The sequence below is a fragment of the Stenotrophomonas sp. 62841_Sma genome (assembly GCF_056482945.1).
In genome coordinates this window covers 818,049-873,247 of record NZ_CM151224.1, presented here as the reverse complement: position 1 = coordinate 873,247, position 55,199 = coordinate 818,049, and the positions used below count along the sequence as shown (strand labels likewise).

The window sequence follows — 55,199 nt, the reverse complement described above, 5'->3', positions numbered from 1 at the left end:
TGCTCAGGGTGGCAACGCCGTTGTCGACGTTGATGGCAATACCGGCCGGCTTGGCCAGCGACAGGGTGCCCTTCGGGCCCTTGGCGGTGACGCTGTCCGACTGGACGTTCAGTTCAACCTTACCCAGGTCGATCGGCTTCTTGGCTACGCGGGACATAGTTCTACTCCTTTCGCCTTAGGCCACGAAGCACAGGACTTCGCCGCCGACGCCCAGCTGGCGCGCCTGCGCATCAGTCATGATGCCCTTGGAGGTGGAAATGATGGAGATACCCAGGCCGTTCATGACCTTCGGCAGCTCGCTCTTGCCGCGGTACTGGCGCAGGCCCGAACGCGAGAAGCGCTTCAGGGTCGCGATGACCGGCTTGCCTTCGAAATACTTCAGCACGATTTCCAGCTCGGACTTGTTGTTTTCCAGCTGGGTCACGCGCAGGTCGGTGATGTAACCCTCGTCCTTCAGGACCTGGGCAATCGCAACCTTGATCTTGGACGACGGGGCTTTCACCGTCTGCTTGCCAACCGCGGCCGCATTCTTGATGCGGACCAGCAGGTCGGCGATGGGATCAGTCATGCTCATATGAGTACCTTTGAGTGCACCGATATCCGCTTTCGCGAAAATCTGTTGTCTCCTGGAAACGGGCCAGGTCCCTTGATGCAGCGGGCCAAGGGCCCACCCCTACAACCCCGTCTGCACAGGGCAAGACGCGGGAGTATACGCCAAAAGAGCCCGGCTTGCGCCGGGCTCTTCGGTTTTTTTTGCGTCGGGAAAGCTGAATGCCTCCCCTGCCCGGTTCAGGCACCCCCGAAGGGGCGCCTGATCGCAGGGCCGGCTGGTATTACCAGCTGGCCTTGCGCAGACCCGGGACGTCGCCACGCATGGTGGCTTCACGCAGCTTGTTACGGCCCAGGCCGAACTTGCTGTAGACGCCACGCGGACGACCCGACAGCTCGCAACGGTTGCGCTGGCGGCTCGGCGACGAATCGCGCGGCAGCTTGGCCAGCTTGGTTGCGGCGTCGATCTTCTCTTCGTAGGTCGCGTCCACGGAGGACACGATCTTCTTCAGAGCTGCACGCTTTTCAGCGTACTTCTTTGCCAGCTTTTCCCGCTTGATGTCGCGGTTGACCATGGAGGTCTTTGCCATTTCGGTTTCCTCGACAGATCAGTTACGGAACGGGAACTTGAACGCTGCCAGCAGCGCCTTCGCTTCCGCATCGGTCTTCGCAGTGGTGGTGATGGCGATATCCATACCGCGGATCGCGTCGACGGCGTCGAAGTCGATTTCCGGGAAGATGATCTGCTCCTTCACACCCATGTTGAAGTTGCCGCGGCCGTCGAAGGAACGACCGGAAACACCACGGAAGTCGCGCACGCGCGGCAGCGAGATGTTGATCAGGCGATCCAGGAACTCGTACATCTTGTGGCGACGCAGCGTGGTCTTGCAGCCGATCGGCCAACCATCGCGGATCTTGAACGACGCAACCGACACACGCGACTTGGTGACAACCGGCTTCTGGCCGGAAATCTTGGTCATGTCGCCGACGGCGTTTTCCAGGATCTTCTTGTTGGTGGCCGCTTCGCCGACACCCATGTTCAGGGTGACCTTGACCAGCTTCGGCACTTCCATCGGATTGGTGTAGCCGAACTGCTTCATCAGCGCCGGCACCACTTCGTCCTTGTAGAACTTTTCGAGACGGGAACTCATCTTCTCATTCCTCAGGCGTCGAGCGCCTCACCGCTGGAGCGGAACACACGCAGTTTGCGTCCATCCTCCAGCACCTTGAAGCCAACGCGTTCGCCCTTGCCCGAAGCCGGGTTCAGAACATTCACGTTGGAGATATGGATCGAAGCTTCGCGCTCGACCACGCCGCCGGCAACACCTGCCTGCGGGTTCGGCTTGGTGTGGCGCTTGACGATGTTCACGTTGGCGACGACCACACGGTCGCCGTCGACGCGGACGACTTCGCCCTGCTTGCCCTTGTCCTTGCCAGCGTTGACGACAACCTGGTCGCCCTTCTTGATACGGTTAGCCATGATTATCTCCTGTCGCTCACAGCACTTCGGGAGCGAGCGAGACGATCTTCATGAACTTCTCCGAACGAAGTTCACGGGTCACCGGCCCGAAGATACGGGTACCGATCGGCTCCTGCTTGCTGTTCAGCAGAACGGCAGCGTTGCCGTCGAAGCGGATCAGCGAGCCATCGGCGCGACGCACACCCTTGCGGGTACGCACCACGACGGCGTCATACACTTCACCCTTCTTGACCTTGCCGCGCGGAATCGCATCCTTCACGGTGACCTTGATGATGTCGCCGATGCCGGCGTAACGGCGCTTGGAACCACCCAGCACCTTGAAGCACATCACCTGCTTGGCACCCGAATTGTCCGCGACGTCAAGGTAGCTCTGCATCTGGATCATGATTCAGCTCCTTATTCAGCCGCGCGCGTGATGACTTCCACCACGCGCCAGTTCTTGGTCTTGGACATCGGAGCAATCTCGGTCACGCGGACGACATCGCCTTCCTTGCAGGCGTTGTCGGCATCGTGGGCGTGCAGCTTCGTCGAGCGCTTGATGTACTTGCCGTACAGCGCGTGCTTGACCTGACGCTCAACCAGGACGGTAACCGTCTTGTCCATCTTGTTGCTGACGACACGGCCTTCGACCGTGCGCAGCGTCTTCTTTTCAGTATTGTCGCTCATAGCGGCCATCCTTACTTCGTGCTGCCGAGCAGGGTTTTGACGCGAGCAATCTCGCGACGGACCCGGCGAATGTCGTGGGTCTTCGGCAGCTGGCCGGTGACCTGCTGCATACGGACAGAGAACTGTTCCTTACGCAGGTCGATCAGGTGGGCCTTGAGTTCGTCAGCCGACTTTTCACGGAGAGTTTTGATATCCATCAGCGCACCGTACGGGTCACGAAAGTGGTGGTGACCGAGAGCTTGGCGGCGGCCAGGCGGAACGCCTCGCGAGCCACTTCCTCGGAAACACCCTCGATTTCATAGATCATGCGGCCGGGCTGGATCTGGGCCACCCAGTATTCCACGTTGCCCTTACCAGAACCCATTCGGACTTCGATGGGCTTCTTGGTGATGGGCTTGTCGGGGAACACGCGGATCCACATCTTGCCGCCGCGCTTGACGTAGCGGCTGATCGAGCGGCGGGCCGCTTCGATCTGACGCGCGGTCAGCTGACCGTGTGCGGTTGCCTTCAGGCCGTATTCGCCGAAGCTGACAGCGTTGGCGCTCCAGCTCAGGCCATCGTTACGGCCCTTGTGTACCTTGCGGTACTTGGTTCGCTTGGGTTGCAACATTGTCGTTACCTCGCTTCACGGGCCGGGCGCTGACGGTCACCACGGTCGCCGCGATCGTGACGATCGTTGCGCGACGGGGTGTCGTCCTGCTTTTCCTGGCCAACCTGGGAGAAATCGAAGACCTCGCCCTTGTAGATCCAGACCTTGATGCCGATGATGCCGTAGGTCGTCTTGGCTTCAGCGAAGCCATAGTCGATGTCGGCACGCAGGGTGTGCAGCGGCACGCGGCCTTCGCGGTACCACTCCGAACGGGCGATTTCTGCACCGTTGAGGCGGCCACCGACGTTGACCTTGATGCCCAGGGCACCCAGACGCATCGCGTTGCCGACCGAGCGCTTCATTGCACGGCGGAACATGATGCGACGCTCCAGCTGCTGGGCGATCGACTCGGCAACGAGCTGCGCGTCCAGTTCCGGCTTGCGCACTTCGGTGACGTTGATGTGCGCCGGGACGCCCATCATCTCGCTCACTTCCTTGCGCAGCTTCTCGATGTCCTCACCGCGCTTGCCGATCACCACGCCCGGACGGGCGGTGTGGATCGTCACGCGAGCGGTCTTGGCCGGACGCTCGATCAGGATCTTGCTGATGCCGGCCTGAGCCAGCTTCTTGCGCAGCATTTCGCGCACTTTCAGGTCGGCTGCCAGGTAACCAGCGAACTCGGCCTTGTTGGCGTACCACTTGGAGTTCCAGTCCTTGGAAATGCCGAGGCGGATACCAATCGGATGAACTTTATGACCCATGGTCTTTTCCTTATCCGCTTACTTGGCGGCGCCCACAACCACAGTGATGTGGCTGGTGCGCTTGAGGATGCGGGTACCGCGGCCTTTCGCCCGCGCCATGAAACGCTTCAGGGTCGGACCTTCATCAACCATGATGGTCTGAACCTTCAGCTCGTCGACGTCGGCGCCCTGGTTGTTCTCGGCGTTGGCAATTGCCGACTCCACCACCTTCTTGATCAGGTGGGCAGCCTTCTTGTCCGAGAACTTCAGCAGGTTGACCGCACGCTCGGCCGGCAGACCGCGCACCTGGTCAGCGACCAGACGAGCCTTCTGCGGGGAGATGCGCGCAGTGCGCAGGATGGCTTTCGCTTCCATTGTCATCTCTCCTTACTTGCCCGACTTCTTGTCACCACCGTGACCCTTGAAGGTCCGGGTGATGGCAAATTCGCCGAGCTTGTGGCCGACCATGTTCTCGTTGACGAGAACCGGGATGTGGTTCTTGCCGTTATGCACGGCAATGGTGACGCCTACCATGTCAGGCAGGATCATCGAACGGCGCGACCAGGTCTTGATCGGCTTCTTGCTGCCCGCAGCGGCCTCCACCTTCTTGACGAGGTGGTGATCGACGAACGGGCCCTTCTTGAGTGAACGTGCCATGGTCGATTAGCCCCTACGATCGCGGACGATGAACTGCTGAGTGCGCTTGTTATGGCGCGTCTTGTAACCCTTGGTCGGGACACCCCACGGGGTGACCGGATGCGGATTACCCTGGCCGGCCTTCGCCTCACCACCACCGTGCGGGTGGTCAACCGGGTTCATGGCAGCACCACGAACGGTCGGGCGGACGCCGCGCCAACGCTTGGCACCGGCCTTGCCCAGCTTTTCCAGGCTGTGCTCGTCGTTGCCGACTTCGCCGATGGTGGCGCAGCACTCGACCGGAACCTTACGCATTTCACCCGAGCGCAGGCGCAGGGTGGCGTAGATGCCTTCGCGAGCCACCAGCTGCACGGCCGCACCAGCGGCGCGAGCGATCTGAGCGCCCTTGCCCGGCTTCAGTTCGATGCAGTGGATGGTGGTGCCGACCGGGATGTTGCGCAGCGGCAGGGTGTTGCCAGCCTTGATCGGGGCATCCGAACCAGCGATCACCTGATCACCAGCCTTCAGGCCCTTCGGGGCGATGATGTAGCGACGCTCACCGTCGACGTAGCACAGCAGAGCGATGTGCGCGGTGCGGTTCGGATCGTATTCGATGCGTTCCACGCGCGCCGGGATGCCCAGCTTGTTGCGCTTGAAGTCGATGATGCGGTAGTGCTGCTTGGCACCACCACCGACGTGACGCACGGTGATGCGGCCATGGTGGTTACGACCACCCGAGCGGCTCTGCGACTCGACCAGCGCAGCGTGCGGAGCACCCTTGTGCAGGTCGGGAGTGACCACGCGCACGGCCGAACGGCGGCCGGGGGAAGTGGGCTTGAATTTCATCAATGGCATGGGATGTACCTCAGGCCTTGGCCGTTACATCGATCGACTGGCCATCGGCCAGGCGAACGTACGCCTTGCGCCAATCGCCGCGGCGGCCAGCACGGTTACGGAAGGACTTGTTCTTGCCCTTGACGTTGACCACGTTGACGGCTTCGACCTTGACGTCGAACAGCTGCTCAACCGCGGCCTTTACATCGGCCTTGGTGGCTTCGTTCGAAACTTCGAAGACATACTGGTTGGAGAGTTCCTGCAGGCGCGCGGTCTTTTCGGAGACACGCGGGGCACGCAGCACGCTGAAGATTTTTTCGTTGCTGTTCATGCCAGCCACTCCTCGACCTTCTTGACCGCGTCAGCGGTGATGACGACCGTGTCGGCACCCACCAGCGAGACCGGATCCAGACCCTGGACGTCACGCACCTGCACGTACGGCAGATTGCGGGCGGACAGGTACAGGTGCTCGGACGCTTCTTCGGTGACGATCAGCGGGCGCTTGCCCACTTCCAGGCCGGCCAGCTTGGCGATCAGACCCTTCGTGTTGGTCACTTCGACGTCGAAGGACTCCACGATGGTCAGACGGCCCTGACGGTTCAGCTCGGACAGGATCGCGCACATGGCGGCACGGTACTGCTTACGATTGACCTTCTGCTCGAAGCTGCGCGGCTTGGCCGCGAAGGTGACACCGCCGCCGACGAAGATCGGAGCCGTCAGTGCGCCATGACGCGCGCCGCCGCCCTTCTGCTTCTTCGACTTCTTGGTGGTACCAGCCACTTCGGAGCGAGTCTTCTGTGCCTTGGTGCCGGCGCGACCGGCGTTGCGGTAGGCAACGACGACCTGGTGGACCAGATCTTCGCTGAAATCGCGACCGAACACGGCGTCGGAGACCGAGACCTTGTTGTTGCTACCCGTGATAACGAGTTCCATCGTCATCTCTCCTTATGCCTTGCTCGCCGGACGGACGATCACGTCGCCACCCGCCGCGCCCGGAACGGCGCCGCGAACGGCGATCAGACCGCGCTCGACGTCGACCTTGACCACTTCCAGGTTCTGGGTGCTCTGCTGCACCGCGCCCATGTGGCCCGACATCTTCTTGCCCGGGAAAACGCGACCCGGGGTCTGGCGCTGACCCAGCGAACCCGGCGCGCGATGCGACAGCGAGTTACCGTGGGTTGCATCGCCCATACGGAAGTTGTGGCGCTTGATGGTGCCCTGGAAGCCCTTACCCTTGGTGACACCCTGGACGTCGACGATCTGGCCGACTTCGAAGATGTCCGCCTTGACTTCGCCGCCAACGGCGAAATCGCCGAGCTGCGCGTCTTCAACGCGGAATTCCCACAGGCCACGACCCGCTTCCACCTTCGCCTTGGCGAAGTGGCCGGCTTCCGGCTTGTTGACCAGGGCAGCGCGACGCGCGCCGACGGTCACCTGCACGGCGCTGTAGCCGTCGGTTTCGACGGTCTTGATCTGCGCGATGCGGTTCGGGGTTGCTTCGATCAGGGTCACCGGGATGGAGCGGCCATCTTCAGTGAACACGCGGCTCATGCCAGCCTTGCGGCCCACGAAGCCCAACGAATACTTCTTCGTCATGGTCGTAGTCCTCAGGTCAGCTTGATCTGAACGTCGACGCCGGCAGCCAGTTCGAGCTTCATCAGCGCGTCCACGGTCTTGTCATTCGGGTCAACGATATCGAGCACGCGCTTGTGCGTGCGGGTCTCGTACTGGTCACGCGCGTCCTTGTCGACGTGCGGGGAAACGAGAACGGTGTAACGCTCGATCTTGGTCGGCAGCGGGATCGGGCCACGCACTTGCGCGCCGGTCCGCTTTGCCGTTTCAACGATCTCGCTGGCCGAACGGTCGATCAGACGATGATCGAACGCTTTCAGCCGGATCCGGATCTTTTGGTCCGCCATGGCGGTAGGTTCCTTCGTTAAAAGAGCGACAGACAAAGCCTCTGGGTTGCTTTGTCCCATGAAATTCCTGAATACGGACGACCCACAGTCCTGCAGGCCGCCAAGGTCACTCCATAGACCTCAAAAACGTAGGCAGACCAGTTACCCGGCCTGCCCAGACGTAGAAGCATAATGGCACGCAAGGCAGCTGTCAACAGTCGCCTGTTGACGCCGCCTGAATGGCATTGACCCTTCCTGGTCCGGGGAACACAAGGCACATCCTGTGCCTGCTTTCCCATTTGATACGCCCCGATGCCCTACCCAGGCAACATCGGGGCGCAGATACTACCAGATTACTCGATGATCTTCGAGACCACGCCGGCGCCGACGGTACGGCCGCCTTCGCGGATGGCGAAGCGCAGGCCTTCGTCCATTGCCACCGGGTTGATCAGGGTGACGACCATCTTGACGTTGTCACCCGGCATCACCATTTCGACGCCTTCCGGCAGAGCAGCTGCGCCGGTGATGTCGGTGGTGCGGAAGTAGAACTGCGGACGGTAGCCGTTGAAGAACGGGGTGTGACGGCCGCCCTCGTCCTTCGACAGGACGTAGACTTCGCCTTCGAACTTGGTGTGCGGCTTGATCGAACCCGGCTTGGCCAGGACCTGGCCACGCTCGACGTCGTCACGCTTGGTGCCGCGCAGCAGCAGGCCAGCGTTGTCGCCTGCCTGACCCTGGTCCAGCAGCTTGCGGAACATTTCAACGCCGGTCACGGTGGTCTTCTGCACCGGACGGATGCCGACGATTTCGATTTCGTCGCCAACCTTGATCACGCCGCGCTCGATACGACCGGTCACCACGGTGCCGCGGCCCGAGATCGAGAACACGTCTTCCACCGGCATCAGGAACGGCTTGTCGATCGCACGCTCCGGCTCCGGAATCCAGCTGTCCAGGGCATCGACCAGCTTCAGGATGGCCGGCACGCCGATGTCGCTCTGGTCGCCTTCCAGCGCCAGACGGGCCGAACCGGCGATGATCGGGGTGTCGTCGCCCGGGAAGTCGTACTTGCTCAGCAGCTCGCGCACTTCCATTTCGACCAGCTCGAGCAGCTCGGCGTCGTCAACCATGTCGGCCTTGTTCAGGAACACGACGATGTACGGCACGCCGACCTGACGCGACAGCAGGATGTGCTCGCGGGTCTGCGGCATCGGGCCGTCAGCGGCCGAGCACACCAGGATCGCGCCGTCCATCTGGGCGGCACCGGTGATCATGTTCTTGACGTAGTCAGCATGGCCCGGGCAATCGACGTGGGCGTAGTGACGGACCGGGGATTCGTATTCGACGTGCGCGGTCGAGATCGTGATACCACGCGCCTTTTCTTCCGGCGCGGCGTCGATCGAGGAGTAATCCTTGAACTCGCCACCGAAGCGCTCGGCACCGATCTTGGTCAGTGCAGCGGTCAGCGTGGTCTTGCCGTGATCGACGTGACCGATGGTGCCGACGTTGACGTGCGGCTTGGTGCGCTCGAACTTACCCTTTGCCATTGTTCTATACCTTGATTGTTCGTAAGTGGTTTCAAGAGAGGCTGAGCGAGGCTCAGCCCTTCTTCATGACGGCTTCGGCGATGTTGGTCGGAGCCGGCTCGTAGTGATCGAATTCCATGGTGAAGGTGGCGCGGCCCTGGGTCTGCGAACGCAGCGCAGTGGCGTAGCCGAACATTTCACCCAGCGGGATCATCGCGTTGATGATCGAAGCGGAGCCGTCACCGGTGGTGTCGGAACCCTGCAGCACGCCGCGACGACGGCTGACGTCGCCCATCACGTCACCCTGGTAATCCTCCGGGGTCACGATCTCGACCTTCATGATCGGCTCCAGCAGCACCGGCTTGGCCTTGGCGAAGCCCTGCTTGAAGGCCATCGACGAAGCCAGCTTGAACGCCATTTCCGAGGAGTCGACGTCGTGGTACGAACCGAACACCAGCTTCACCTTGACGTCCACGACCGGGAAGCCAGCCAGCGGACCGCTGGTGATGGTTTCGCGCAGGCCCTTTTCAACCGACGGAATGAATTCCTTCGGGATCACGCCGCCGGTGATGTCGTTGATGAACAGGAAGTCGTCCTTGATGGCCGGAGCCAGCTTCGGATCGGCACGGTCGGCAGCGGTGATCGGCGACAGTTCGATCACGACGTGACCGTACTGACCCTTACCACCGGACTGCTTGGCGTGCTTGTAGTCCGACTTGACGTCGGCCAGGGTGATGGTTTCGCGGTAGGCCACCTGCGGCGCGCCGACGTTGGCTTCAACGTTGAACTCGCGCTTCAGGCGGTCGACGATGATGTCCAGGTGCAGCTCGCCCATGCCCGAGATGATGGTCTGGCCGGATTCTTCGTCGGTCTTGACGCGGAACGACGGATCTTCCTGCGCCAGACGGCCCAGGGCCAGACCCATCTTTTCCTGGTCCGACTTGGTCTTCGGCTCGACGGCCATCGAGATCACCGGCTCCGGGAACGTCATGCGCTCCAGGATGATCGGGGCGTCCACGGCGCACAGGGTGTCACCGGTGGTGGTGTCCTTCAGGCCCACGGCAGCGGCGATGTCACCGGCCAGAACTTCCTTGATTTCCTCGCGGTTGTTCGAGTGCATCTGCAGGATGCGGCCGATGCGCTCCTTCTTGCCCTTCACCGAGTTCAGCACGGTGTCGCCACCGTTCAGGGTGCCCGAGTAGACACGGAAGAAGGTCAGCGCGCCGACGAACGGGTCGGTGATGATCTTGAAGGCCAGCGACGAGAACGGAGCCTTGTCGTCCGACTTGCGGGTCATTTCGACGGTGTCGTCGTCAACGTCCACGCCCTTCACGTCCGGCACGTCGACCGGCGACGGCAGCAGCTGGATCACGCCGTCCAGCATGGCCTGCACGCCCTTGTTCTTGAAGGCCGAGCCGCAGTACATCGGCACGATCTCGGTGGCCAGGGTGCGGGTACGCAGCGCGTTGATGATTTCAGCCTCGGCCAGCTCTTCGCCGCCCAGGTACTTTTCCATCAGCTCTTCGCTGGCTTCGGCAGCGGTCTCGACCATGAACTGGCGAGCCTCTTCAGCCGGGCCCTGCAGCTCGGCCGGGATTTCACCGTATTCGAACTTCATGCCCTGCGAAGCCTCATCCCAATGGATGGCCTTCATCTTCAGCAGGTCGACGACGCCCTTGAAGTTGTCTTCAGCGCCGATCGGCAGCTGCATCGGCACGGCAACCGCGCCCAGCTTGGCCTTCAGCTGGCCGACGACCTTCTGGAAGTTGGCACCGGTGCGGTCCATCTTGTTGACGAACGCGATGCGCGGCACGTGGTACTTGTTGGCCTGGCGCCACACGGTTTCCGACTGCGGCTGCACGCCACCGACGGCGCACAGGACGAAGACGGCACCGTCGAGCACGCGCAGCGAGCGCTCCACTTCGATGGTGAAGTCGACGTGCCCGGGGGTGTCGATGATGTTGAAGCGGTGCTCCGGCAGGGACTTGTCCATGCCCTTCCAGAACGCGGTGGTGGCAGCGGACTGGATCGTGATGCCACGCTCCTGCTCCTGCTCCATCCAGTCCATGGTGGCGGCGCCGTCGTGCACTTCACCGATCTTGTGGCTCTTGCCGGTGTAGAACAGGATGCGCTCGGACGTGGTGGTCTTGCCGGCATCGATGTGAGCCATGATGCCGAAGTTACGGTAACGCTCGATGGGAGTGGAACGGGCCACGGGAGCCTCTCAGATTTCTTGGATTTCGGATGGCCGAACGCCGCCTTTCGGCGGCCTTCGGATTGGCGCAGTCCTTCTGGGACCGCGAGGCAGCACGCACCGAAGTGGTGCTGCCCTGCCTGTTTTACAAGGCCGTCAAACTCACCAGCGGTAGTGGGCGAATGCCTTGTTGGCTTCGGCCATGCGGTGGGTTTCTTCGCGCTTCTTGATGGCGCCGCCACGGTTTTCCGAGGCGTCGATCAGTTCAGCAGCCAGCTTCTTCGGCATGGTGTTCTCACCACGCTTGCGCGCGGAGTCGATCAGCCAGCGCATGGCCAAGGCCATCTTGCGCGACGAACGCACTTCGACCGGCACCTGGTAGGTGGCACCACCGACGCGGCGCGACTTGACTTCGACCGCCGGAGCGACGTTGTCCAGAGCCTTCTGCACCAGTTCAATGGCGTTGGCGCTGCTGTTCTTCTCGGTGATCACGTCCATGGCGCCGTACACGATCTTTTCGGCGACGGACTTCTTGCCGCTCTGCATGACCATGTTGATGAAGCGGGCGATGGTTTCGCTTCCGTGCTTCGGATCGGGCAGGACGGAACGCTGCGGAGTATTACCCTTACGCGACATAGTGCTCTCTCCTTATGCCTTCGGACGCTTGGCGCCGTACTTGGAACGGGCCTGGCGACGCTTGGCAACGCCGGCGGCGTCGAGCGAGCCACGAACGGTGTGGTAACGCACACCCGGCAGGTCCTTGACGCGACCGCCGCGGATCAGGACCACGGAGTGCTCCTGCAGGTTGTGGCCTTCACCACCGATGTAGGAAATCACTTCTTCCTGGTTGGTCAGGCGGACCTTGGCAACCTTGCGCAGAGCCGAGTTCGGCTTCTTCGGAGTGGTGGTGTAGACACGGGTGCAGACGCCACGGCGCTGCGGGCACTTGTCGAGCGCCGGCGAGGCACTCTTGTAGGTGGTCGCTTGCCGCGGCTTGCGGACCAGCTGGTTGATCGTCGCCATCAGTAGGTTCTTCTGATTGGTGGCCGGAAATCCGGCCAGAGATGCGGAAATGTTAAAGCAGGCCAAAATTCTGGCCTGCTGAGACAGACGATTGTAGCAACCTGCCAGGAAAGCAGTCAAACGCCTCCTGTCAAGCCCGTTCCTGATCCCGGAACGTTACTGGGGGGCCTCCATGTACCCCGTTCAGGTTGGCCGGGTCGATCGCGGACGATCTCCCCTGCCCTTTCCCAATCCCATCGATGGACCGATGGGGTGGTCCGGCCTAGCGGCCGGACCGGATACCTCATTCTTCGCCCGAGGCCTGTTCAGCTTCGGCTTCAACCACCGGTGCCTCGACCGCAGCCGGGGTGCCGGCCAGGGTCTGCATTTCCGACTCGGTGAGACCGGAAGCACCGCGACGGCGGTTGCTGTGGTACGCCAGGCCGGTACCGGCGGGAATCAGGCGGCCCACGATGACGTTTTCCTTCAGGCCACGCAGGTTGTCCGAGGTGCCGCGGACGGCCGCTTCGGTCAGCACGCGGGTGGTTTCCTGGAACGACGCGGCCGAGATGAACGATTCGGTCGCCAGCGAGGCCTTGGTGATACCCAGCAGGACCGGATCGAAGTGCGCCGGCAGCTCGTTGCGGGTCGACAGGCGCGCATTCTCCTCGATAACGCGCTGACGCTCCACCTGTTCGCCGTTCAGGAACTTGCTGCTGCCCTGGTCGGTGATCTCGACCTTGCGCAGCATCTGGCGGGTGATCACCTCGATGTGCTTGTCGTTGATCTTCACGCCCTGCAGGCGGTACACGTCCTGGATTTCCTTCACCAGGTAGGCCGCCAGCGGTTCGACACCCAGCAGACGCAGGATGTCCTGCGGGCTCGGCTCGCCGTCCACGATGGTTTCACCCTTGGTGACATGCTCGCCTTCGAACACGATGACCTGGCGGTACTTCGGGATCAGCTCTTCGTGCTCCGAACCATCGGTGTCCTTGATGATCAGGCGCTGCTTGCCCTTGGTGTCCTTGCCGAAGCTGATGATGCCCGAACGCTCGGCCAGCACCGCCGGATCCTTCGGCTTGCGCGCTTCGAACAGATCGGCCACGCGCGGCAGACCACCGGTGATGTCGCGGGTCTTCGACGCTTCCTGCGGAATCTTGGCGACCACGTCACCCACGCCGACGGCAGCGCCGTCCTGCAGGTTGACGATCGAGCGCGGCGGCAGCAGGTACTGCGCCGGCAGGTCGGTGCCCGGGATCGACAGGTCGTTGCCCTTGGCGTCGACGATGCGCACGATCGGGCGCAGGTCCTTGGCCTGGGTACCACGACGCTTCGGATCGGTGATTTCGCGCGACGCCAGGCCGGTCAGCTCGTCGGTCTTCTCGATGACGGTGATGCCGTCGACGAAGTCGATGAAGCGGATGAAACCGGCCACTTCCGACACGATCGGGTGGTTATGCGGATCCCAGTTGGCCACGGTCTGCCCAGCCTTGATCGCATCACCGTCCTTGGACGTGATGGTCGCACCGTACGGCAGCTTGTAACGCTCACGCTCACGGCCGTGGGCATCGAGCACCGAGATTTCGCCCGAGCGCGACACTGCCACCAGCGAGCCGTTGGCGTGCTCGACGGACTTGAGGTTGCTGAACTTGACCGAGCCGGTGGTCTTGACGGTGATGTTGTCGACCGCAGCAGCTCGCGATGCCGCACCACCGATGTGGAACGTACGCATGGTCAGCTGGGTACCCGGCTCACCGATGGACTGGGCGGCGATGACGCCGACCGCTTCACCGATGTTGACCAGGTGGCCACGGGCCAGATCGCGGCCGTAGCAGCGACCGCAGACACCGAAGGCCGATTCGCACGAGATCGTCGAACGCACCTTGATGCTCTGCACGCCGGCGTCTTCCAGCTTGGCGACCCAGGCTTCGTCCAGCAGGGTGTTGCGGGTGACGATCGGATCTTCGTCGTTGCCCGGCAGGAACACGTCCTCGGCAACCACGCGACCCAGCACGCGATCCTTCAGCGGCTCGACCACGTCGCCGCCTTCCACGATCGGGGTCATGATCAGGCCTTCGGTGGTACCGCAATCCACCTCGGTGATCACCACGTCCTGCGCGACATCGACCAGACGACGGGTCAGGTAACCCGAGTTCGCGGTCTTCAGCGCGGTATCGGCCAGACCCTTACGGGCACCGTGGGTGGAGTTGAAGTACTCCTGCACGTTCAGGCCTTCACGGAAGTTCGCCTTGATGGGCGTCTCGATGATCGAGCCGTCCGGACGCGCCATCAGGCCACGCATACCGGCCAGCTGACGGATCTGCGCCTGCGAACCACGCGCACCGGAGTCGGCCATGATGTACAGCGAGTTCATCGACTTCTGGTCGATGGTCTCACCCTTGGCATTGACGACCTTCTCGGTACCGATGGTGTCCATCATCGCCTTGGCGATGCGCTCGTTGGTGCGCGACCAGATGTCGACCACCTTGTTGTAGCGCTCACCGGCGGTGACCAGACCCGACTGGTACTGCTCCTGGATTTCCAGCACTTCGGCTTCGGCCTCGGTGAGGATGCCCTTCTTCTCGTCCGGGATCAGCATGTCGTCGATGCCGATGGAGACGCCGGCGCGGGTCGCGTAGGCGAAGCCGGTGTACATCAGCTTGTCGGCGAACACGACCGTGTCCTTCAGACCCAGCTGGCGGTAGCTGGAGTTGATCAGGCGGCTGATGTTCTTCTTGGTCAGCTCGGTGTTGGCCAGCGCGAACGGCAGGCCTTCCGGCAGGATTTCAGCCAGCAGGGCGCGACCGATCGTGGTGTCCACGATCGAGGTCTTGTTCTGCTTGACGCCGTCTTCGTCGGTCACCACCTCGGTGATGCGGACCTTGACGCGCGCGTGCAGTTCCACCACGCGGTTGTCGTAGGCACGCTTCACTTCGGCGATGTTGGCGAAGGCCATGCCCTCGCCCTTCTTGTTTTCCAGCGAGCGGGTCATGTAGTACAGACCCAGCACGACGTCCTGCGACGGCACGATGATCGGCTCGCCGTTGGCCGGCGACAGGATGTTGTTGGTCGACATCATCAGCGCACGCGCTTCCAGCTGGGCTTCCAGCGAGAGCGGCACGTGGACGGCCATCTGGTCACCGTCGAAGTCGGCGTTGAACGCGGTGCAGACCAGCGGGTGCAGCTGGATGGCCTTGCCTTCGATCAGCACCGGCTCGAACGCCTGGATGCCCAGACGGTGCAGGGTCGGCGCACGGTTCAGCATCACCGGATGCTCGCGGATGACCTCTTCCAGGATGTCCCAGACTTCGGCTTCTTCGCGCTCGACCAGCTTCTTGGCGGCCTTGATGGTGGTGGCCAGGCCACGACGCTGCAGCTTGGCGAAGACGAACGGCTTGAACAGCTCAAGCGCCATCTTCTTCGGCAGGCCGCACTGGTGCAGGCGCAGGTACGGACCGACCACGATGACCGAACGGCCCGAGTAGTCGACGCGCTTGCCCAGCAGGTTCTGGCGGAAGCGCCCCTGCTTGCCCTTGATCATGTCGGCCAGCGACTTCAGCGGGCGCTTGTTGGTGCCGGTGATGGCACGGCCACGACGGCCGTTGTCCAGCAGCGCATCGACCGATTCCTGCAGCATGCGCTTTTCATTGCGCACGATGATGTCCGGCGCGCTCAGTTCGAGCAGGCGGCGCAGGCGGTTGTTACGGTTGATGACGCGGCGGTACAGGTCGTTCAGGTCGGAGGTCGCGAAGCGGCCGCCATCCAGCGGGACCAGCGGACGCAGGTCCGGCGGCAGCACCGGCAGCACGGTCATGACCATCCATTCCGGACGGTTGCCCGACTCCAGGAAGGCTTCGATCAGCTTGATGCGCTTGGTGAGGCGCTTGAGCTTGGTTTCCGAACCGGTAGCGGCGATTTCCTCGCGCAGGCGGGTCATTTCCGACTGCAGGTCGATCGTGCGCAGCAGTTCGTACACGGCCTCGGCGCCCATCGCGGCGTCGAAGTCGTCACCGTGCTCCTGGCGGGCCTGCAGGTACTGTTCTTCGGTCAGCAGCTGGCGGCGCTCCAGGGCGGTCAGGCCCGGCTCGGTCACCACGTAGGCTTCGAAGTACAGCACGCGCTCGATGTCGCGCAGGGTCATGTCCAGCATCAGGCCGATGCGCGACGGCAGCGACTTCAGGAACCAGATGTGCGCGACCGGCGAAGCCAGGTCGATATGGCCCATGCGCTCGCGACGCACCTTGGCCAGGGTCACTTCGGTGCCGCACTTTTCGCAGACCACGCCGCGGTGCTTCATGCGCTTGTACTTGCCGCACAGGCACTCGTAGTCCTTCACCGGGCCGAAGATGGCGGCGCAGAACAGGCCGTCACGCTCCGGCTTGAAGGTACGGTAGTTGATGGTTTCCGGCTTCTTCACTTCGCCGAAGGACCACGAACGGATCAGGTCCGGCGAGGCCAGCGCGATCTTGATCGCGTCGAAGTCCAGCGTCTGGCGCTGCTGGTTGAAGAGGTTGAGCAGGTCTTTCATGGTGTTCTCCAGAAGGAGGAATGCTGTGTCGATGGGCTTTCAGTTGACTGCCAGCGGCGCGGCGGCGGAGGCCGCCGCGCCGGCATGGATCAGTTGTCTTCCAGTTCCATGTTGATGGCCAGCGAGCGGATTTCCTTCACGAGCACGTTGAAGGATTCCGGCATGCCCGCGACCATCTCGTGCTCACCGTCGACGATGTTCTTGTACATCTGGTTGCGGCCCTGCACGTCATCGGACTTCACCGTCAGCATTTCCTGCAGGGTGTAGGCCGCGCCGTAGGCTTCCAGCGCCCAGACTTCCATTTCACCGAAGCGCTGGCCGCCGAACTGCGCCTTGCCGCCCAGCGGCTGCTGGGTGACGAGCGAGTACGGACCGGTCGAACGGGCGTGCATCTTGTCGTCGACCAGGTGGTTCAGCTTCAGGTAGTGCATGTAACCCACGGTGGTGTGGCGATCGAACGCTTCACCGGTGCGGCCGTCGTACAGCTGGGTCTGGCCACTGCTCGGCAGGTCGGCCAGTTCCAGCATGCGCTTGATTTCCGCTTCGGTGGCGCCGTCGAACACCGGGGTGGCCATCGGCACGCCGTCGGTGAGGTTACGGGCCAGACGCAGCAGTTCCTCGTCGCTGAACTGCGACAGGTCGACACGGTTGGCCACGTTGGTGTCGTCGTGGTTGTAGATGTCGTCCAGGAACTTGCGCAGGTCGGCAACCGCCGCCTGGGCTTCCATCATCGCCTGGATCTTGCGGCCCAGGCCCTTGGCAGCCCAGCCCAGATGCACTTCCAGGATCTGGCCGATGTTCATACGCGACGGCACGCCCAGCGGGTTCAGCACGATGTCCACGGTTTCGCCCGAGGCCATGTACGGCATGTCCTCGACCGGCACCACGTTGGAGACCACACCCTTGTTGCCGTGGCGGCCTGCCATCTTGTCGCCCGGCTGGATGCGGCGCTTCACGGCCAGGAACACCTTGACCATCTTCAGCACGCCCGGGGCGAGGTCGTCACCGGCGGTGATCTTGCCGCGCTTGTCGGCGAAGCGACGCTCGAATTCCTTCTCGTGCGCCTGGATCTGCTTCTGGGCGCGCTCGATGGCTTCCGAAGCGTCCTCGTCCTTCATGCGCAGGGCGAACCAGTCAGCCTTCTTCAGGCCGTCCAGGAACGCGTCGCTGATGACGTCGCCCTTCTTCAGGCCAGCGCCACCGTTGACCACCTTGCCCACGATCTGCGAACGCAGACGCATGTAGATGGCGGCTTCCAGGATGCGGAACTGGTCGTCGAAGTCCTTCTTGACGCGCTTGATTTCAGACTCTTCGATCTGGCGGGCGCGCTTGTCCTTCTCGATGCCGTCGCGGGTGAAGACCTGCACGTCGATGACGGTGCCGTCCATGCCCGGCGGAACGCGCAGCGAGCTGTCCTTCACGTCCGAAGCCTTCTCGCCGAAGATCGCGCGCAGCAGCTTTTCTTCCGGGGTCAGCTGGCTTTCGCCCTTCGGGGTGACCTTGCCGACCATGATGTCGCCGGCGCGGACTTCCGCACCGATGTACACCACGCCGCTCTCGTCCAGGCGGTTCAGCGCCTGCTCGGAGACGTTCGGGATGTCGGCCGAGATTTCCTCCGGCCCCAGCTTGGTGTCACGCGCGACGCAGGTCAGCTCTTCGATGTGGATCGTGGTGTAACGATCCTCTTCCACCACACGCTCGGAGAGCAGGATGGAGTCTTCGAAGTTGTAGCCGTTCCACGGCATGAACGCGATCAGCATGTTCTGGCCCAGGGCCAGTTCGCCGATGTCGGTGGACGGACCGTCGGCCAGCACGTCGCCGCGGGCGATGACGTCACCCACCTGCACCAGCGGACGCTGGTTGATGCAGGTGTTCTGGTTCGAACGGGTGTACTTGACCAGGTTGTAGATGTCCACGCCTGCGTCGGTGGCGCCAACGATCTCTTCCTCGTTGACCTTGACCACGATACGGGCGGCATCGATCTGCACGATCTCGCCACCACGACGGGCATTCACGGTCACACCGGAGTCACGCGCCACGGCGCGCTCGATGCCGGTACCGACCAGCGGCTTCTGCGCACGCAGGGTCGGCACGGCCTGACGCTGCATGTTGGCGCCCATCAGTGCGCGGTTGGCGTCATCGTGCTCCAGGAACGGAACCAGCGCGGCCGCGATCGACACGGTCTGCATCGGCGAGACGTCCATGAAGTGGACTTCCGCCGGCGGCTTCAGCAGCGACTCGCCCTGGAAGCGGCACGGAACGAACTGCTCGGTCAGCACGCTGTCGGCATTGGTCAGGGCGTTGGCCTGCGCAATGACGTACTCGTTTTCTTCGATGGCCGACAGGAACTCGACTTCGTCATAGACCTTGCCGTCCACGACCTTGCGGTACGGGGTCTCGAGGAAACCGTACTGGTTGGTGCGGGCGTACACGGCCAGCGAGTTGATCAGGCCGATGTTCGGGCCTTCCGGGGTTTCGATGGTGCAGACGCGGCCGTAATGGGTCGGGTGCACGTCGCGCACTTCGAAGCCGGCGCGCTCACGGGTCAGGCCGCCCGGGCCCAGGGCCGAGACGCGACGCTTGTGGGTCACTTCCGACAGCGGGTTGTTCTGGTCCATGAACTGCGACAGCTGCGAGGAGCCAAAGAACTCCTTGATGGCAGCGGCGACCGGCTTGGCGTTGATCAGCTCCTGCGGGGTCAGGCCTTCCGACTCGGCCATCGACAGGCGCTCCTTGACCGCGCGCTCGACGCGGACCAGGCCCACGCGGAACACGTTCTCGGCCATTTCGCCGACCGAACGCACGCGACGGTTGCCCAGGTGATCGATGTCATCGACCACGCCGCGACCGTTGCGGATCTCGGTCAGGACCTTGATCACGTCCAGGATGTCGGAGCTGTCGCCATGGGCGGCAACCAGGCGCTTGGACTCTTCGTCGTTGCGCTCACCGTAGTACTTGCGGTCGTACAGCACGGCTTCGCCGGTGGTTTCCTTGCGGCCCACGCGACGGTTGAACTTCATGCGGCCGACCGCGGACAGGTCGTAGCGCTCGAAGGTGAAGAACAGGTTGTGGAACAGGTTCTGCGCGGCGTCCTTGGTCGGCGGCTCGCCCGGACGCATCATGCGGTAGATCTCGACCAGGGCTTCCAGCTGGGTCTTGGTCGGGTCGATGCGCAGGGTGTTGGACAGGTACGGGCCACGATCCAGATCGTTCACCCACAGGGTGCCCACGGCATCCACACCGGCCTTGCGGAAGGCCTGCAGCTGCTCGTCGGTGATCTCGTCGTTGGCCTGGGCCAGCAGTTCGCCGGTCGAAGCATCGACCACGTCGTGCGACAGGATGCGGCCGACGATGTAGTCGTCCGGCACGGCCAGGGCGGCGATGCCCGAGGCTTCCAGCTGCTTGATGTGACGCGCGGTGATGCGCTTGCCGGCTTCCACGATGACCTTGTCGCCGTCGGCGAGGTCGAAGCCCAGGGTTTCGCCACGCAGGCGCTCCGGCACCAACTCCAGCTGGACGCCTTCATCCGGGTTGATGTGGAAGGTGTTGATCTCGAAGAACTCGGCCAGCATCTCTTCGTTGCTGTAGCCGAGCGCGCGCAGCAGGATCGACACCGGCAGCTTGCGGCGACGGTCGATACGGGTGAACAGCGCATCCTTCGGGTCGAACTCGAAGTCCAGCCAGGAGCCGCGGTAAGGAATGATGCGGGCGCTGTACAGCAGCTTGCCCGAGCTGTGGGTCTTGCCACGGTCGTGGTCGAAGAACACGCCCGGCGAACGGTGCAGCTGCGAGACGATGACGCGCTCGGTGCCGTTGACGATGAAGGTGCCGTTCTCGGTCATCAGCGGGATTTCGCCCAGATAGACCTCCTGCTCCTTCACGTACTTGATGGCCTTGGTCGACGACTCACGGTCGTAGATCACCAGGCGCACGGTCACGCGCAGCGGGGCGCCGTAGCTCATGCCACGCTGGCGGCACTCACGCTCGTCGAAGACCGGTTCGCCCAGCTTGTAGCCGACGTATTCCAGGGCAGCGTTGCCGCTGTAGCTGGCGATCGGGAAGACCGACTTCAGCGCAGCGTGCAGGCCGTGGTCCGTGCGCTTGGCCGGATCGACGTTTTCCTGCAGGAATTCACGATAGGAATCCACCTGGATGGCGAGCAGGAACGGCACTTCGAGAATCGAGCGCTGCTTGCCGAAATCCTTGCGGATACGCTTTTTTTCGGTGAACGAATAGGACGTCATGAGGTCTTCCACCTTGTTGTGCGGATCGTGCGCCCACGATCCGAAGGGAACTTGAAATTGTCAGTTGGAAGTCGCTGGTATTGCCGGCACCAGCACGCCTTCTCCCGCTACTTCCAACTGCCAACTCGTCTGCATCCACTCCCCCGCTGCCGCGCTCTGCGCTGGCCTGCCGGGGTCTGACCGCAGCCCGTGTTGGGCTTTTTCTGCTTTTGAAACAGTCGACCAACAGTCGACCCTACCGGTACTGCAACAACGACCAAAGGCCGGGGGCTTACGCCCCCAGCCTTGGCTGCATCGCCGTGAATCGGTGACGATGCAAGGTAACTGCTTACTTGACTTCGACAGTCGCGCCAGCAGCTTCCAGGTCCTTCTTCATCTTCTCGGCGTCGTCCTTCGAAGCGCCTTCCTTCAGGACGCCACCGGCTTCGGCCAGGTCCTTCGCTTCCTTCAGGCCCAGGCCGGTGATGGCGCGGACGGCCTTGATGACTTCGACCTTCTTGTCGCCGGCCGACTTCAGGGTGACGGTGAACTCGGTCTGCTCTTCAACAGCAGCGGCCGGGCCAGCAGCAGCAGCCACGGCAACCGGAGCAGCGGCGGAGACGCCGAACTTCTCTTCGATGGCCTTGACCAGCTCCATCACTTCCATCAGGGACTTCTCGGCGATGGCGTCGACGATCTGTTCGTTGGTAAGGGACATGATTAATACCTTTGGATGATTTTCTGGGTTGAGGTTCCGTCAGGAACCACGGTAAGTCGAAACTCAGGCGGTCTCGGCGGCCGGCTCGGCAGCGTCGGCGGCGACGTCGCCACCACCCTGCTTCTCGCCAACGGCCTTGATGGCGCGGGCAAACATCGTGACCGGCTCGGTCAGGACGCGGGCCAGCATGGCCAGGGCCTGGTCGCGGGTCGGCAGCGAGGCCAGCACTTCGACGTGGCTTGCCGGGAACACTTCGCCACCGATGGCGACGACCTTAGCCTTCAGCTTGTCGTTGCCCTTGGCGGCTTCCTTGATCAGGCGACCGGCAGCGCCGGGCTCCTCGAGCGAGAACGCGTACAGCAGCGGACCAACCATCTGGTCCTGGGCGACTGCGAACTCGGTGCCTTCAACGGCGCGCGAAGCCAGGGTGTTCTTGACAACCTTCAAGAAAACACCGGTTTCACGAGCCTGCTTGCGCATCGCGGTCATCTGGGCGACCGTGGTGCCAGCGTATTCGGCTGCGATCAAGGAGTGGGCCTTGGCGGCGACGTCTGCCAGCTCGGCGACTACTTCTTGCTTCTGGGACAGATTGAGAGCCATTGCACTCCTCCTATTGAACTCCGCTTACGGCTCCTGCCGTGTGCGGTCCTGTGCGGCATCCGTCCTGGACGCCGGGAACATCGGGATGATGTTCCGGGGGTGGGCCGTTCTAGACCTGGAGTGGGCCAACCTGGGAAACCCAGACGTGCGTGAACCAGAAAAACTCCAGAAGGGCACCATCTACGCAGGGTGATTCCGGGGAATCGATTAAGCGCTCATGACTGCTCCGGCGGCGACTCCTTGCCAGATCGAGCTTCCGTGCCCGTCGCCGGTATTGCCACGACCGCGCCTGCGGTCTTTGACGGCTACCGCGGGCGATGTACGGCCAGCGATGCCTTCAAATGTCACGGTCACGGCACCGAAGGTACCGTGACCGCTTGAAACAATTACTTCAGGGTCAGCGACGACTGGTCGACGGTGACGCCCGGGCCCATCGTCGAGCTGACCGAAACCTTCTGCAGGTAGGTGCCCTTCGAGGTGGCCGGCTTGGCCTTGATCAGGTCCAGCAGCAGCGCGGTCAGGTTCGACTTCAGCGCGTCTTCGGCGAAGTCGGCCTTGCCGATGGTGCAGTGAATGATGCCGGCCTTGTCGGTGCGGTAACGGACCTGACCCGACTTGGCGTTCTTCACGGCTTCACCCGGGTTCGGGGAAACGGTGCCGACCTTCGGGTTCGGCATCAGGCCGCGCGGGCCCAGCACGGTGCCCAGCTTACCGACGACGCGCATGGCGTCCGGGGTCGCGATGACGACGTCGTAGTTCAGATCGCCGGCCTGCATCTTCTCGGCCAGATCATCCATACCGACGGCTTCGGCGCCAGCGGCCAGGGCTTCGTCAGCCTTGGCACCGGCCGGAGCGAACACGGCGACGCGGACCGACTTGCCGGTACCGGCCGGCAGCACGGTGGAGCCACGGACCTGCTGGTCGGACTTCTTCGCATCGACGCCCAGGCGCACAGCGACGTCGATCGACTCGACGAACTTGGCCTTGGTGGCGCTCTTCAGGATGTTGATCGCGTCCTCGAAGGCGTATGCCTTGCCCGGAACGACGGCGGCCTTGATGGCCTTCTCACGCTTGGTCTGTGCCATCTTATTAACCCTCCACCACGAGGCCCATGGAACGGGCAGAGCCAGCGATGGTACGCACGGCGGCGTCCAGATCGGCGGCAGTCAGATCCGGTTCCTTCGCCTTGGCGATCTCTTCCAGCTGCTTACGGGTGACCTTGCCGACCTTCTCGGTGTTCGGGCGCTTGGAGCCCGACGAGATGCCAGCGGCCTTCTTCAGCAGGGTGGTGGCCGGGGTGCTCTTGGTGATGAAGGTGAACGTACGGTCCGAGTAGGCCGTGATGATCACCGGAACCGGCAGACCCGGCTCGAGCTTCTGCGTGGCAGCGTTGAACGCCTTGCAGAATTCCATGATGTTCAGACCGCGCTGACCCAGCGCAGGACCGACCGGCGGCGAGGGGTTGGCCTGACCGGCCTTCACCTGCAGCTTGATGTAACCGACAACTTTCTTTGCCATGTGAGTACTCTCCGGGTGCTAGCGCCTTTCGACAACAGGCTCCCCATCGGACCGGGAATCACGCGTCCCGGCATCGCGTTTTGAAATCATGCTGAAGGCCACCTTGCGGCGGCCTCGTCCTGCTGGCTTCCCAGCGGGGAGCCGCGCACTATAACAGGTTTTTTCTTCACATGCCTGAAGCGGCACATAAACGGACGAAACCGGGCAAGGCCCGGCTCCTGGTTCCCTAGAGTCGAGCTTGCTCGACTGATCAGCAAAGTCGAGCAAGCTCGACTCTACGGGCAGGTCAGACGGCCTTTTCGACCTGGCCGAACTCGAGTTCGACCGGAGTGGCACGACCGAAGATCAGCACCGAGACGCGCAGACGGCTCTTCTCGTAGTTGACTTCTTCGACGACGCCATTGAAATCGTTGAACGGGCCGTCGGTAACGCGGACCATCTGGCCCGGCTCGAACAGCACCTTCGGACGCGGCTTCTCGACACCTTCCTGAACGCGATTCAGGATGGCTTCGGCCTCGGAATCGGCGATCGGCAGCGGACGGTCGGCGGTGCCGCCGATGAAGCCCATCACGCGCGGGGTTTCCTTGACCAGGTGCCAGCTTTCGTTGTCGATGCGCGGAATACCGGCTTCTTCGTGGGTCTCGATCTGGACCAGCACGTAACCCGGGAAGAACTTGCGCTCGGAGCGGCGCTTCTGGCCAGCGCGCATCTCGACCACTTCTTCGGTCGGGACCAGGACATCGCCGAAGCGCTCTTCCATGCCGTCACGGACGATGCGATCGCGCAGAGCCTGCGCCACCGACTTCTCGAAGCCCGAATAGGCGTGAACGACGTACCAACGCTTCATGCAATTCTCCTTAGCGGCTCAGGAACAACTGAACCAGCCACTGAATGACGTAATCGAACCCACCCAGCAACAGACTGAGAATGGTCACCACCACCATCACGACCCAGGTCATGCGGATGGCTTCCTGGCGCGTCGGCCAGACCACCTTGCGCAGTTCGAAGCGCGACTCGGAGAGGAATTCGCGGGTGTCGCGCCCCTTGCCGGTCAGCATGAACACGCCGATACCGCCAACCAGACCGACCACAACCGCCAACGCACGCAGCTGACCCGCCCACGCACCCAGCTGGGTGGCGCGACCGGAGTCGGCGGAGAACCAGAACCAGACGAACAGACCGGCCAGCACCAGCAACGATGCGGCGACGTACTTGACGATATCCCCGCCGTTGGCGGAGTTGTCCTTGGAGTGTTCGATCTTGCTATTCATCCGGCTGTGTCTGCTTTAGCGGCCCAGGCCGCTGGATAAGGTGGGCAGATGGCACGCCAGGAGGGACTCGAACCCCCAACCTGCGGTTTTGGAGACCGCTGCTCTGCCAATTGAGCTACTGGCGTACGTGTTGAAACTTGCCTTCCCTTAGACGGCGAAGGCGGACCGAGGTTCCCGGCCCGCCATTCGCGTAACCGGCGGCGCTATGCAACCACCGGTACTGCAGGCTTACTCGATGATCTTCGAGACCACGCCGGCGCCGACGGTACGGCCGCCTTCGCGGATGGCGAAGCGCAGGCCTTCGTCCATTGCCACCGGGTTGATCAGGGTGACGACCATCTTGACGTTGTCACCCGGCATCACCATTTCGACGCCTTCCGGCAGAGCAGCTGCGCCGGTGATGTCGGTGGTGCGGAAGTAGAACTGCGGACGGTAGCCGTTGAAGAACGGGGTGTGACGGCCGCCCTCGTCCTTCGACAGGACGTAGACTTCGCCTTCGAACTTGGTGTGCGGCTTGATCGAACCCGGCTTGGCCAGAACCTGGCCACGCTCGACGTCGTCACGCTTGGTGCCGCGCAGCAGCAGGCCAGCGTTGTCGCCTGCCTGACCCTGGTCCAGCAGCTTGCGGAACATTTCAACGCCGGTCACGGTGGTCTTCTGCACCGGACGGATGCCGACGATTTCGATTTCGTCGCCAACCTTGATCACGCCGCGCTCGATACGACCGGTCACCACGGTGCCGCGGCCCGAGATCGAGAACACGTCTTCCACCGGCATCAGGAACGGCTTGTCGATCGCACGCTCCGGCTCCGGAATCCAGCTGTCCAGGGCATCGACCAGCTTCAGGATGGCCGGCACGCCGATGTCGCTCTGGTCGCCTTCCAGCGCCAGACGGGCCGAACCGGCGATGATCGGGGTGTCGTCGCCCGGGAAGTCGTACTTGCTCAGCAGCTCGCGCACTTCCATCTCGACCAGCTCGAGCAGCTCGGCGTCGTCAACCATGTCGGCCTTGTTCAGGAACACGACGATGTACGGCACGCCGACCTGACGCGACAGCAGGATGTGCTCGCGGGTCTGCGGCATCGGGCCGTCAGCGGCCGAGCACACCAGGATCGCGCCGTCCATCTGGGCGGCACCGGTGATCATGTTCTTGACGTAGTCAGCATGGCCCGGGCAATCGACGTGGGCGTAGTGACGGACCGGGGATTCGTATTCGACGTGCGCGGTCGAGATCGTGATACCACGCGCCTTTTCTTCCGGCGCGGCGTCGATCGAGGAGTAGTCCTTGAACTCGCCACCGAAGCGCTCGGCACCGATCTTGGTCAGTGCGGCGGTCAGCGTGGTCTTGCCGTGGTCGACGTGACCGATGGTGCCGACATTGACGTGCGGCTTGGTGCGCTCGAACTTACCCTTGGCCATGGCTGCTTATCTCGAATTCGTCTGAGAGGTGATGCTTAAGATGGTGCTCACGAAAGGAATCGAACCTTCGACCTCTTCCTTACCAAGGAAGTGCTCTACCGACTGAGCTACGTGAGCCGAGTTTTGCATTATGACATGAACTCGATAATATTCAAAGTTCATTCAATGGAGCGGGAGACGGGAATCGAACCCGCACCATCAGCTTGGAAGGCTGAGGTTCTACCATTGAACTACTCCCGCGCCGGGAATGTCACAACGTGAAACTGGTGGAGGGAGGTGGATTCGAACCACCGAAGGCGTAAGCCAGCAGATTTACAGTCTGCCCCCGTTGGCCGCTTGGGTATCCCTCCTTACCACCCCATTCCGTTGCCGCCGAAGCGTTGCGGTGTGTGGTGGTGAGCCGCTTATTCTGCTGATGGGACGGGGGGCTGTCAACGCTTTTTTCCACTTTTTTCACACGCTGTCGCAAACCCATTGATACGCAAGGTTATTGCCCCGGGACCGCAAGGGTCTCGTTGGCGAAAATTGCGACATGAGGGACGCCGTCGCCGCCGATCCAGCCCCGATACATGCCCTGGGTGTTGAATGGCGTGGCCATTTTTCCGTCTGCAGCGAGCACGATCGCACCGCCGTCACCCCCCATCTGCGGAATCGTCTCGTTGATCACGCCCTTGCCGGCCTGTTCCGGCGTCTGCCCCTGGTAGCGCATGCGTGCGCAGATCTCGTGCGCGGCCGCGGTGCGGATGTAGTACTCGCCCCAGCCGGTGCCGGACACCGCACAGCGCGCATCAGCCCAGGTGCCTGCACCGATGATCGGCGAGTCACCCACCCGGCCATAGCGCTTGTTGGTCATGCCACCAGTGGAGGTACCGGCGGCCAGGTGCCCCTGCGCATCCAATGCGACCGCACCGACGGTCCCGAAGTGCTTTGCAGTCTCCAGGTCGGCATGCGCCTGGCCACTGGCCTCTTCCTTCAGTGCACGCTGCAGCTGCTGCCAACGCTTCTCCGTACGGAAGTAGGAGGGATCGGCCAGAGACATCCCCTGCTCGACCGCGAAGGCTTCGGCGCCCTGCCCCACCATCATCACGTGCCTGGATTTCTGCATCACGGTCTGCGCCAGCAGGATCGGGTTGCGCACCCGCTGCACGCCGGCCACCGCGCCCGCCGCCTGGGTGGCCCCGTCCATCACTGCGGCATCCAGCTCGTTGTGGCCGTCATGGGTGAACACCGCGCCCTTGCCGGCGTTGAAGGTGGGATCGTCCTCCAGGACGGTGATCGCAGCGGTGACTGCAGCCAACGCGGGGCGACCCGCCGCCAGCTCCGCATGCCCCTTCAACAGGGCCGCCCGCAGCGCGTCACGTGCGGCCTTTTCCTCGGCCGGCGACAGGTCCTTGCGCTCGACGCCGGCGCCGCCGTGGATGACCAGCAGCGGTGAAGCCGTCGGTGCGGCCTGGGCAAGCATGGGCAGGGACAACAGTGCGGACAGCGCCAGGCGCAGTTTCATCGGGTACGTCTCCAGCAGAACGAGGGAATGGATTGCGGGGTAGTGCCGGCCGCTGGCCGGCAAGGGGCGCATCAGGGAAGGCGAGTTGCCGGCCAGCGGCCGGCACTACCGAAGCGTGAACTCAATCTCGCCGTCGCTGACGTCGGCCATCGCCTGGTAATCGGCCTCGGCCTGGAAATCGTCCAGGCGCATGCGGCTGCCGCTGGCGACCACCGTTACCGGCACCGCGTGGAAGCGCAGCGGCTCGCCCTCGACCAGACGGTCGGCATCGCGGCCGGGGCTGACCACCCAGACCTTGCCTTCGCCGTCGGCGCTGTAGACCTGTGCCTGGCCATCGGGCTCCACGCACAGGGCGGTGTCCTCGTCGACGCCGATGCCGACGATGTCGGGGTCGCCACTGTCCTGCGCGGCGCGCGCCACGAACACGATCAGGCGGCCGAGCCGATCGCGCTTGTCGAAGTGGGTGTCGGTGACCACGCGCTGCAGGTAGGGCATCTGCAGGAAGCCACTGTCCATGGTCACCGCACTGCCCATCGGGTCGGCCAGCGCACCGGCGGAGGTGATGCTGCCGCCGTCCATCGCGCCGTAGGCATAGCCACCGAGGATGGCCAGCCCGGCGCTGGTACCGGCAATCGGCTTGCCGGCGCGCACATGGGCATTGAGCGCGCGGTTGAGCGCGGTGCCCTTCCAGAAGCGGATGTAGCGCGACTGGTCACCACCGGCAATGAAGATGGCATCGGCCGCAGCCACCACGCGCAGCACGGCCGGATCGTCGGCGCCGCGGCGGCTGTCGAAGACCAGCGTCTGCACTGCGGTGGTCCCGCCAATCTCGCGATACAGGCGGTCCTGCAGTTCATCACTACCGGAAGCGCGCAGGATCAGCACGCGGCCGTTACCGGCCTGCTTCAGCCACCAGTGAAAGGCCTCCGGCACCCATTCGCCACCGCCCATCAGCATCATGGCCGGCGCGCGCGGGCCGGGCCGGGGTGCGTCGAGATCCCCGGCTTCGTAGTAGGCGAAGCCCGGGCCCTGCAGGTCCTGCGCAAGGGCGGCCAACGGCACGGCCAACACCAGCAGCGCCAGCCAGGCGAAGGGGGCACGCAGGGTGCAATGGAGGCGTCGCATCTTGATCTCCCTGAACAAAATCGACTTGCAAGCGTTTTCACTCTTTGCCAGATAGGGACCCAGTAGTCAAGGGCATAAAAAAGGCGTTAAATGCGCGCGCCCATTCCGGAAATCTGAATGGGGGACAGGGCCCCTCCTCTGCGGGCCGGCTTCATTTCCGAGAATTCCTCATGCGTAGAAAGGCGATGGCGTGGTCGATCCAGCTGGCGTTGATGGGCGTGGCTGCTTCCGCGGCGGCCCAGGCACCGGCCTCCTCTTCGGTTCAACAACTGGATGCGGTGCAGGTCACCGGTTCGCGCATTCCGCGCGCTCAGGTGGAAGGCCCCGCCCCGATCACGGTGATCAGCGCCGAGCAGATCCGCTCCAGCGGCTTCACCAGCGTGCCCGACGTGCTGCGCTCGATGACCCAGAACGGCGGTGAGACGCAGAGCCAGCAGTCGTCCAGCGGCGCCGACTTCTCGCCGGGCGCCCAGCAGGTGGACCTGCGCGGGCTGGGCCCGAACCACACGCTGGTGCTGGTCAATGGCCGCCGCATCGCCGACTTCCCGATGCCGTTCAAGGGCCGCAGCAACTTCACCGATGTCTCCAACATCCCGCTGGGCATGATCGAGCGCATCGAAGTGCTGACCGGCAGTGCCTCGGCCATCTACGGTTCGGACGCGATCGCCGGCGTGGTCAACTTCATCCTGAAGAAGAAGGCCGACGGCACCACCGTCGACATGCGCATGGGCACCACCAGCGAAGGCGGTGGCGAGTCGTTCGACATGAGCCTGGCCAGTGGCTTCAGCCGTGGCAACTTCAACGCCGTGTACAGCGTTGAACTGCAGTCGCAGACCCCGCTGTGGGCGTACGAGCGCGACATCCAGGATTCGACCCAGGACGCACCGACTGAACGTACGCGTGCCGCTCGTCGCGCCTATCTGCGCACGGACTACAACGACGACTATCTGGATCCGGGCGCGACCACCTGCGAAGCGCTGGCCGGGCAGAACCAGGGCAGTACTTACCATGCCTACCGGCCGCGCTCCGGCTGGTATTGTGGCAGCGATACGTCAATCGGCTACGGCACCATCCTCAGCAAGCGCCGCGGCGCCAATGGCTACGCCTCGCTGAGCTACGACTTCGACAACGGCCAGCAGTGGTTCGCCGACGTGCAGCTGGGTTATCACACGATGTCGCTGATGCGCGATGTGACGTCCTGGGGCTACATGAGCTCAGACGGCAATGAAGCGGGCTATTTCAGAAACATTGCCAGCACGGAGGCCGATCAACAGATCGAATCCTGGAACCGCCAGTTTTCGCCGGAGGAAATGGGCGGCCTGCGCAACGGCATGGTGCGCAGCACGCAGAAGACCTTCAGCGTGACCACTGGCTTCAAGGGCAATCTGACCGGCAACTGGGACTACGAAGCGGCCCTGAGCCATTCGCAGTACCAGTCGCGGATCAGCTGGGCGAAGATCATCGCCGCCAAAGCCAATGACCTGTTCCTGGGCCCGCAGTTGGGCGATTACACCGATGACGAAGGCAACGTATTCCCGATTTTCAATGCCGACCCGTCACGCCTGTACCGGCCGCTGACCCGCGCCGAGTACGATTCGATCGCAGCGCGCACCACCTACACCCCGAAGTCGCGCACCGAAACGGCTGCGTTAACGCTGACCAATTCCGCGCTGTTCGGCCTGCCGGGGGGTGATGCCGGCTTCGCCGCGACCGTGGAAGTGGGCCAGCAGGCGTACTCGCTCAATCCCGATCCGCTGGCGACCCAGTACTACTACTACAGCTGGAAGGATTCGGACGGCAACGGTTCGCGCAACCGCTGGGCCACAGCGGCCGAACTGCGCATGCCCCTGCACGAGACGGTCAACCTGAGCGTGGCAGGCCGCTACGACCAGTACCGCTATTCCGGCCACACCATCGGCAAGGCAACCTGGAGCGGCGGCCTGGAATGGCGCCCGATCGACACGCTTCTGGTACGCGGTTCGTATGGCACCGCGTTCCGCGCACCGGACCTGCACTACGTGTTCGCCGGCCCGGGCAACGACGAGACTGACGTAGTGGATCTGTACGACTGTCGCGCCAATGGCACCGAATGCGACGAAGACGTCAGCATCATCCGCAGCCGCACCGGGAATCGCCAGCTCGACCCGGAAACCAGCACCTCGTGGAGTGCCGGCTTCGTCTGGTCGCCGGCAATCGGCCTGGATCTGTCGGTGGACTGGTTCGACATCGACATGCGCAAGCAGGTGCAGGACATGGACGTGCGCACGATCCTGGCCAGTGAAGCGAACTGCCGCCTCGGCAGTGCCGACATCAATTCACCGACCTGCGTGGACGCGCTCGACCGCGTTACCCGCACCAGTGATGGCCGCCTGTACGGCGTGCGTGTCGCCCCGATCAACGTCGCCCGCGAATCCACCTCCGGCATCGACATCGGCTTGCGTTACCGCCTGCAGACCGGTATCGGCGACTTCATCCTCAACGGCACCCACACCTGGGTGAAGAAGCACGACTTCCAGCGCTACCCCGGCGACCCCGTCGAAGATCAGTTCGCGGTCAACAGCGGTTTCGATATTCCACGCACCAAAACCAGCCTGAGCGTGACCTGGGAGAAGGCTGCATGGTCGGCCACAGTCTACGGTTCACGACTTGGCAAGCTGCCAACCTATGACAGCTACGGCCAGACCTTCGACTGGGACAGCGGCGACAGCCCGTACATCAAGGCGACCTACCGCTACAACGCGTCGCTGCAGTACCGCTTCGACGACCACTCGCGCCTGTCCCTGTCGGTGGTCAACGTGTTCAACAAGATGCCGCCGAAGGACGCCACCTACACCGCGTATCCGTACTACGACGTGTCCTGGTTCGACAGCGTCGGCCGCACCATCAACCTGCAGTACACCCACAAGTTCGGTGGCAGCGCGCTGTAAGGCACGCCGCATTGCAGAACGTGGACGACAGGGCCCGCCATTGGCGGGACTTGTTGTTTGGGAACCTGGCTCTGGTAGATGCCCACCTTGGTGGGCACTGATCTGCCACGCGCCCACCAAGGTGGGCGACTACCAGAGCGGGCCACACGGGTTTTCCACACCGCGCGTGGAAAGCGATGGGAACTTGGTGTGGACAAGTGGCCGCGAGGCTTGCAGTGCGGGCGTTTCCGGACGTGGTGATTTTTTGTCCATGCCCTTCGATTGTTTTCCACACCGGACGTGGAGAGCGATGGGAACTTGGTGTGGACAAGTGGGCGCGAGCATTGCAGCGCAGGCGTTTCGAAGCGTGGTGAAATTCTGTCCACGGTCCGACTGCACTGATCGGGGTCGGAGCCCTTTCCCGTGGAAAGGGATCCGCCCCCACGGTTTTCCACATGGGGCGTGGAAAGCGATGGGAGTTTGCTGTGGACAAGTGCCGGCAAACGTCGCACCGCAAGCGTTTCGCAGCCTGGTGCTTTTTTGTCCATCACCAGAAACGCGAACGCCCCGCACAAGGCGGGGCGTCCGGGGTCGATCCGTTGCTGCTGGATCAGACGTTGAAGCGGAAGTGCAGGATGTCGCCTTCCTGCACGCGGTATTCCTTGCCTTCCAGGCGCAGGCGACCGGCTTCCTTGGCGCCGGCTTCGCCCTTGTACTTGATGAAGTCGTCATACGCGATGGTTTCAGCGCGGATGAAGCCCTTCTCGAAGTCGGTGTGGATGACCGCGGCGGCCTGCGGGGCGGTGGCGCCCTTGCGCACGGTCCACGCACGGACTTCCTTCACGCCGGCGGTGAAGTAGGTCTGCAGGCCGAGCAGGCTGTAGGCCGCGTTGATCACGCGGTTCAGGCCCGGCTCGCTCAGGCCCAGGTCGGCCAGGAAGGTATCGCGGTCTTCGTCATCGAGCTGGGACAGCTCTTCTTCGATCGCGGCCGACACCGGCACCACCTGCGCGCCTTCGGCGGCAGCATGCGCACGCACGGCTTCCAGGTGCGGGTTGTTGTCGAAACCGTCTTCCAGCACGTTGGCGATGTACATCACCGGCTTCAGGGTCAGCAGGAACAGATCGCGCACCAGCGCCTTCTCTTCCTCGTCCAGGCCCACCGAACGGCCGGACTTGCCGTCGGACAGCGCCGCCTGCAGCTTGGCCAGCACCGGCTTGCGCGCCGCGGCGTCCTTGTCACCCCCCTTGGCCGCACGCTCGGCGCGGTTCAGCGCCTTCTCGACGCTGTCCAGGTCGGCCAGCGCCAGCTCGGTATCGATGGTTTCGATGTCCGAGATCGGGTCGACCTTGTTGTTGACGTGGATGACGTCGGCGTTCTCGAAGCAGCGCACCACGTGGGTGATCGCATCGACTTCGCGGATGTGCGCCAGGAACTTGTTGCCCAGGCCTTCACCGCTGGCGGCACCGGCCACCAGGCCGGCGATGTCGACGAATTCGACTGCGGTCGGGATGACCTTCTGCGGGTTGATGATCGCTGCCAGCTCGTTCAGGCGCGGATCCGGCACCGGCACGATGCCGACGTTCGGTTCGATGGTGCAGAACGGGAAGTTCGCCGCGGCGATACCCGCCTTGGTCAGCGCATTGAACAGGGTCGACTTGCCGACGTTGGGCAGGCCGACGATGCCGCATTTGATACCCATGGGTGACAGCTCTCTGGGGTGAAAGTGATTGGTGAAACAGCGCGCGCGCTGCTTGGCCAATCCATCTCGGTGTCGATCATTGTGTGCCAACCAAGGTTGGCACCTACCGAAAGCGGGCTATTTCGGGGTGTGCAGCCGCTTCATCGCTTCGCTGAAATCGCCCTGCACCGCCAGCGGCAGCACGTCGATCGCATCATCGATGGCGCGCGCGATCAGCACGTCGTCGTCCTTCGACGGGCGACCAAGCACCCAACCCACCACGCGGTCCTTGTGGCCGGGGTGGCCGATGCCCACGCGCAGGCGATGGAACTTTCCGTGGCCGAGCAGGCGGATGGTGTCGCGCAGGCCGTTCTGGCCACCGTGGCCACCGTCGAACTTCAGCCGCGCCACGCCGGGCGCCAGGTCCAGTTCGTCGTGGGCCAGCAGGGTTTCTTCCGGCTCGATCTTCCAGAACCGCTGTGCGGCGGTGACCGACTTGCCGCTGAGGTTCATGAAGGTGGCGGGCTTGAGCAGCCACACCGTCTGCCCGGCGATCTCGACCTTGGCGGTCTCACCGAACAGCTTGCTGTCCACATTCCATCGTGCACCGGCTTTTTCCGCCAGGGCCTCAACGAAATGAAACCCGGCATTGTGCCGGGTCCGGGCGTGTTCCGATCCGGGGTTGCCCAGACCGACAATCAGTCGCAGTCCTGCCATGGTTCCTTCCAATACGGTGCCTGCCCGGAGGCAGGCACCGTAGCGGTATTACTCGGCGGCAGCCGCTTCTTCGTCAGCCGCGTCGGCCTTGCCGGCCTTGGCGGTGACGATGGCGTCGTCGTGGTCCTTGCCCAGCGCCAGGGCCGGGATTTCCACGCCCTTCGGCAGCTTGATGTTGGACAGGTACACCACGTCACCGGCCTTCAGCTCGCCCAGGTCGACTTCGATCGACTCCGGCAGGTCCTTCGGCAGGCAGGTGATGGTCACTTCCTTCAGTTCGTGGGTGACCACGACGTCGGCAGCCTTGCCGGCCGGCGAGGTGTCTTCGTTGATGAAGTGCAGCGGGACCGAAGCGGTCAGGGCTTCGTTCTCGTTCACGCGCTGGAAGTCCAGGTGCATGATCAGCTGCTTGTACGGATGGCGCTGCATGTCACGCAGCAGGACCTTCTGCACCTGGCCGTCCAGGTTCAGGTCCAGGATCGAGGCATAGAACCACTCGTTCTGCTGGGCCAGCCAGATTTCGTTGTGGTCCAGGCTGATGGCGACCGGCTCGGCGTTGCCGCCGTACACGATGGCCGGGATCACACCAGCGTGACGCAGGCGGCGGCTCGCACCCTTACGCTGCAGTTCACGCTTGGTGACCTTGATTTCATGGGTCTTCGACATTTTCGACTACTCAGGTTGTTGCCGCGCCCTGCGGCGTGGCGGTTGAAGATGCTTCCGCGACCAGAAGCACCCGGGGTATGTCCCCGCCGTTGCCGGCAGGGACGAAAAACTCAGTCGACGTACAGCGAGCTGACCGACTCGCCGAAGGCGATGCGGCGCATCGTTTCGGCCAGCATTTCCGCCACGCTCAGCTGGCGGATCTTGCTGCACACCCGCGCTGCGTCCTTCAGCGGGATGGTGTCGGTCACCACCAGCTCGTCGAGCTGGGAATTGGTGATGTTGTCCACCGCCGGGCCCGACAGCACCGCATGGGTGCAGTAGGCGGCGACCTTGAGCGCACCGCGCGCCTTCAGGGCAGCGGCAGCGGCGCACAGGGTGCCGGCGGTATCGACGATGTCATCGACCATCACGCAGGTCTTGCCTTCGACGTCACCGATGATGTTCATCACGGTGGAGACGTTGGCGCGCGGGCGGCGCTTGTCGATGATCGCCAGATCGGCATCATCCAGGCGCTTGGCGACCGCACGGGCGCGGACCACGCCGCCCACGTCCGGCGACACAACGATCAGGTTCTCGGTGCCGTAGGCGCGCCAGATGTCGGCCAGCAGCAACGGGGACGCATACACGTTGTCCACCGGAATATCGAAGAAGCCCTGGATCTGGTCGGCGTGCAGGTCGACGGTCAGCACGCGATCAGCGCCAGCGGTGCTGAACATCTTGGCCGCCAGCTTGGCGGTGATCGGCACGCGCGAGGAGCGCATGCGGCGATCCTGGCGCGAGTAGCCGAAGTACGGCACCACGGCGGTCACGCTGGCCACCGATGCGCGCTTGAGCGCGTCGATCAGCACCAGCAGTTCCATCAGGTTTTCCGCGCTCGGCGCACAGGTCGGCTGGATCACGAACACGTCCTGCTTGCGGACGTTCTCTTCGATTTCCACCTGCACTTCGCCGTCGGAGAAGTGCGAGACCAGCGCCTTGCCCGGGCGAACCCCAAGTTCCTTGCAGATGTTCTGCGCCAGACGTTTGTTGGCGTTGCCGGAAAAGACCAGCAGGTTCGGGGACTCTTGCATCATGATTGTCTCGGGCGGGGACGAGTGGCGGGGATCCGGAGTCGGCAAGGACCCGATGGACCCTTGCTGCTGACAACACCGCGGTTGTTTCCACGTCCCGCGCAGGCGATGCGCTGGAAGGCGCGGACACAGCCGCTATTGGCAGGGGCGGTAGGATTCGAACCTACGAATGCCAGGATCAAAACCTGGTGCCTTGGGCCTCTTGGCGACGCCCCTGCATTGATAAATCAGTGTTGCTCGAGTGCATCCAGCAGTGGCGAACGCGCAACGCCCGCTGCCACCCTTGCCCGCAACTCCTTCGGCAACTTCGACCGTCCCTGCTCTGCGGCAGACTGCGATGCGAACTCGACGAAACAACCACTTCCCGAACCGGTCAGCCGCGCCGTGCCGATGTCGCTCAACGCTGCGAACGCTGCCTCGACGGCAGGCTCACGGCGGCGCAGCACCGGTTCGAACGCGTTCCCGACCAGGGTTCCGGAAGCGAAGTCCTCTATTTTCGCCACTGGGCTGTCGCGCGTCAAATCCGGGTCTGCAAACAGGGCCGGGGTGGGAACATGAACGCCCGGTTCAACCACCACATACCAGGCCGGTTCCAGCACGATCGGCTGCAGGCGCTCGCCCACCCCTTCGGCCCAGGCATTGCGCCCGCGCACGAACACCGGCACGTCCGCCCCCAGGCGGAGGCCCAGCGCGGCAAGCGCGTCCTCGTCCAGACCGGCCCGCCACAGGCGGTTCAGCACCACCAGCACGGTGGCGGCATCGGACGAACCGCCGCCGAAGCCGCCACCGGCAGATACATGCTTTTCAACGATGATGTCCGCACCTTGCGCGACATTTGCCACTTCTTTGAGCAATCGCGCAGCGCGGACCGCAAGGTCATCCGCCTCGGCCACGCCAGCCAGCCCCTCGCCCTGCCGGCGCACCTGGCCGTCTTCACGCAGGCGCAGGCCGATGCGGTCGCCCCAGTCCAGCAGCCGGAACACGGTCTGCAGCTCGTGGTAACCGTCGGCGCGGCGGCCGGTGATATGCAGGAACAGGTTCAGCTTGGCCGGGGCCGGCCACCAGGACCAGCCCGCGTCGTCGCGCCCGGCACTCATGGCGTACCCTGCCCCCACTGGTCCACCAGCAGGCGCACCTTGGCGTCGCCATTGCTGGCTTCGATCCGGCGCGGCAACGCCGGGCGCCCGGCCTCGGCCGGGTACCAGTCCAGGTACTGCACCTGCCAGCCCATCTGCTGCATGCGACGCGGCCGGCCTTCACCGTCGCGCTCGACCTTCTCCGGGCCAGCGGCGTCGCCGGCCACCAGGCCGCGGATCCACTCCGGCAGCTGGTTGACCGGAATGTCCCAGCCAGTCGCCTCCAGCAGCAGCTGCTGGGCATCCTCGCCGTCACGCGGACCGCCGGCCAGCCCTTCCAGACGGCCAGCTTCGGAATGGGTATCGCCGGTCAGCTTCCAGCTCTGCCGGGTCACCGGCGCGCTCAATTCGACCACGTAGCGGCGGCCGTCCTGCTTCCAGTCGATGCGGCCACTGCCGCCATCCTTGCCCTTGCTGACCGCGACCCGGCCCTGGAAGGCCCAGTCCGGCTGTGCCTGCAGCGCGGCCACGCGCGCGGCCTCGGCCTGCGCGGCTTCGGCGGACACGATCTCGACCACCGCCGGCGCCGGGGTCTTCTGCGTGCCCACGCTGGTGCAGGCGCTGACCGCCAGGGTCGCGGCCGCCAACAGCAGCGGCCGGATCAGGAAAACACTCATGGATTGAATTTCTCGCGGGCGCGCAGCAGCGCGCGGTTTTCAGGGTCGAGCTTGGCCGCTTCCTCGAAGAAATGACGGGCCTCATCGTGCTTGCCCAGCACCCACAGCACTTCGCCAACGTGCGAAGCGATCTCCGGGTCCTTGGCCAGGGTCCAGGCCCGGCGCAGCTGCACCAGTGCCTCTTCCTTGCGGCCCAGGCGATACAGCACCCAGCCGTAGCTGTCGACGATGGCGGCGTTGTCCGGTTCGGCCACGCGGGCGCGGTCGATCAGCTCCAGTGCTTCCTGCAGGCGGCCGGTGCGATCGGCCAGGGTGTAACCCAGCGCGTTCAAAGCCGGCACGTTCTCCGGCTCGGTCACCAGGATCTTGCGCAGATCTGCCTCGGCGCGCGGGATGTCGTCGCGGCGTTCCCAGGTGAGCGCTCGGGCGTACAGCAGGCCGTTGTCATCCGGGTAAGCGGCCAGGCCGCGGGCCAGCGCATCCAGTTCACCGGCGCTGTCGTCGGCGCGCTGGCGCAGTTCGGCTTCCAGCAGGTAGGCGTCGCGACGCACGTCGTCGTCGACCACCGCATCGGACTGGATCGCATGCACTTCTTCCAGCGCCAGCGGCAGGCGCCCGGCCAGGGCCTGGGCATTGGCTGCGCGCAGGCGCGCTTCGCTCAGCTCATCGCCACCGGGCACGCTGTGGTACCACTGCACCGCCTCGGGATAACGCTTCAGGTACTCGGCGATCTTGCCCAGCAGCAGGCGCTGCGCCGGGTCCGGCTTGGCCGCCTGCCGCGACAGTTCGTTGTAGAGATTGGACAGCGCGGCCTTGTCGCCCTGCTTGGCCAGCAGCGAGGCGCGCATGCCCCAGGTCTGCACGTCCTGCGGGCCGAACGCCAGCACGCGCTCGGCGGCGGACGGCTGGCCGAGACTGTCATAGGCAATGGCCACCGCATTGCGCAGTTCCGGGTCCTGGCGGGTCTTCGGCTCCACATCGTGCAGCAGCGACAACGCCTTGCCGGTCTCGCCCGCCTGCTGCAGCTGGCTGGCACGCAGCAGCGCCACACGTGGCTCTTCCGGGAAGCGCTTGACCACTTCATCGATCATGCGCCGGGCCAGCTCGGGCTTTTCCATGCGCAGGGCAAGGCGGCCAAACTCCTGCCAGGCTTCGATCTTCGGCGGAATGGCATTGGCGTCGACCAGCTCACCCAGCACCTGCGCGGGCACCGCCGGATCACGGCCGCCACCGATCAGTGCGGCCAGGGCGAACTTCCAGCCGCGCTCGTCGGGGTCGGCCAGCAGGCCCTGCAGTTCGGTGCGGGCCGCCTTCACATCGCCCTGGCGCATGGCCAGCGCACCGGCCGCACTGCGCATGGTCAACGAACGCGGGGCGCGCTGCTGCCACAGGGCCAGGCCCTTGGCGGCGCTGGCATCATCGTTGGCGAGCATGGAAATGCGGGTCGCGCGCTCGGCCAGGCCGGCGTCGCCGTCGGTCTGCTGGGCCGCCTGCAGGTACCAGCGCGCGGCCTCGGCCAGCTTGCCGGCCTGCAGGGCGAACTCACCGGCCATCACCGGTTCCAGCGCCAGTTCCTCAGTGGCCGGGGCCCGTACGGGGGCCTTGGCCGGCACCGCCGCCAGGGCCTGGCTGCAGGCCAGGGACAGCAGCAGAACACTGGGGATGCGAATCAATGCGGGCATCGTCGGCATCGGGGCCTTAAAATGTCGTCCAATGGCCAGCAGCTTATCGCAAGCAACTGAACAATGACCCTGTGGGTGCTCGGACTGAATCACCAGACCGCACCGGTGGAGCTGCGCGAGCGCGCGGCCTTCGCCGGTGAGGCGTTGCCGCGCGCGCTCGGTTCGCTGCGCGATACTCCGCAGATCGCCGAGGCGGTGCTGCTGTCCACCTGCAACCGCACCGAGCTGTACGCCGTGGCCGATTCGGCACAGGCGCTGGACCAGTGGCTGCACACCCAGGCCGGCGACCTGCAGGGCTACCTGTACCAGCACGCCGACGCCGAGGCCGTGCGTCACCTGTTCCGGGTCGCCACCGGGCTGGACTCGATGGTGCTGGGTGAACCGCAGATCCTCGGCCAGGTGAAGGATGCCTGGTCGACCGCGCGCGACCATGGCCTGCTCGGCCAACGCCTGGACCGCCTGTTCCAGCAGACCTTCTCGGTGGCCAAGCGTGCGCGCACCGATACCCAGGTCGGCGCCAACCCGGTATCGGTGGCGTCGGCTGCGGTGCGCCTGGCGCAGAACGCGTTCGCGCGGCTGGACGATTCCACCGTACTGCTGGTCGGTGCCGGCGAGACCATCGAACTGGCTGCACGGCACCTGAGCGAAGGCAAGGTACGCCGGCTGCTGATCGCCAACCGCACCCTCGCCCACGCGCAGGAACTGGCCAGCCGACATGGTGGCGTGGCGCTGCCGCTGACCGAACTGGACCGCCACCTGGGTGAGGCCGACGTGGTGTTCTCGGCCACCGCTGCGCGCGAACCGGTGATCCATCGCGAAATGGTGGCCAAGGCCCTGCGCGCGCGCCGGCACAAGCCGATGCTGCTGTTCGACCTGGCCGTACCGCGCGACATCGAGGCCGAGGTCGGCACGCTCAACGACGCCTTCCTCTACACCGTTGATGACCTGGAACGCGCGGTGGAAGACAACCGCCGTGGCCGCCGCGAGGCCGCCGCCGAAGCCGAGGCGATCATCGACCTGCAGGTGTCGCGCTTCGTCGAGACCCAGCAGGCCAGCGCCCACCAGGCGCCGCTGCGGCAGCTGCGCGCGTTCGGCGAAGCCACCCGTGCCGAGCTGCTGGAGCGCGCACGCCAGCAACTGGCCAACGGCAAGCCGGCCGACGAAGTGCTGGAGCTGCTTGCCCACGGCCTGACCAACCGCCTGCTGCATCCGCCGACCGCCGCCCTGCGTGCGGCCGCGCTGAGTGGCGATGCCGACCTGACCCGCGCCGCCGAGCGCCTGTTCCCGGCCACGCCGGGTTACCGCCACCCACCCGTGAGACCCGATGACGCCGACCCTGCGCCGTAAGCTGGAAGCGCTGGCCGAGCGCCGCGAAGAACTGGAACGCCTGCTCGCCGAACCCGATGTGGTCGCCGACAACACTCGTTTCCGCGACCTTTCGCGCGAATTCGCCCAACTTGAACCGATCGCCATCGCCCTGGCCGATGAAGCCCGTGCCAAGGCCGATCTGGCCGCCGCCGAAGGCATGCGCGCCGACCCGGACCTGCGCGAGCTGGCCGATGAGGAAATCGCTGCTGCACAGGCGCGCCTGCAGGAACTGGAGCAGGAGCTGGCGCTGCTGCTGGTGCCGCGCGACCCGCGTGACGAAGGCAACCTGTTCCTGGAAGTGCGCGCCGGCACCGGCGGCGACGAGGCCGCGATTTTCGCCGGCGACCTGTTCCGCATGTACGCCCGCTACGCCGAGCGCCAGGGCTGGAAGGTCGAGATCGAATCGGACAGCCCGGGCGAGCATGGCGGCTACAAGGAAGTGGTGGCGCGCGTGGTCGGGCGTGGCGCGTTCTCGCGCCTGAAGTTCGAATCGGGCACGCACCGCGTGCAGCGCGTGCCGGCCACCGAATCGCAGGGCCGCATCCATACCTCGGCGGCCACCGTGGCGATCATTCCCGAGGCCGATGAGGTCGATGACATCGTCATCAACCCGGCCGACCTGAAGGTGGATACGTTCCGTTCGTCCGGTGCCGGCGGCCAGCACGTCAACAAGACCGAATCGGCCATCCGCATCACCCACGTGCCGACCGGCGTGGTGGTGGAATGCCAGACCGAGCGCAGCCAGCACGCCAACCGCGACAAGGCGATGAAGCGCCTGAAGGCACAGCTGCTCGATGCCGAGCGCCAGCGCCAGGACGCGGCGCAGGCCGAGTCGCGGCGCCTGCAGGTGGGCAGCGGTGACCGCAGCCAGCGCATCCGCACCTACAACTTCCCGCAGGGCCGGATCACCGACCATCGCGTGGAAGGCCTGACCCTGTACGACCTGCCCAACGTGCTGGCCGGCGACCTCGACCCGCTGCTGCAGCGGCTCAGCCACGAGCACCAGGTCGACGCCCTGGCCCAGTTGTCGGCGGGCTGAGTCGCATGTCGGCCTGGCAGCAGCGGCAGCACCTGCAACAGGCGATTGCACGCCAGCCGGGCGACTTCGTCGCCTGGGTGATGCTGGCGGACCTGGAACTGGAAGCCGGCGACATCGCCGCCGGCGAGCAGGCCGCGCGCCGTGCACTGCAGCTGCGCCCGAACCACCCTGAAGCACTGGCACGGCTGGGTCGCGTGGCCTGGATGGCCGGCGCGCATGCCGATGCGGCGAAGCTGCTCGGCCAGGCCTCGGCCTTGGCCCCGCAGCACCCGGGCATTGCGCTGTGGCTGGGCCATGCGCTGGAAGATGCCGATGATGCCGAAGGCGCGGCGGCAGCCTATCGCCGTGCGCATGCACTGATGCCGGGCGAACCCTATATCGCCGCCCAGCGCCTGGCCTGGCAGCGTCGCCTGTGCGACTGGCAGGACGTGGACGCGCTGGCGGCACAGGTACGTGGTGCACTTGCCTCTGGGCAGGGCGTGGTCGAACCGTTCGCGTTCCTCAGCGAAGATGCCAGCGCAGCCGAGCAGTTGGCCTGCGCGCGTGCCCGGGCATCCGCCGTTGCCGCTTCAGTGCGGCCGTTGCCGCCAGTGAAGGTGCGTTCCCAGGGCCCGCTGCGGGTCGGCTTCCTTTCCAATGGTTTCGGCGCGCATCCCACCGGATTGTTGACCGTGGCCCTGTTCGAGCAGTTGCGTCATGACCCGGCGTTGCAGCTGCACCTGTTCGCGTTGAACCACGATGACGGCAGCCGCATCCGCCAGCGCCTGCAGGTGGCCACGCAGCTGCATGATGTGGCCGCACTGCGCCATGCAGACACTGCTGCACGCATCCGCGCACAGGGCATCGACCTGCTGTTCGACCTGCGCGGCTGGGGCGGCGGCGGCACGCCGGAAGTGCTGGCCATGCGCCCTGCCCCGCTGCAATTGAACTGGCTGGCCTACCCCGGCACGTCCGGCGCGCCGTGGCTGGATGCGGTGGTCGGCGATGCGTTCGCCCTGCCGCCGGCGCTGGAACCGCACTACAGCGAGCGCGTGCTGCGCCTGCCGCGCGCGTTCCAGCCGTCGGACAACACGCGCGTGCTGCAGCCGGCGCCGACCCGGGCCGAGTGCGGCCTGCCCGAGCAGGGCGTGGTGTTCTGCTGCTTCAACAACAGCTACAAGCTCAATCCACGCAGCATGGGCCGTGCCTTCGCGGTGCTGCAGGCGGTGCCCGGCAGCGTGCTGTGGCTGCTGTCCGGCCCGGGCCAGGCCGATGCGCGCCTGCGTGCGGCCGCGCAGGCCGCCGGCGTGGACCCGGCACGGCTGGTGTTCATGGCGAAGCTGCCCCACCCGCAGTACCTGGCCCGCTACGCGCTGGCCGACCTGTTCCTGGACACGCATCCGTACAACGCGCACACCACCGCGTCCGACGCACTATGGGCCGGCTGCCCGGTGCTGACCTGCCCCGGCGACACCTTCGCCGCGCGCGTGGCCGGCAGCCTCAATCACCATCTGGGGCTGGCACGGATGAATGTCGCCGACGATGCGGCATTCATCGCCACCGCCAGTACGCTGGGCAACGACCCGTCGGCGCTGGCCACGCTGCGCGCCGAAGTGGCCCAGGCACGCGACCACAGTGGACTGTTCGACATGGCCGGCTTCGCCCGCAACCTGTCGGCGCTGCTGCAGCAGCTGGCTGGCGAGCATGGCTGGCAGGGCCTCGACATCGCCTGAGCGATCCCTGCGCTACGCTCGGGCTCCCTCCCCGCGTGGTGTGATGATGGCCAAGCTCAAGCGCAAGGACTACGACGAATTGCTGCTGCCGCTGCAGCTGGAACTGACCGCGATGGCGCGCTGGGTGCAGCACAGCGGGCAACGCCTGCTGGTGCTGTTCGAAGGCCGTGATACCGCAGGCAAAGGCGGCGCGATCCAGGCCATCAGCCAGCACCTCAACCCGCGTCAATGCCGGGTGGTGGCACTGCCCAAGCCCACCGACCGCGAAGCCACCCAGTGGTACTTCCAGCGCTACGCCTCGCACCTGCCCGCCGCCGGCGAGATCGTGCTGATGGACCGCAGCTGGTACAACCGTGCAGGCGTCGAGCGGGTGATGGGTTACTGCAGCGAAACCGAGTACCAGCAGTTCCTGCATCAGGCGCCGGTACTCGAGCAACTGCTGGTGGACGACGGCATCCTGCTGTTCAAGTACTGGCTGTGCGTGGATCAGGAACAGCAGGAAAAACGCTTCGCCGAGCGCCACCTCGATCCGCTGAAGGGCTGGAAGCTCTCCCCGGTGGACCTGAAATCCCGCAGCAAGTACAGCGCCTACACCGAGGCCCGCGAGGCGATGCTGCGCGCGACGCATCGCGAGGCGGCACCGTGGACGCTGGTGGATTTCAACGACCAGCGGTTGGGTCGGCTGACGCTGGTGCGCAACCTGCTGGACCGGTTGCCGGACACGCGGGTGGATGCGCCGTTGCCGGAGCTGCCGAAGCTGAAGGGCAAGCTGCATCGCGAGCACTACGATGTACTGAAGCCGATCGAGGAGTTCCCGGTCGAAGATTAGGGTGGGTCGGCAGGGCCTGCGGCCCTGCACCTGCTCAACGCAACGGCAACAGCAACAGCGGCTATCCGCGGGATGGCGGGGCGGTGTGGGTGGGCAGGACACGCCGTAGACCCGTCCATGGGGGCTCGATGGCGCCATCCATGGCGCCAACGGTCCTGCCCACCCACACCGCCCCACCTCTGACAGATCCCTGCGGCTGTTGGTAGGTGTCGACCTTGGTCGACACATCTGTCAGATATCGAATGAAATTCAGGGGTCAGATCCGTTTTCCTGCGGAAAACGGATCTGACCCCATCGACATGAAGTATTCGAACTCGATGGAGATTCATCCACGCATGGCGTGGATCTACCAGATCGCAGAAATCTGTCAGAGGCGGGGCGGTGTCGGAGTGCGGGGTGTCAGCCGCATGGATGCGGCTGCCAAGCCTACATGGACGTACTTGCGGCGTCCCCGCACTCCGACACCGCCCCGCCACCACACGGAAATCGCGCTTTGGCTGTTGCTGTTGCCGTTGCTTGAATGTTTCGGCGGGTGCAGGGCGCAGCCCTGCCGATAACCCCTACTTTGCGCTGGCGATCTGCTTTTCGATGTCGGCGGCCGTCACCGGGCCAAGGAAGGTGTGCGCCAGCTTGCCCTGCGGATTCAGCAGATGCGTCAACGGCAGGCCACGCGGCGTGGCGAAGTCCGCCGGCGGATCGAACGGGTCCACGATCACGATCGGATAGGTCACCGGATGCTTGGTCAGGAACGACTGCATCTCCGGCACCTCGATATCCTCATAGGCCAGGCCAACCACCTCGATGTTGCTGCGCATCGCATGCAGCGCCGACAGCTCCGGCATCTCCTTGCGGCACGGGGCACACCAGGTCGCCCAGAAATTCACGATCACCCACTTGCCGCGGTGCGCGGCCAGGTCGTAGTCGCTGCCATCCACCGCCTTCATCCTCAGCGTCGGGAACTCGGCAGTGGTGCGCTCGGCCGGGGTCTCTTCGACCGGTGCCGGTGTGGTCGGCGTCGGTGCCTGTGCTGGCGGCTGGCTGCTGGCGGGGGTCGGCTCCTGGGACGGTTTGCAGGCCGACAGCGCCAGCAACAGGGCCAGCGGGAGCAGCAACGAGGTCTTGCGGGTCATGGCATGTCTCCGGAATCGGTGTAGATATCGCTGACCTTGCGCTTGAGGCGTTCGCGCAGGGGCAGCCGCAGATCGTCCAGTGCCGCCAGCGCAGCACGGCCCAGAGTGTCGTCGCGGTATGGCAGATGCTGCTCGGCTACCGGAATGCGCAACTGGGTACATTCGTACAGATCGGCCAGGCTGACCTGGTCCAGGTCGCGCGAGAGCAGCCATTCGCCGCGTTCATCGCGGCGCAGCAGGCCGATCTCCTGCAGATTGCAGGCCAGGTCCTGCAGCAGCGAATCGGTCAGCATCGGCTCCAGCCGCAGGATTTCATCATCGGCCAGGCCCTTGCCCTTGGCTCGGGCATGGTGGAAGCGGCCGAGCAGGCGCAGCAGGCCATAGAACTCGTAGCCCTGCGGCAGGCGCAGTTCCACCGGCTGGTAGCGGAAGGCGGCCATCGACGAGGACAGCGACGCGCCCAGCAGCACCGCCACCCAGCACAGGTAGATCCACAGCAGCAGGATCGGCACGAAGGCGACCGTGCCGTAGAGCTTCTGGTAGGACTGGAAGCTGCCCAGGTAGGCGCCGATGCCCCACTTCACCAGTTCCAGGATGACCGCCGCGAGAATCGCGCCGGGCACCGCGTGCCGCCATTTCACGGTGTGGTGCGGCACCACCCGGAACATCAGCGTTATACAGACGAACTCGATCAGGATCGGCGCCAGCCGCAGCGCGAACTCGGCCAGCCAGCGGCCCTCCTGGGTACCGAACAGTGGCATCGCGAACACCCGCGCCGACACCGCCAGCGAAGCGGCAGCGAGCATTGCGCCCAGGGTCAGCACGGTCCAGTAGACCAGGAAGCGGGTCAGCTTGGGCCGGGTCGAGCCGACCCGCCAGATCTGGTTGAAGGTCTCTTCAACGCTGTTGAGGGTGATCAGCAACGAGACCACCAGTGCGATGAAGCCGGCAGCCGTGAGCTGCCCGGCACTGGCCGAGAACTGCCGCAGGTAGCCCTCCGCCGCACGCGCGGCGTTGGGCACGAAGTTGGAGAAGACGTAATCGCTGAGCTGGTCACTCCAGCGGTCGAAGACAGGGAAGGCCGAGAGCACGCCGAACACCACGATGGCCAGCGGCACCAGCGCGAACACCGTGGTGTACGCCAGTGCCGCCGCTGCCTGGAACAGGCGGTCGTCGAGGAAGCGATGCCACAGGAAGCGGCCGAAACTGATGGCCCGTGCGCGATCCCGCGCGCGCTCCATCCACAGGTTGAGCGTATCCAAAGGTTCCATCGGCGAAAGGGTACCCGATGCGGAATGCTCGCAGGATAGCCATACTGGTGGCCACACGACGAGGAGAAGCGGGCACGATGGGCGAGATTCTGGTGCTGTACTACAGCCGGGGCGGTTCAGTGGCACGGCTGGCGCGCCAGATCGCGCGGGGCATCGGCGAAGTGCCGGGCATGACCGCGCGCCTGCGCACAGTGCCGCCGGTGGCCGCCGTGACCCAGACCGCACAACCTCCGGTCCCCGACGATGGTGCCCCCTACGTGAGCGTGCAGGACCTGGTCGAATGCCAAGGCCTGCTGCTTGGCAGCCCCACCCGCTTCGGCAACATGGCGGCGCCGGTCAAGCATTTCCTGGACGGGCTCGGCGCCGAATGGGTCAACGGCACTCTCTCCGGCAAGCCGGCCGGCGTATTCACCTCCACCGCCTCGATGCATGGCGGCCAGGAATCGACCCTGCTGTCGATGCAGGTGCCGTTGCTGCACCATGGCTGCGTGATCGTCGGCATCCCGTTCACCGAACCGGCGCTGAGCCACACCACCAGTGGCGGCACGCCGTATGGCGCCAGCCACGTCGCCGGCGCCGCCGACGACCCGCAGCCGACCGACGATGAAGCCGTGCTGGCGCGCGCGCTGGGCCGCCGGGTGGCCGACATCGCGCAGCGGTTGGCCCGATGAGCGCCGCGCCGCGCACGGCCCTGCTGCTGGCCCTGATGGGGCTGGCCGCGCTGTTCGCCGGCTGGTTCATCAATGACAAGCACTGGCTGGCCACCCAGCTGGTGTTCACCGCGCCGCCGCTGGCGTTGGCCGTTGCCCTGCGACTGGGCTGGCGCAAGGCCGGTTTCTGGGCCTCGGTGCTGGCCCTGGGCTGGTTCAGCCACGGGGTGATGAGTGCCTGGAGCCACCCGGAAACACGCTGGCTGGCGCTGATCGAGATCGCGCTGGCCCTGCTGGTGATCTTCAGCGCCAGCCTGCCGGGGCTGCGCGCCCGCTTCGGCAAGCGACGCTGACGCTGCGGCCGCCGGGCCGTATCATCTGTGTTCCTGGCCCCGCGCCGCTGTACCTGTCCTGGTTTCGCGCATGCACATGATGGAAGAGCTCCTGGTCGTCACCACCGGTGGCACGATCGACAAGATCTACTTCGACGACAAGTCGGACTACCAGATCGGCGACCCCCAGATCGGCATGATCCTGCGCGAGCTGGGCGTGACGTTCCGCTTCAACGTGATTCCGATCCTGCGCAAGGATTCGCTGCACATCAACGATGAGGACCGCGAACTGATCCGCGCCACCATCGCCGCGCAGCCGACCCGCCACGTGCTGGTGACCCACGGCACCGATTCGATGGTGCAGACCGGCCAGGTGCTGGCGACGATCCCGGACAAGACCATCGTGATGACCGGCGCGCTGAGCCCGGCGCGTTTCCGCGGCTCGGATGCGGAGTTCAACATCGGCTGCGCGATCGGTGCGGTGCAGTCGCTGCCGAGCGGCGTGTACATCGCGATGAACGGGCGGATTTTCGACCCGCAGCACGTGCGCAAGAACGTGGCCGCGAACCGCTTCGAATCGGTCTGAGGAACAGCGTGCCGACCAAGGTCGGCACCTACCACGACGCGGCGGCTCGCATCACCGCGCGTCCCCATGCAAAAACGCCCCGGCCGGAGCCGGGGCGTGCCCATGGAGAGGGGCTTGGGCTCAGTACTGGGCGTTGAGGGTCAGGCCCGAGAAGGTGCTGTAGGCCTTCACCCGCACATACCACGTGCCGGCAGCCGGACTGTTGATGGTGCAGGTCTCGCTGTTGCCGCTCAGGTACGGGCGGCAGGTGTAGGCGGTATCGGTCGGGGCACTGCCCTGGCGCACGTACAGGTCGGCATCACCGCTGCCGCCACTGATCGCCACGCGCAGCTGGGTGCTGCCGGCCGGAACGTTCACGGTGTAACTCAGCGAAGCGCCGCTGGCAGCGCCCAGGCCGGTCACCGGAACGTTGTTCTGCAGCACGTTGCCACCCGGGTTCGGGCCGCCACCGTTGATCGCCGCAGCCACGGCCGCGTCGGCGTCGATGATGCCGGCGCCGCAGCCGCCCGAGCAGGCGCCCGGCAGCGGACGTGCGGTGCTCTTGATGATGCTCTCCACCTGCGCCGGGCTCAGCGGGCTCGGGGCAACGGACTGCATCAGCGCGACCACGCCGGCCACGTGCGGTGCTGCCATCGAGGTGCCGTTGTACGAAGCGTAGCTGGCGCTGCCCGGGGTGGTGGTGCCGCTGTTGAGGGTGGACAGGATGCCCTGGCCCGGTGCCGAGATATCGATGCCGTTGCCATAGTTGGAGAAGCTGGCACGCGCACCGGCCGAGGTGGTGGCCGCCACTGCGATCACGTTCGGGCAGTTGGCCGGCACCGACGAGGACACGTTGGTGTTGCTGTTGCCGGCGGCGACCACCACGGTGGTGCCACGCCCGACAGCGCCATTGATCGCGTTCTGGTAGGTGGTCGAACAGCTGCCGCCGCCGCCCAGCGAGAGGTTGATGACCTCGGCCGGATTGGCATTGGCCGGCACGCCGCTGACGCTGCCGCCGGACGCCCACACGATCGCGTCGGCAATGTCGGAGGTGTAACCGCCGCACTTGCCGAGCACGCGCACCGGCACGACCTTGGCGTTGAACGCAGTACCTGCCACGCCGGTGCTGTTGTTGGTCACCGCCGCTACCGTGCCGGCCACGTGGGTACCGTGCCAGCTGGAATTCGAACCCGGGTAGCCCGCCTGGCACTCGTTGTCGCCGTACCAGTCGCCCTCATCGTTCGGGTTGTTGTCGCGGCCGTTGCCGTCGCGCGCCATCGCCGCATCACTGATGAAGTCGTAGCCCGGCAGGATGTTGGCATTGAGGTCGGCGTGGTTGGTGATGCCGGTGTCGATCACCGCCACGACCACACCGGTGCCGGTGGCCTTGTCCCAGGCCGGCCGGATGTTGATGCCGGCATTGGAGGTGCCGAAGCCCCATTGCTCGCTGAAGCGGGTGTCGTTCGGGGTCAGCGTGGCACGCATGATCTGGTCGACTTCAACGTATTCCACGTTCGGGTCGGCGGCCAGCTTGCGCATCAGCTGCTCGGATTCGGCCTGGTCGAGCGGACGATCGGTCTTGACCAGGGTCGGGCCGACGGCCAGCTTGCGGACCTGCTGCAGGCCCAGCGCGCGGCCCTGGCTGCTGGCCAGGCCGGCGGCGGCACTCTTCAGCGAAGAGGCCAGTGCGGTGGTGTTGGCCACCGGCGCGCTGCCGTCGCGGTACTTCACGATGAAACGCTGGTGGGTCTGTGCGGACTGCAGGCCGCTGAGCTGGACATCACCGGCCAGCGCAGGCGTGGCCAGCAGCAGCGATGACAGAACGGACGCACCAAGGACCACCCACACTCGACGCACACGCGGTTGCGTTACCTGGGACATCGTATTTCCCTTTCTTGTGGTGTGAATGCCGGAATCGGCAGAAGCACCGGCCCGAACCCTGGGCTGGCTTGCGTTGGCGAGGTTCGAAGTCCGGCGAGCCAGCGGATCCCCCTAACGATCCGCCGTGCAGATGACGCTAATGACCAAAACCGGACACCACAAGATTTTCAGCGTCTTTTCAGCAAGATGAAATGTTCGTTCTGAGACTTTTCGGGTCGAGGGTTTGTGAAGGTGAAGGAACTTTCTCCTGCCCTGCACGCACCTGACTGGGTCATCACATGTCCTGCGATGGCTTTGCCGACATCGGCGTCCACTGCTGACACCAACGACAGCGCAGCGTGCCCGCGGCGTGCCTGCCCATCGCGTCGGACGCGCTGACTACTTTGCCTGCGGGAGGCGCGCCGGCCGGATCCGCTGACCTTTGACCGGCTCGCCGCGTGCAACCGGCTGGCCATCGGCCACGTAACCGGAGAACTGTGCCGGCAGCGCTTCGCCGACACCGAATACAGGGCCTGCCTGCAGTTGGTAGTGCAGGTGCGGCTCGGAGGAATTGCCGCTGTTGCCGCAGTCACCGAGGTGCGCGCCGCTGCGGACAGCCTGTCCCTGCGCGACCCGCACACTGCCCTGGCGCAGGTGCGCCAGCACCGAGTATTCCTCGTTGCCGTGGTCGAGGATGACGCGGTTGCCGGTGAGCTGGGCGGCATTCATCTGGCCCGGCACGTTGTCGGCGACACCCTCGATCACCTCCACCACCGTGCCGTCGGCGGGCGCGAGGATCGGGCGACCGAAGCAGTAGTAATCATCGTTGCGCAGGCCATCGCCACGGTGCGACCGGCCATCGCGGACCACCAGCAGATCCAGCGCGAAGCGCTGGCCGGCATGGGCCGCATGGTAGTTCTGTTCGACACTGCGCCCGCCCCAGAACACGAAGTACTCATCGTCGAACGGCAGTTGCAGCCGTGTGCGGGTCTGGTAGTCGAGGAACCCGCTCGCTGCGGCCTGCGGCGGCGTGGTCTGGAGCGGGCGGATGTAGAAGCCGCCAATCCGCCCGTCTGCATCGATGGCCCACAGCACCTGGATCAGGTCCGGGCTCCTGGCGAAGCGCGCCTGCCGCAGATAGGTATCGAATCCATCAACCTTCTCGACCTTCTCACTGACCAGCTCGGTTTCTGCACCCCAGCCCGCCAGCACCTGCTCGCGCAGCGCCACCAGGTTCTGCGGGGACTGCAGCCCCGCCTGCATCTGCGGCGTCATCCGTTCCCACAGTGCGTCGATGTGCCCTTCGTAGAACTGCGTGGTCAGCGCAGCTCCCTGTTGGCGCGGATCTGCAGCCGCAGCCGCGCCGATGAGGGCAGAGAAGGAAACAACCAGAACTGCAAACAGGCGCGGGAGCAATGTCATGTCAGGCGTCCTTTCGATCCGGATCGGGAATGCCGGCAACGATCGCCGCCAGCTGTGTGCGGTACTCGGCCAGGGCAGTGCGGCCCATCGGCGTCAACTGCAGGGTGGTCAGCGGGCGCTTGCCGCGGAACGACTTGTCGATGGCGACCAGTCCAGCAGCCTCCAGCTTGCTCAGATGGCTGGACAGGTTGCCCTTGCTCAACCCGCTGAGATGTTCGACAAAACCGAACTCGGCGGATTCGGCACCTGCCAGGATCGACAGGATCAGCAGGCGTGCCGGCTCGTGGATCAAGCGGTCGAGCTGGAGCAGCGCTCTGGAGTCAGGCAGCTGGGTCATTCGGCGTTCGTCCGCGCCGCCATGAACGCGCGCATCTCTACCTGCAGCCGGTGGAAGCGCTGGTGGTCACGCCAGCCGACCACGATCAGTGCGATGGATGCCAGCGGGAACACCGCCGTGCTCGGGCCGAAGCCATACGTCTGCCCGGTGAAGGCCAGCGCGGCCTGGCACAACAGGAACACGCCCACGATGAACTCCAGCGGTGTACGCAGCCAGCGCCACACCACCCAGGGCAGCAGCGCTACCACGGCCAGGTAACCGATGGCGCGCAGGTCCCAGGGCAGCTCGCCCATCGGCGCCAGCCGGGTCAGCACGCTGCCGATCACCAGCACGCTTACCAGCGCGGTGAAGGCAATGAAGAAGCGCTGGAAATTGCGCTCGACCGGCGTGACCTGCTCCTCAACCTGGCCCAGGCGCTGGTAGTAGCGGCGCGCCAGCCACTGCTTGCCGACGATCCACAGCACCGGCACGGCAATCAGCACGATGCGCAGCGCCAGGGTGGTCGGCAGCAGCGCGCCGGCAAGGAACGAGGCCAGGCAGGCAATGCCGCCTGCCATCGCCGACAGGCCCCCGGCACTTCGCGAGTACCGCGAATATTCACGGGTCAGCGCCTGCAGGCGCGAGGAAGGATCAATGACGGACGGCTGCTGCATGACACGCTCCATCGGGGTCGCTTGAATTTAGTTTGCAGTGCAAACCTATTTGCGTCAAGCGCCCGCCTGCTGCGGTCGACGGGCGGGCCCACAACGCAGAAAGCCCGTCACTGGGACGGGCTTTCAAGAAGCGCCGCCGGGCATGGCCCGGCGCTACCGGTTCAACGCGGGCGATCAGCCCAGCTTGACCAGCCAGTTGTGGCGGTCCGGCAGGCGGCCGTACTGGATGTCGGTCAGTTCCTTGCGCAGCGACATGGTCACTTCGCCGGCCGGTGCGTTGATGTCGCCCACCGAGAAGCCTTCGCCCTTCAGCTGGCCGATCGGGGTGACCACCGCAGCGGTACCGCAGGCGAACACTTCGGCGATCTCGCCGGAGGCAACGCCGTCCTTCCACTCGTCGATGCTGACCTTGCGCTCTTCGACCTTCATGCCGCGGTCGCGGGCCAGCTGCAGGATGCTCTCGCGGGTGATGCCTTCGAGGATGCTGCCCGACAGCTGCGGGGTAACCAGCGTGCCGTCCTTGTAGACCAGGAACACGTTCATGCCACCCAGTTCTTCCAGGTACTTGCCCTCGACCGGGTCGAGGAACAGCACCTGCGAGCAGCCCTGTGCCTGCGCCTTCTGCTGCGGCAGCAGCGAGGCGGCGTAGTTGCCACCGCACTTTGCGGCACCGGTGCCACCCTTGGCCGCACGTGCGTACTCGGTCGACAGCCAGATCGACACCGGGGCGACGCCCTTGGCGAAGTACGGGCCGGCCGGGCTGGCGATGACGTAGTAGCCGGCCTTGTGCGCGCCGCGCACGCCGAGGAAAGCTTCGTCGCCGATCATGAACGGACGGAAGTACAGGCTCGACTCATCGGCCGACGGCACCCAGGCGCTGTCGACGGCGATCAGCTGCTTCAGCGATTCGACGAAGATCTCCACCGGCAGTTCCGGCAGCGCCAGGCGCTGCGCCGAACGCTGCAGGCGACGGCCATTGGCATCCGGGCGGAAGGTCCAGATCGAACCGTCGGCATGGCGGTAGGCCTTGATGCCCTCGAAGATTTCCTGGCCGTAGTGCAGCACGGCCGCGGCCGGGTCCAGCTGCAGCGGACCGTAGGCGCGCACGTTGGCGTTGTGCCAGCCGGTGTCCTTGTCCCAGCGCACTTCCACCATGTGGTCGGTGAAGTGCAGGCCGAAACCCGGCTTCTCCAGGATCTGGGCGCGCTCTTCAGCGCTGCGCGGGTGGTCCGAACGGGTGACGGCGAAGCTGGGAATGGACTGGGACACCGGAGATTTCCTGTTCTGGTTGCGGGTAATGCCCGGCCCGCGTCACTGCGGGCCGTGGGTCAAAGCATGCCGGTCTCGAGCCGGGCCGCCTCGGACATCATGTGCTGGTTCCACGGCGGGTCGAACACCAGGTCGACGTCGGCCTCGGCCACCGTCGGAATCATCTCGAGCTTGCTGCGCACGTCGTCGACCAGGATCTCGCCCATGCCGCAGCCCGGTGCGGTCAGGGTCATCTTCACGTCGATCTCGCGCTTGCCTTCGTCCAGGTGCTTGATCTCGACCTCGTAGACCAGGCCCAGTTCGACGATGTTCACCGGAATTTCCGGATCAAAGCAGGTGCGCAGCTGCTGCCACACCAGCTGTTCCACCTGTTCATCGGTGGCGTCAGCCGGCAGCTCGAGCGGTGCCGGTGCCTCCTTGCCGATGGCGTCGCCGTCCTTGCCGGCGATGCGGAACAGGTTGCCCTCGACGAACACCGAATAACTGCCGCCCAGCGCCTGGGTGATGTACCCATAGCTGCCGGCGGGCAGGGTCACGGTGTCGCCCTGCGGGACCATCACGGCCTCGCAATCGCGTTCGAAGTGGACAGGTTCGCTGCTACGGGAATACATGGGGACCGATATGGGGCCGTGGCCAAGGCCACGCAAGACGGCATTCTAGCCCAGCCGCCCTGCCGCCGCCGGTGCACTGCGGCAAACCACAGTATCCTGTGGGTGATCTTCAGGGAGCTTCGATGTCCTCCAATGCCGCGCGTGCCAGGACCGTGACCTGGCTCTGGCCCATCATGCTGTTGCTGGGTCTGCTTGTTGCTCCCCTCGCCTGGATGATGCTGGCGCTGATGACCGGCCGGCAGGTCGGCTGGATGGCGGTACTGACCGCCCTGGAACTGGTGTTCATGCTGCGCATGGGCACGCTGGGCCCGGGCCGGCTGCGCATCGCCCTGGTCGTGCTGGGCACCCTGCTGGTGGCGGCCGTGGCCAACTGGGCCATCGCCAGCGCGTGGATGGGCGGCTCGATCGGGCTGGACCTGTGGGACGCCACCCTGCGGATGGGCCCGCACCTGGCCTGGACCCTGATCACCCTCGCCAATGGCGCGATGGAATGGCTTTGGCTGGCCCTGGGCGTGACCGTGGGCGCCTGGCTGGCGCGCTGACCCACCGGCAGGTAGTGCCGGCCGCTGGCCGGTAGAAGCGTGCGGACCAAGGTCCGCACCTACCCGATGCAACCACCACGCATGGATTCGGTAGTGCCGGCCGCTGGCCGGCAAATG

56 protein-coding genes and 5 tRNA genes (1 of these 61 only partly in view) are annotated in these 55,199 nt (G+C 64.8%); 9 read left to right on the top strand and 52 right to left on the bottom strand.

The features are described 5' to 3' along the window. The 36 genes from rplF to ACZK5G_RS03815 form a co-directional block, all read right to left on the bottom strand. Positions 1–157, bottom strand: partial view of a 50S ribosomal protein L6 gene (rplF, locus tag ACZK5G_RS03990; protein ID WP_049401434.1) — the 5' portion only. The gene continues 368 nt to the left of window position 1, outside the view; the window shows 157 of its 525 coding nt (coding positions 1–157); its start codon is at positions 155–157; its stop codon lies off the left edge, out of view. Between the two features lie 18 nt (positions 158–175). Then, positions 176–574 (bottom strand): 30S ribosomal protein S8, encoded by a 399-nt coding sequence (gene rpsH, locus ACZK5G_RS03985; protein ID WP_005408210.1) that lies wholly within the window; start codon positions 572–574, stop codon positions 176–178. A gap of 259 nt (positions 575–833) precedes the next feature. Next, positions 834–1,139 (bottom strand): 30S ribosomal protein S14, encoded by a 306-nt coding sequence (gene rpsN / locus ACZK5G_RS03980; RefSeq protein WP_005408209.1) that lies wholly within the window; start codon positions 1,137–1,139, stop codon positions 834–836. A gap of 18 nt (positions 1,140–1,157) precedes the next feature. Continuing rightward, the gene (rplE, locus tag ACZK5G_RS03975; protein WP_004154491.1) at positions 1,158–1,700 is read right to left on the bottom strand and encodes a 50S ribosomal protein L5; all 543 of its coding nucleotides are present in this window, start codon (positions 1,698–1,700) and stop codon (positions 1,158–1,160) included. Between the two features lie 11 nt (positions 1,701–1,711). After that, positions 1,712–2,029 (bottom strand): 50S ribosomal protein L24, encoded by a 318-nt coding sequence (gene rplX / locus ACZK5G_RS03970; RefSeq protein WP_004154490.1) that lies wholly within the window; start codon positions 2,027–2,029, stop codon positions 1,712–1,714. A 16-nt stretch (positions 2,030–2,045) separates the two neighbouring features. After that, positions 2,046–2,414, bottom strand: coding sequence for a 50S ribosomal protein L14 (rplN, locus tag ACZK5G_RS03965; protein WP_004145357.1), 369 nt, complete (start codon positions 2,412–2,414; stop codon positions 2,046–2,048). 11 nt (positions 2,415–2,425) lie between these two features. Next, positions 2,426–2,695, bottom strand: coding sequence for a 30S ribosomal protein S17 (gene rpsQ, locus ACZK5G_RS03960; protein ID WP_004154489.1), 270 nt, complete (start codon positions 2,693–2,695; stop codon positions 2,426–2,428). A gap of 11 nt (positions 2,696–2,706) precedes the next feature. Beyond that, positions 2,707–2,892, bottom strand: a complete 186-nt coding sequence (rpmC, locus tag ACZK5G_RS03955; protein WP_004154487.1) for a 50S ribosomal protein L29 — start codon at positions 2,890–2,892, stop codon at positions 2,707–2,709. Continuing rightward, positions 2,892–3,305 carry a 50S ribosomal protein L16 gene (rplP, locus tag ACZK5G_RS03950; protein WP_004154486.1) on the bottom strand — a complete coding sequence of 138 codons (414 nt, stop codon included), beginning with the start codon at positions 3,303–3,305 and terminating at the stop codon, positions 2,892–2,894. The genes rpmC and rplP overlap by 1 nt, the downstream gene beginning before the upstream one ends. A 5-nt stretch (positions 3,306–3,310) precedes the next feature. After that, a complete protein-coding gene (rpsC, locus tag ACZK5G_RS03945) occupies positions 3,311–4,045 on the bottom strand; it encodes a 30S ribosomal protein S3 (RefSeq protein ID WP_004145350.1) in 735 nt (244 codons plus the stop codon). Positions 4,046–4,063: 18 nt separating this feature from the next. Then, positions 4,064–4,399 (bottom strand): 50S ribosomal protein L22, encoded by a 336-nt coding sequence (rplV, locus tag ACZK5G_RS03940; RefSeq protein ID WP_004145348.1) that lies wholly within the window; start codon positions 4,397–4,399, stop codon positions 4,064–4,066. A gap of 12 nt (positions 4,400–4,411) precedes the next feature. Then, complete coding sequence (gene rpsS, locus ACZK5G_RS03935; protein ID WP_004154485.1) at positions 4,412–4,681, bottom strand: 30S ribosomal protein S19; 270 nt, start codon at positions 4,679–4,681, stop codon at positions 4,412–4,414. Between the two features lie 6 nt (positions 4,682–4,687). Next, on the bottom strand, positions 4,688–5,515 hold the full coding sequence (gene rplB / locus ACZK5G_RS03930; RefSeq protein ID WP_004145339.1) for a 50S ribosomal protein L2: 828 nt from the start codon (positions 5,513–5,515) through the stop codon (positions 4,688–4,690). Between the two features lie 10 nt (positions 5,516–5,525). Further along, positions 5,526–5,825 (bottom strand): 50S ribosomal protein L23, encoded by a 300-nt coding sequence (rplW, locus tag ACZK5G_RS03925; RefSeq protein ID WP_004145338.1) that lies wholly within the window; start codon positions 5,823–5,825, stop codon positions 5,526–5,528. Next, a complete protein-coding gene (gene rplD, locus ACZK5G_RS03920) occupies positions 5,822–6,427 on the bottom strand; it encodes a 50S ribosomal protein L4 (RefSeq protein WP_004145337.1) in 606 nt (201 codons plus the stop codon). The genes rplW and rplD overlap by 4 nt, the downstream gene beginning before the upstream one ends. Before the next feature lie 12 nt (positions 6,428–6,439). Then, the gene (gene rplC / locus ACZK5G_RS03915) at positions 6,440–7,090 is read right to left on the bottom strand and encodes a 50S ribosomal protein L3 (protein ID WP_004145336.1); all 651 of its coding nucleotides are present in this window, start codon (positions 7,088–7,090) and stop codon (positions 6,440–6,442) included. Positions 7,091–7,101: 11 nt separating this feature from the next. After that, positions 7,102–7,413: a 30S ribosomal protein S10 gene (rpsJ, locus tag ACZK5G_RS03910; protein ID WP_005408208.1), complete on the bottom strand. Its 312-nt coding sequence runs from the start codon at positions 7,411–7,413 to the stop codon at positions 7,102–7,104. Between the two features lie 332 nt (positions 7,414–7,745). Then, positions 7,746–8,936: an elongation factor Tu gene (tuf, locus tag ACZK5G_RS03905; RefSeq protein ID WP_004154360.1), complete on the bottom strand. Its 1,191-nt coding sequence runs from the start codon at positions 8,934–8,936 to the stop codon at positions 7,746–7,748. A gap of 52 nt (positions 8,937–8,988) precedes the next feature. Beyond that, complete coding sequence (fusA, locus tag ACZK5G_RS03900) at positions 8,989–11,130, bottom strand: elongation factor G (RefSeq protein ID WP_005408207.1); 2,142 nt, start codon at positions 11,128–11,130, stop codon at positions 8,989–8,991. 141 nt (positions 11,131–11,271) lie between these two features. Beyond that, positions 11,272–11,745 (bottom strand): 30S ribosomal protein S7, encoded by a 474-nt coding sequence (gene rpsG / locus ACZK5G_RS03895; protein WP_004145321.1) that lies wholly within the window; start codon positions 11,743–11,745, stop codon positions 11,272–11,274. 12 nt (positions 11,746–11,757) lie between these two features. Beyond that, on the bottom strand, positions 11,758–12,132 hold the full coding sequence (gene rpsL, locus ACZK5G_RS03890) for a 30S ribosomal protein S12 (RefSeq protein ID WP_004145320.1): 375 nt from the start codon (positions 12,130–12,132) through the stop codon (positions 11,758–11,760). Positions 12,133–12,415: 283 nt separating this feature from the next. Further along, positions 12,416–16,639 (bottom strand): DNA-directed RNA polymerase subunit beta', encoded by a 4,224-nt coding sequence (gene rpoC, locus ACZK5G_RS03885; RefSeq protein ID WP_125895178.1) that lies wholly within the window; start codon positions 16,637–16,639, stop codon positions 12,416–12,418. 89 nt (positions 16,640–16,728) lie between these two features. Continuing rightward, positions 16,729–20,883 carry a DNA-directed RNA polymerase subunit beta gene (rpoB, locus tag ACZK5G_RS03880; protein ID WP_049401089.1) on the bottom strand — a complete coding sequence of 1,385 codons (4,155 nt, stop codon included), beginning with the start codon at positions 20,881–20,883 and terminating at the stop codon, positions 16,729–16,731. 328 nt (positions 20,884–21,211) lie between these two features. Next, positions 21,212–21,580 carry a 50S ribosomal protein L7/L12 gene (rplL, locus tag ACZK5G_RS03875; RefSeq protein WP_010480374.1) on the bottom strand — a complete coding sequence of 123 codons (369 nt, stop codon included), beginning with the start codon at positions 21,578–21,580 and terminating at the stop codon, positions 21,212–21,214. 63 nt (positions 21,581–21,643) lie between these two features. Then, a complete protein-coding gene (rplJ, locus tag ACZK5G_RS03870; RefSeq protein WP_010480377.1) occupies positions 21,644–22,180 on the bottom strand; it encodes a 50S ribosomal protein L10 in 537 nt (178 codons plus the stop codon). Positions 22,181–22,566: 386 nt separating this feature from the next. After that, positions 22,567–23,265, bottom strand: coding sequence for a 50S ribosomal protein L1 (gene rplA / locus ACZK5G_RS03865; protein ID WP_004154350.1), 699 nt, complete (start codon positions 23,263–23,265; stop codon positions 22,567–22,569). A 4-nt stretch (positions 23,266–23,269) separates the two neighbouring features. Continuing rightward, complete coding sequence (gene rplK, locus ACZK5G_RS03860; RefSeq protein ID WP_004145248.1) at positions 23,270–23,698, bottom strand: 50S ribosomal protein L11; 429 nt, start codon at positions 23,696–23,698, stop codon at positions 23,270–23,272. 286 nt (positions 23,699–23,984) lie between these two features. Further along, entirely contained in the window at positions 23,985–24,545 is a 561-nt protein-coding gene (gene nusG, locus ACZK5G_RS03855) for a transcription termination/antitermination protein NusG (protein ID WP_004154362.1), read from the bottom strand. A 10-nt stretch (positions 24,546–24,555) separates the two neighbouring features. Further along, entirely contained in the window at positions 24,556–24,969 is a 414-nt protein-coding gene (secE, locus tag ACZK5G_RS03850; RefSeq protein ID WP_005408202.1) for a preprotein translocase subunit SecE, read from the bottom strand. 49 nt (positions 24,970–25,018) lie between these two features. Then, positions 25,019–25,094: transfer RNA gene (locus ACZK5G_RS03845), tRNA-Trp, on the bottom strand. A gap of 103 nt (positions 25,095–25,197) precedes the next feature. After that, on the bottom strand, positions 25,198–26,388 hold the full coding sequence (gene tuf / locus ACZK5G_RS03840) for an elongation factor Tu (RefSeq protein ID WP_004154360.1): 1,191 nt from the start codon (positions 26,386–26,388) through the stop codon (positions 25,198–25,200). A 41-nt stretch (positions 26,389–26,429) separates the two neighbouring features. Then, positions 26,430–26,505 (bottom strand) — tRNA-Thr (locus ACZK5G_RS03835). A 49-nt stretch (positions 26,506–26,554) separates the two neighbouring features. After that, positions 26,555–26,628 (bottom strand) — tRNA-Gly (locus tag ACZK5G_RS03830). A gap of 24 nt (positions 26,629–26,652) precedes the next feature. Next, positions 26,653–26,738 (bottom strand) — tRNA-Tyr (locus ACZK5G_RS03825). Positions 26,739–26,875: 137 nt separating this feature from the next. Continuing rightward, positions 26,876–27,892, bottom strand: coding sequence for an isoaspartyl peptidase/L-asparaginase family protein (locus ACZK5G_RS03820; RefSeq protein WP_478465398.1), 1,017 nt, complete (start codon positions 27,890–27,892; stop codon positions 26,876–26,878). Between the two features lie 105 nt (positions 27,893–27,997). After that, entirely contained in the window at positions 27,998–29,017 is a 1,020-nt protein-coding gene (locus ACZK5G_RS03815; protein ID WP_134951748.1) for a cyanophycinase, read from the bottom strand. Positions 29,018–29,187: 170 nt separating this feature from the next. Here ACZK5G_RS03815 and ACZK5G_RS03810 point away from each other — a divergent pair, with 170 nt between their 5' ends. Next, positions 29,188–31,944, top strand: coding sequence for a TonB-dependent receptor plug domain-containing protein (locus ACZK5G_RS03810; protein ID WP_478465395.1), 2,757 nt, complete (start codon positions 29,188–29,190; stop codon positions 31,942–31,944). Between the two features lie 589 nt (positions 31,945–32,533). On the opposite strand, the gene ychF is transcribed toward ACZK5G_RS03810, so the two are convergent. From ychF to ACZK5G_RS03770, 8 genes are all read right to left on the bottom strand, one after another. Further along, positions 32,534–33,625, bottom strand: coding sequence for a redox-regulated ATPase YchF (ychF, locus tag ACZK5G_RS03805; protein WP_049462700.1), 1,092 nt, complete (start codon positions 33,623–33,625; stop codon positions 32,534–32,536). A 117-nt stretch (positions 33,626–33,742) separates the two neighbouring features. Next, complete coding sequence (gene pth, locus ACZK5G_RS03800; RefSeq protein WP_049422892.1) at positions 33,743–34,321, bottom strand: aminoacyl-tRNA hydrolase; 579 nt, start codon at positions 34,319–34,321, stop codon at positions 33,743–33,745. A gap of 48 nt (positions 34,322–34,369) precedes the next feature. After that, complete coding sequence (locus ACZK5G_RS03795; protein ID WP_014036085.1) at positions 34,370–34,987, bottom strand: 50S ribosomal protein L25/general stress protein Ctc; 618 nt, start codon at positions 34,985–34,987, stop codon at positions 34,370–34,372. A 110-nt stretch (positions 34,988–35,097) separates the two neighbouring features. Next, positions 35,098–36,057: a ribose-phosphate diphosphokinase gene (locus tag ACZK5G_RS03790; protein ID WP_005415400.1), complete on the bottom strand. Its 960-nt coding sequence runs from the start codon at positions 36,055–36,057 to the stop codon at positions 35,098–35,100. 139 nt (positions 36,058–36,196) lie between these two features. Beyond that, a tRNA-Gln gene (locus ACZK5G_RS03785) sits at positions 36,197–36,273 on the bottom strand. A gap of 11 nt (positions 36,274–36,284) precedes the next feature. After that, positions 36,285–37,154: a 4-(cytidine 5'-diphospho)-2-C-methyl-D-erythritol kinase gene (ispE, locus tag ACZK5G_RS03780; RefSeq protein WP_478465393.1), complete on the bottom strand. Its 870-nt coding sequence runs from the start codon at positions 37,152–37,154 to the stop codon at positions 36,285–36,287. Then, positions 37,151–37,810, bottom strand: a complete 660-nt coding sequence (gene lolB / locus ACZK5G_RS03775; RefSeq protein WP_478465391.1) for a lipoprotein insertase outer membrane protein LolB — start codon at positions 37,808–37,810, stop codon at positions 37,151–37,153. Before lolB ends, ispE begins: the two co-directional genes overlap by 4 nt. Further along, positions 37,807–39,492: a tetratricopeptide repeat protein gene (locus ACZK5G_RS03770; RefSeq protein ID WP_195763241.1), complete on the bottom strand. Its 1,686-nt coding sequence runs from the start codon at positions 39,490–39,492 to the stop codon at positions 37,807–37,809. Before ACZK5G_RS03770 ends, lolB begins: the two co-directional genes overlap by 4 nt. A gap of 63 nt (positions 39,493–39,555) precedes the next feature. Here ACZK5G_RS03770 and hemA point away from each other — a divergent pair, with 63 nt between their 5' ends. Genes hemA through ppk2 form a run of 4 tightly spaced genes read left to right on the top strand, consistent with a single transcriptional unit; the run spans position 39,556 to position 44,440 of the window. Beyond that, positions 39,556–40,839 (top strand): glutamyl-tRNA reductase, encoded by a 1,284-nt coding sequence (hemA, locus tag ACZK5G_RS03765; protein WP_010481752.1) that lies wholly within the window; start codon positions 39,556–39,558, stop codon positions 40,837–40,839. After that, positions 40,817–41,899: a peptide chain release factor 1 gene (prfA, locus tag ACZK5G_RS03760; protein WP_010481754.1), complete on the top strand. Its 1,083-nt coding sequence runs from the start codon at positions 40,817–40,819 to the stop codon at positions 41,897–41,899. The genes hemA and prfA overlap by 23 nt, the downstream gene beginning before the upstream one ends. Positions 41,900–41,904: 5 nt before the next feature. Continuing rightward, positions 41,905–43,611, top strand: coding sequence for an O-linked N-acetylglucosamine transferase, SPINDLY family protein (locus ACZK5G_RS03755; protein ID WP_478465390.1), 1,707 nt, complete (start codon positions 41,905–41,907; stop codon positions 43,609–43,611). Between the two features lie 46 nt (positions 43,612–43,657). Then, entirely contained in the window at positions 43,658–44,440 is a 783-nt protein-coding gene (gene ppk2 / locus ACZK5G_RS03750; protein WP_478465388.1) for a polyphosphate kinase 2, read from the top strand. A gap of 560 nt (positions 44,441–45,000) precedes the next feature. On the opposite strand, the gene ACZK5G_RS03745 is transcribed toward ppk2, so the two are convergent. After that, positions 45,001–45,570: a TlpA family protein disulfide reductase gene (locus tag ACZK5G_RS03745; RefSeq protein WP_478465387.1), complete on the bottom strand. Its 570-nt coding sequence runs from the start codon at positions 45,568–45,570 to the stop codon at positions 45,001–45,003. Next, complete coding sequence (locus ACZK5G_RS03740; RefSeq protein WP_032130426.1) at positions 45,567–46,841, bottom strand: YihY family inner membrane protein; 1,275 nt, start codon at positions 46,839–46,841, stop codon at positions 45,567–45,569. Before ACZK5G_RS03740 ends, ACZK5G_RS03745 begins: the two co-directional genes overlap by 4 nt. A gap of 77 nt (positions 46,842–46,918) precedes the next feature. Between ACZK5G_RS03740 and wrbA the strand changes: the two genes are divergently transcribed. The 3 genes from wrbA to ACZK5G_RS03725 all read left to right on the top strand — a co-directional run bounded on the left by wrbA (position 46,919) and on the right by ACZK5G_RS03725 (position 48,409). After that, positions 46,919–47,512 carry an NAD(P)H:quinone oxidoreductase gene (gene wrbA, locus ACZK5G_RS03735; protein WP_012510135.1) on the top strand — a complete coding sequence of 198 codons (594 nt, stop codon included), beginning with the start codon at positions 46,919–46,921 and terminating at the stop codon, positions 47,510–47,512. Beyond that, positions 47,509–47,844: a DUF2069 domain-containing protein gene (locus ACZK5G_RS03730; RefSeq protein WP_049422884.1), complete on the top strand. Its 336-nt coding sequence runs from the start codon at positions 47,509–47,511 to the stop codon at positions 47,842–47,844. The genes wrbA and ACZK5G_RS03730 overlap by 4 nt, the downstream gene beginning before the upstream one ends. Before the next feature lie 79 nt (positions 47,845–47,923). After that, positions 47,924–48,409 carry an asparaginase domain-containing protein gene (locus ACZK5G_RS03725; protein ID WP_032130424.1) on the top strand — a complete coding sequence of 162 codons (486 nt, stop codon included), beginning with the start codon at positions 47,924–47,926 and terminating at the stop codon, positions 48,407–48,409. Between the two features lie 120 nt (positions 48,410–48,529). Here ACZK5G_RS03725 and ACZK5G_RS03720 read toward each other — a convergent pair whose 3' ends face one another. The 6 genes from ACZK5G_RS03720 to sufT form a co-directional block, all read right to left on the bottom strand. Further along, entirely contained in the window at positions 48,530–50,269 is a 1,740-nt protein-coding gene (locus tag ACZK5G_RS03720) for a S8 family peptidase (protein WP_004144921.1), read from the bottom strand. A 378-nt stretch (positions 50,270–50,647) separates the two neighbouring features. Beyond that, on the bottom strand, positions 50,648–51,670 hold the full coding sequence (locus tag ACZK5G_RS03715; protein WP_164080373.1) for a M23 family metallopeptidase: 1,023 nt from the start codon (positions 51,668–51,670) through the stop codon (positions 50,648–50,650). Between the two features lies 1 nt (position 51,671). After that, positions 51,672–52,007, bottom strand: a complete 336-nt coding sequence (locus tag ACZK5G_RS03710; RefSeq protein WP_012510131.1) for a transcriptional regulator — start codon at positions 52,005–52,007, stop codon at positions 51,672–51,674. Next, positions 52,004–52,660, bottom strand: a complete 657-nt coding sequence (locus ACZK5G_RS03705) for a hypothetical protein (protein WP_049463522.1) — start codon at positions 52,658–52,660, stop codon at positions 52,004–52,006. Before ACZK5G_RS03705 ends, ACZK5G_RS03710 begins: the two co-directional genes overlap by 4 nt. 174 nt (positions 52,661–52,834) lie before the next feature. Beyond that, entirely contained in the window at positions 52,835–53,929 is a 1,095-nt protein-coding gene (locus ACZK5G_RS03700; protein ID WP_010481775.1) for a branched-chain amino acid aminotransferase, read from the bottom strand. 59 nt (positions 53,930–53,988) lie between these two features. Beyond that, the gene (gene sufT / locus ACZK5G_RS03695) at positions 53,989–54,540 is read right to left on the bottom strand and encodes a putative Fe-S cluster assembly protein SufT (protein ID WP_005415385.1); all 552 of its coding nucleotides are present in this window, start codon (positions 54,538–54,540) and stop codon (positions 53,989–53,991) included. A gap of 122 nt (positions 54,541–54,662) precedes the next feature. Here sufT and ACZK5G_RS03690 point away from each other — a divergent pair, with 122 nt between their 5' ends. After that, on the top strand, positions 54,663–55,082 hold the full coding sequence (locus ACZK5G_RS03690; protein ID WP_478465385.1) for a hypothetical protein: 420 nt from the start codon (positions 54,663–54,665) through the stop codon (positions 55,080–55,082). The last annotated feature ends 117 nt before the right edge of the window (positions 55,083–55,199 follow it).

Excerpts from the sequence above, each read along its gene's own strand:
- rpsH (WP_005408210.1), bottom strand. The coding sequence starts at position 574 with ATGAGCATGACTGATCCCATCGCCGACCTGCTGGTCCGCATCAAGAAT.
- rpsN (WP_005408209.1), bottom strand. The coding sequence starts at position 1,139 with ATGGCAAAGACCTCCATGGTCAACCGCGACATCAAGCGGGAAAAGCTG.
- rplE (WP_004154491.1), bottom strand. The coding sequence starts at position 1,700 with ATGAGTTCCCGTCTCGAAAAGTTCTACAAGGACGAAGTGGTGCCGGCG.
- rplX (WP_004154490.1), bottom strand. The coding sequence starts at position 2,029 with ATGGCTAACCGTATCAAGAAGGGCGACCAGGTTGTCGTCAACGCTGGC.
- rplN (WP_004145357.1), bottom strand. The coding sequence starts at position 2,414 with ATGATCCAGATGCAGAGCTACCTTGACGTCGCGGACAATTCGGGTGCC.
- rpsQ (WP_004154489.1), bottom strand. The coding sequence starts at position 2,695 with ATGAGCGACAATACTGAAAAGAAGACGCTGCGCACGGTCGAAGGCCGT.
- rpmC (WP_004154487.1), bottom strand. The coding sequence starts at position 2,892 with ATGGATATCAAAACTCTCCGTGAAAAGTCGGCTGACGAACTCAAGGCC.
- rplP (WP_004154486.1), bottom strand. The coding sequence starts at position 3,305 with ATGTTGCAACCCAAGCGAACCAAGTACCGCAAGGTACACAAGGGCCGT.
- rpsC (WP_004145350.1), bottom strand. The coding sequence starts at position 4,045 with ATGGGTCATAAAGTTCATCCGATTGGTATCCGCCTCGGCATTTCCAAG.
- rplV (WP_004145348.1), bottom strand. The coding sequence starts at position 4,399 with ATGGAAGCGAAAGCCATCCTGCGCACTGCGCGCATCTCCCCGCAGAAG.
- rpsS (WP_004154485.1), bottom strand. The coding sequence starts at position 4,681 with ATGGCACGTTCACTCAAGAAGGGCCCGTTCGTCGATCACCACCTCGTC.
- rplB (WP_004145339.1), bottom strand. The coding sequence starts at position 5,515 with ATGCCATTGATGAAATTCAAGCCCACTTCCCCCGGCCGCCGTTCGGCC.
- rplW (WP_004145338.1), bottom strand. The coding sequence starts at position 5,825 with ATGAACAGCAACGAAAAAATCTTCAGCGTGCTGCGTGCCCCGCGTGTC.
- rplD (WP_004145337.1), bottom strand. The coding sequence starts at position 6,427 with ATGGAACTCGTTATCACGGGTAGCAACAACAAGGTCTCGGTCTCCGAC.
- rplC (WP_004145336.1), bottom strand. The coding sequence starts at position 7,090 with ATGACGAAGAAGTATTCGTTGGGCTTCGTGGGCCGCAAGGCTGGCATG.
- rpsJ (WP_005408208.1), bottom strand. The coding sequence starts at position 7,413 with ATGGCGGACCAAAAGATCCGGATCCGGCTGAAAGCGTTCGATCATCGT.
- tuf (WP_004154360.1), bottom strand. The coding sequence starts at position 8,936 with ATGGCAAAGGGTAAGTTCGAGCGCACCAAGCCGCACGTCAACGTCGGC.
- rpsG (WP_004145321.1), bottom strand. The coding sequence starts at position 11,745 with ATGTCGCGTAAGGGTAATACTCCGCAGCGTTCCGTCCTGCCCGATCCG.
- rpsL (WP_004145320.1), bottom strand. The coding sequence starts at position 12,132 with ATGGCGACGATCAACCAGCTGGTCCGCAAGCCGCGGCAAGCGACCACC.
- rpoC (WP_125895178.1), bottom strand. The coding sequence starts at position 16,639 with ATGAAAGACCTGCTCAACCTCTTCAACCAGCAGCGCCAGACGCTGGAC.
- rpoB (WP_049401089.1), bottom strand. The coding sequence starts at position 20,883 with ATGACGTCCTATTCGTTCACCGAAAAAAAGCGTATCCGCAAGGATTTC.
- rplL (WP_010480374.1), bottom strand. The coding sequence starts at position 21,580 with ATGTCCCTTACCAACGAACAGATCGTCGACGCCATCGCCGAGAAGTCC.
- rplJ (WP_010480377.1), bottom strand. The coding sequence starts at position 22,180 with ATGGCTCTCAATCTGTCCCAGAAGCAAGAAGTAGTCGCCGAGCTGGCA.
- rplA (WP_004154350.1), bottom strand. The coding sequence starts at position 23,265 with ATGGCACAGACCAAGCGTGAGAAGGCCATCAAGGCCGCCGTCGTTCCG.
- rplK (WP_004145248.1), bottom strand. The coding sequence starts at position 23,698 with ATGGCAAAGAAAGTTGTCGGTTACATCAAGCTGCAGGTGAAGGCCGGT.
- nusG (WP_004154362.1), bottom strand. The coding sequence starts at position 24,545 with ATGAAGCGTTGGTACGTCGTTCACGCCTATTCGGGCTTCGAGAAGTCG.
- secE (WP_005408202.1), bottom strand. The coding sequence starts at position 24,969 with ATGAATAGCAAGATCGAACACTCCAAGGACAACTCCGCCAACGGCGGG.
- tuf (WP_004154360.1), bottom strand. The coding sequence starts at position 26,388 with ATGGCCAAGGGTAAGTTCGAGCGCACCAAGCCGCACGTCAATGTCGGC.
- ACZK5G_RS03820 (WP_478465398.1), bottom strand. The coding sequence starts at position 27,892 with ATGAAACTGCGCCTGGCGCTGTCCGCACTGTTGTCCCTGCCCATGCTT.
- ACZK5G_RS03815 (WP_134951748.1), bottom strand. The coding sequence starts at position 29,017 with ATGCGACGCCTCCATTGCACCCTGCGTGCCCCCTTCGCCTGGCTGGCG.
- ACZK5G_RS03810 (WP_478465395.1), top strand. The coding sequence starts at position 29,188 with ATGCGTAGAAAGGCGATGGCGTGGTCGATCCAGCTGGCGTTGATGGGC.
- ychF (WP_049462700.1), bottom strand. The coding sequence starts at position 33,625 with ATGGGTATCAAATGCGGCATCGTCGGCCTGCCCAACGTCGGCAAGTCG.
- pth (WP_049422892.1), bottom strand. The coding sequence starts at position 34,321 with ATGGCAGGACTGCGACTGATTGTCGGTCTGGGCAACCCCGGATCGGAA.
- ACZK5G_RS03795 (WP_014036085.1), bottom strand. The coding sequence starts at position 34,987 with ATGTCGAAGACCCATGAAATCAAGGTCACCAAGCGTGAACTGCAGCGT.
- ACZK5G_RS03790 (WP_005415400.1), bottom strand. The coding sequence starts at position 36,057 with ATGCAAGAGTCCCCGAACCTGCTGGTCTTTTCCGGCAACGCCAACAAA.
- ispE (WP_478465393.1), bottom strand. The coding sequence starts at position 37,154 with ATGAGTGCCGGGCGCGACGACGCGGGCTGGTCCTGGTGGCCGGCCCCG.
- lolB (WP_478465391.1), bottom strand. The coding sequence starts at position 37,810 with ATGAGTGTTTTCCTGATCCGGCCGCTGCTGTTGGCGGCCGCGACCCTG.
- ACZK5G_RS03770 (WP_195763241.1), bottom strand. The coding sequence starts at position 39,492 with ATGCCCGCATTGATTCGCATCCCCAGTGTTCTGCTGCTGTCCCTGGCC.
- hemA (WP_010481752.1), top strand. The coding sequence starts at position 39,556 with ATGACCCTGTGGGTGCTCGGACTGAATCACCAGACCGCACCGGTGGAG.
- prfA (WP_010481754.1), top strand. The coding sequence starts at position 40,817 with ATGACGCCGACCCTGCGCCGTAAGCTGGAAGCGCTGGCCGAGCGCCGC.
- ACZK5G_RS03755 (WP_478465390.1), top strand. The coding sequence starts at position 41,905 with ATGTCGGCCTGGCAGCAGCGGCAGCACCTGCAACAGGCGATTGCACGC.
- ppk2 (WP_478465388.1), top strand. The coding sequence starts at position 43,658 with ATGGCCAAGCTCAAGCGCAAGGACTACGACGAATTGCTGCTGCCGCTG.
- ACZK5G_RS03745 (WP_478465387.1), bottom strand. The coding sequence starts at position 45,570 with ATGACCCGCAAGACCTCGTTGCTGCTCCCGCTGGCCCTGTTGCTGGCG.
- ACZK5G_RS03740 (WP_032130426.1), bottom strand. The coding sequence starts at position 46,841 with ATGGAACCTTTGGATACGCTCAACCTGTGGATGGAGCGCGCGCGGGAT.
- wrbA (WP_012510135.1), top strand. The coding sequence starts at position 46,919 with ATGGGCGAGATTCTGGTGCTGTACTACAGCCGGGGCGGTTCAGTGGCA.
- ACZK5G_RS03730 (WP_049422884.1), top strand. The coding sequence starts at position 47,509 with ATGAGCGCCGCGCCGCGCACGGCCCTGCTGCTGGCCCTGATGGGGCTG.
- ACZK5G_RS03725 (WP_032130424.1), top strand. The coding sequence starts at position 47,924 with ATGGAAGAGCTCCTGGTCGTCACCACCGGTGGCACGATCGACAAGATC.
- ACZK5G_RS03720 (WP_004144921.1), bottom strand. The coding sequence starts at position 50,269 with ATGTCCCAGGTAACGCAACCGCGTGTGCGTCGAGTGTGGGTGGTCCTT.
- ACZK5G_RS03715 (WP_164080373.1), bottom strand. The coding sequence starts at position 51,670 with ATGACATTGCTCCCGCGCCTGTTTGCAGTTCTGGTTGTTTCCTTCTCT.
- ACZK5G_RS03710 (WP_012510131.1), bottom strand. The coding sequence starts at position 52,007 with ATGACCCAGCTGCCTGACTCCAGAGCGCTGCTCCAGCTCGACCGCTTG.
- ACZK5G_RS03705 (WP_049463522.1), bottom strand. The coding sequence starts at position 52,660 with ATGCAGCAGCCGTCCGTCATTGATCCTTCCTCGCGCCTGCAGGCGCTG.
- sufT (WP_005415385.1), bottom strand. The coding sequence starts at position 54,540 with ATGTATTCCCGTAGCAGCGAACCTGTCCACTTCGAACGCGATTGCGAG.
- ACZK5G_RS03690 (WP_478465385.1), top strand. The coding sequence starts at position 54,663 with ATGTCCTCCAATGCCGCGCGTGCCAGGACCGTGACCTGGCTCTGGCCC.